This is a genomic window from Microvirga aerilata (assembly GCF_016743775.1).
Classification (GTDB): Bacteria; Pseudomonadota; Alphaproteobacteria; order Rhizobiales; family Beijerinckiaceae; genus Microvirga; species Microvirga aerilata.
This window is the reverse complement of the sequence record NZ_JAEQMY010000024.1, coordinates 1-55,131: the sequence shown is the minus strand read 5'-3', so window position 1 is coordinate 55,131 and position 55,131 is coordinate 1. Positions and strand designations below refer to the sequence as shown.

Annotated in this window: 56 protein-coding genes (1 of these 56 only partly in view); 25 read left to right on the top strand and 31 right to left on the bottom strand. The window is 64.7% G+C overall.

The annotated features are described in order from the left end of the window. From JKG68_RS16720 to JKG68_RS16710, 3 genes are all read right to left on the bottom strand, one after another. A protein-coding gene (locus tag JKG68_RS16720; RefSeq protein ID WP_202061704.1) for a tripartite tricarboxylate transporter permease crosses the window boundary here: on the bottom strand, positions 1-93 show its 5' end (the start). 1,413 nt of this gene lie to the left of the window's left edge; 93 of the gene's 1,506 nt are visible here — the first part of the coding sequence; the start codon lies at positions 91-93; its stop codon lies beyond the left edge, outside the window. Between the two features lie 11 nt (positions 94-104). Next, positions 105-557 (bottom strand): tripartite tricarboxylate transporter TctB family protein, encoded by a 453-nt coding sequence (locus JKG68_RS16715; RefSeq protein ID WP_202061702.1) that lies wholly within the window; start codon positions 555-557, stop codon positions 105-107. 109 nt (positions 558-666) lie between these two features. Next, on the bottom strand, positions 667-1,638 hold the full coding sequence (locus tag JKG68_RS16710) for a Bug family tripartite tricarboxylate transporter substrate binding protein (RefSeq protein WP_202061700.1): 972 nt from the start codon (positions 1,636-1,638) through the stop codon (positions 667-669). A gap of 169 nt (positions 1,639-1,807) precedes the next feature. Here JKG68_RS16710 and JKG68_RS16705 point away from each other — a divergent pair, with 169 nt between their 5' ends. Further along, on the top strand, positions 1,808-2,524 hold the full coding sequence (locus JKG68_RS16705) for a GntR family transcriptional regulator (RefSeq protein ID WP_246515514.1): 717 nt from the start codon (positions 1,808-1,810) through the stop codon (positions 2,522-2,524). A gap of 146 nt (positions 2,525-2,670) precedes the next feature. On the opposite strand, the gene JKG68_RS16700 is transcribed toward JKG68_RS16705, so the two are convergent. The 3 genes from JKG68_RS16700 to JKG68_RS16690 form a co-directional block, all read right to left on the bottom strand. Continuing rightward, complete coding sequence (locus JKG68_RS16700; protein WP_202061698.1) at positions 2,671-4,557, bottom strand: bifunctional sugar phosphate isomerase/epimerase/4-hydroxyphenylpyruvate dioxygenase family protein; 1,887 nt, start codon at positions 4,555-4,557, stop codon at positions 2,671-2,673. 64 nt (positions 4,558-4,621) lie between these two features. After that, complete coding sequence (locus JKG68_RS16695) at positions 4,622-5,302, bottom strand: GntR family transcriptional regulator (RefSeq protein WP_202061696.1); 681 nt, start codon at positions 5,300-5,302, stop codon at positions 4,622-4,624. Beyond that, positions 5,299-5,967, bottom strand: coding sequence for a GntR family transcriptional regulator (locus tag JKG68_RS16690; RefSeq protein WP_202061694.1), 669 nt, complete (start codon positions 5,965-5,967; stop codon positions 5,299-5,301). Before JKG68_RS16690 ends, JKG68_RS16695 begins: the two co-directional genes overlap by 4 nt. Before the next feature lie 188 nt (positions 5,968-6,155). Here JKG68_RS16690 and dctP point away from each other — a divergent pair, with 188 nt between their 5' ends. The 5 genes from dctP (at position 6,156) to JKG68_RS16665 (ending at position 10,434) form a co-directional block, all read left to right on the top strand. Then, the gene (gene dctP / locus JKG68_RS16685; RefSeq protein ID WP_202061692.1) at positions 6,156-7,148 is read left to right on the top strand and encodes a TRAP transporter substrate-binding protein DctP; all 993 of its coding nucleotides are present in this window, start codon (positions 6,156-6,158) and stop codon (positions 7,146-7,148) included. An 87-nt stretch (positions 7,149-7,235) separates the two neighbouring features. Further along, on the top strand, positions 7,236-7,754 hold the full coding sequence (locus JKG68_RS16680) for a TRAP transporter small permease (RefSeq protein WP_202061686.1): 519 nt from the start codon (positions 7,236-7,238) through the stop codon (positions 7,752-7,754). Continuing rightward, entirely contained in the window at positions 7,751-9,052 is a 1,302-nt protein-coding gene (locus JKG68_RS16675) for a TRAP transporter large permease (protein ID WP_202061678.1), read from the top strand. The genes JKG68_RS16680 and JKG68_RS16675 overlap by 4 nt, the downstream gene beginning before the upstream one ends. Before the next feature lie 28 nt (positions 9,053-9,080). Further along, positions 9,081-9,530 (top strand): type II 3-dehydroquinate dehydratase, encoded by a 450-nt coding sequence (locus JKG68_RS16670; protein WP_202061676.1) that lies wholly within the window; start codon positions 9,081-9,083, stop codon positions 9,528-9,530. Positions 9,531-9,534: 4 nt separating this feature from the next. Beyond that, positions 9,535-10,434, top strand: coding sequence for a shikimate dehydrogenase (locus JKG68_RS16665; protein ID WP_202061674.1), 900 nt, complete (start codon positions 9,535-9,537; stop codon positions 10,432-10,434). A 52-nt stretch (positions 10,435-10,486) separates the two neighbouring features. On the opposite strand, the gene JKG68_RS16660 is transcribed toward JKG68_RS16665, so the two are convergent. Then, complete coding sequence (locus JKG68_RS16660) at positions 10,487-10,906, bottom strand: hypothetical protein (RefSeq protein ID WP_202061672.1); 420 nt, start codon at positions 10,904-10,906, stop codon at positions 10,487-10,489. Between the two features lie 155 nt (positions 10,907-11,061). After that, the gene (locus JKG68_RS16655; protein ID WP_202061670.1) at positions 11,062-11,325 is read right to left on the bottom strand and encodes a hypothetical protein; all 264 of its coding nucleotides are present in this window, start codon (positions 11,323-11,325) and stop codon (positions 11,062-11,064) included. 10 nt (positions 11,326-11,335) lie between these two features. On the opposite strand from JKG68_RS16655, the gene JKG68_RS16650 reads away from it, so the two are divergent. After that, a complete protein-coding gene (locus JKG68_RS16650) occupies positions 11,336-11,686 on the top strand; it encodes a hypothetical protein (protein WP_202061668.1) in 351 nt (116 codons plus the stop codon). A 152-nt stretch (positions 11,687-11,838) separates the two neighbouring features. Then, positions 11,839-12,192 (top strand): hypothetical protein, encoded by a 354-nt coding sequence (locus tag JKG68_RS16645; protein ID WP_202061666.1) that lies wholly within the window; start codon positions 11,839-11,841, stop codon positions 12,190-12,192. Between the two features lie 98 nt (positions 12,193-12,290). Here the strand turns inward: JKG68_RS16645 and JKG68_RS16640 are convergent, their stop codons facing one another. Together JKG68_RS16640 and JKG68_RS16635 are read right to left on the bottom strand one after the other, a co-directional pair. Further along, a complete protein-coding gene (locus JKG68_RS16640) occupies positions 12,291-13,319 on the bottom strand; it encodes a hypothetical protein (protein ID WP_202061664.1) in 1,029 nt (342 codons plus the stop codon). 340 nt (positions 13,320-13,659) lie between these two features. Then, entirely contained in the window at positions 13,660-14,808 is a 1,149-nt protein-coding gene (locus JKG68_RS16635) for a glycerophosphodiester phosphodiesterase (protein ID WP_202061662.1), read from the bottom strand. A gap of 200 nt (positions 14,809-15,008) precedes the next feature. On the opposite strand from JKG68_RS16635, the gene JKG68_RS16630 reads away from it, so the two are divergent. Continuing rightward, positions 15,009-17,444 carry an AI-2E family transporter gene (locus JKG68_RS16630; protein ID WP_202061660.1) on the top strand — a complete coding sequence of 812 codons (2,436 nt, stop codon included), beginning with the start codon at positions 15,009-15,011 and terminating at the stop codon, positions 17,442-17,444. A gap of 10 nt (positions 17,445-17,454) precedes the next feature. Here JKG68_RS16630 and JKG68_RS16625 read toward each other — a convergent pair whose 3' ends face one another. The 4 genes from JKG68_RS16625 to JKG68_RS16610 all read right to left on the bottom strand — a co-directional run bounded on the left by JKG68_RS16625 (position 17,455) and on the right by JKG68_RS16610 (position 22,221). Then, positions 17,455-18,321, bottom strand: coding sequence for a PPC domain-containing DNA-binding protein (locus JKG68_RS16625; protein ID WP_202061656.1), 867 nt, complete (start codon positions 18,319-18,321; stop codon positions 17,455-17,457). Positions 18,322-18,360: 39 nt separating this feature from the next. After that, complete coding sequence (locus JKG68_RS16620; protein WP_202061731.1) at positions 18,361-19,164, bottom strand: SDR family NAD(P)-dependent oxidoreductase; 804 nt, start codon at positions 19,162-19,164, stop codon at positions 18,361-18,363. Positions 19,165-19,276: 112 nt separating this feature from the next. After that, positions 19,277-20,287, bottom strand: a complete 1,011-nt coding sequence (locus tag JKG68_RS16615) for a TRAP transporter substrate-binding protein (RefSeq protein WP_202061645.1) — start codon at positions 20,285-20,287, stop codon at positions 19,277-19,279. A gap of 53 nt (positions 20,288-20,340) precedes the next feature. Beyond that, positions 20,341-22,221, bottom strand: coding sequence for a TRAP transporter large permease (locus JKG68_RS16610; RefSeq protein WP_202061729.1), 1,881 nt, complete (start codon positions 22,219-22,221; stop codon positions 20,341-20,343). A gap of 354 nt (positions 22,222-22,575) precedes the next feature. Here JKG68_RS16610 and JKG68_RS16605 point away from each other — a divergent pair, with 354 nt between their 5' ends. From JKG68_RS16605 to JKG68_RS16570, 8 genes are all read left to right on the top strand, one after another. Beyond that, on the top strand, positions 22,576-23,373 hold the full coding sequence (locus JKG68_RS16605) for an IclR family transcriptional regulator (RefSeq protein ID WP_202061644.1): 798 nt from the start codon (positions 22,576-22,578) through the stop codon (positions 23,371-23,373). Positions 23,374-23,420: 47 nt separating this feature from the next. Further along, positions 23,421-25,052 (top strand): acyl-CoA synthetase, encoded by a 1,632-nt coding sequence (locus tag JKG68_RS16600; RefSeq protein ID WP_202061643.1) that lies wholly within the window; start codon positions 23,421-23,423, stop codon positions 25,050-25,052. 760 nt (positions 25,053-25,812) lie between these two features. After that, positions 25,813-26,280: a Tat pathway signal protein gene (locus tag JKG68_RS16595; protein WP_202061642.1), complete on the top strand. Its 468-nt coding sequence runs from the start codon at positions 25,813-25,815 to the stop codon at positions 26,278-26,280. Between the two features lie 10 nt (positions 26,281-26,290). After that, entirely contained in the window at positions 26,291-26,977 is a 687-nt protein-coding gene (locus JKG68_RS16590) for a MotA/TolQ/ExbB proton channel family protein (RefSeq protein ID WP_202061640.1), read from the top strand. Beyond that, positions 26,977-27,423: a protein TolR gene (gene tolR / locus JKG68_RS16585; protein WP_202061635.1), complete on the top strand. Its 447-nt coding sequence runs from the start codon at positions 26,977-26,979 to the stop codon at positions 27,421-27,423. Before JKG68_RS16590 ends, tolR begins: the two co-directional genes overlap by 1 nt. Before the next feature lie 17 nt (positions 27,424-27,440). Then, entirely contained in the window at positions 27,441-28,268 is an 828-nt protein-coding gene (locus JKG68_RS16580) for an energy transducer TonB family protein (RefSeq protein WP_202061630.1), read from the top strand. Positions 28,269-28,380: 112 nt separating this feature from the next. Then, on the top strand, positions 28,381-29,985 hold the full coding sequence (locus JKG68_RS16575) for an FAD-dependent oxidoreductase (protein ID WP_202061628.1): 1,605 nt from the start codon (positions 28,381-28,383) through the stop codon (positions 29,983-29,985). After that, positions 29,982-30,200 (top strand): DUF2783 domain-containing protein, encoded by a 219-nt coding sequence (locus JKG68_RS16570; RefSeq protein WP_202061626.1) that lies wholly within the window; start codon positions 29,982-29,984, stop codon positions 30,198-30,200. Before JKG68_RS16575 ends, JKG68_RS16570 begins: the two co-directional genes overlap by 4 nt. Before the next feature lie 13 nt (positions 30,201-30,213). Here JKG68_RS16570 and JKG68_RS16565 read toward each other — a convergent pair whose 3' ends face one another. The 5 genes from JKG68_RS16565 to JKG68_RS16545 form a co-directional block, all read right to left on the bottom strand. Continuing rightward, the gene (locus JKG68_RS16565) at positions 30,214-30,918 is read right to left on the bottom strand and encodes an ABC transporter ATP-binding protein (RefSeq protein ID WP_202061625.1); all 705 of its coding nucleotides are present in this window, start codon (positions 30,916-30,918) and stop codon (positions 30,214-30,216) included. After that, the gene (locus JKG68_RS16560; RefSeq protein WP_202061623.1) at positions 30,911-31,693 is read right to left on the bottom strand and encodes an ABC transporter ATP-binding protein; all 783 of its coding nucleotides are present in this window, start codon (positions 31,691-31,693) and stop codon (positions 30,911-30,913) included. Before JKG68_RS16560 ends, JKG68_RS16565 begins: the two co-directional genes overlap by 8 nt. Then, positions 31,690-32,637, bottom strand: a complete 948-nt coding sequence (locus JKG68_RS16555) for a branched-chain amino acid ABC transporter permease (RefSeq protein WP_202061621.1) — start codon at positions 32,635-32,637, stop codon at positions 31,690-31,692. The genes JKG68_RS16560 and JKG68_RS16555 overlap by 4 nt, the downstream gene beginning before the upstream one ends. A 2-nt stretch (positions 32,638-32,639) precedes the next feature. Beyond that, positions 32,640-33,512, bottom strand: a complete 873-nt coding sequence (locus tag JKG68_RS16550; protein ID WP_202061619.1) for a branched-chain amino acid ABC transporter permease — start codon at positions 33,510-33,512, stop codon at positions 32,640-32,642. 77 nt (positions 33,513-33,589) lie between these two features. Beyond that, a complete protein-coding gene (locus JKG68_RS16545; protein WP_202061617.1) occupies positions 33,590-34,756 on the bottom strand; it encodes an ABC transporter substrate-binding protein in 1,167 nt (388 codons plus the stop codon). A 348-nt stretch (positions 34,757-35,104) separates the two neighbouring features. Between JKG68_RS16545 and paaG the strand changes: the two genes are divergently transcribed. From paaG to JKG68_RS16525, 4 genes are read left to right on the top strand one after another with little or no spacing between them, the layout of a single operon-like run. Then, positions 35,105-35,896, top strand: coding sequence for a 2-(1,2-epoxy-1,2-dihydrophenyl)acetyl-CoA isomerase PaaG (gene paaG / locus JKG68_RS16540; protein WP_202061610.1), 792 nt, complete (start codon positions 35,105-35,107; stop codon positions 35,894-35,896). Further along, on the top strand, positions 35,896-36,372 hold the full coding sequence (gene paaI / locus JKG68_RS16535) for a hydroxyphenylacetyl-CoA thioesterase PaaI (RefSeq protein WP_202061608.1): 477 nt from the start codon (positions 35,896-35,898) through the stop codon (positions 36,370-36,372). Before paaG ends, paaI begins: the two co-directional genes overlap by 1 nt. A 13-nt stretch (positions 36,373-36,385) precedes the next feature. Next, complete coding sequence (gene paaK / locus JKG68_RS16530) at positions 36,386-37,720, top strand: phenylacetate--CoA ligase PaaK (protein WP_202061606.1); 1,335 nt, start codon at positions 36,386-36,388, stop codon at positions 37,718-37,720. Positions 37,721-37,728: 8 nt separating this feature from the next. Further along, positions 37,729-38,364, top strand: a complete 636-nt coding sequence (locus tag JKG68_RS16525; protein ID WP_202061599.1) for a TetR/AcrR family transcriptional regulator — start codon at positions 37,729-37,731, stop codon at positions 38,362-38,364. A gap of 100 nt (positions 38,365-38,464) precedes the next feature. Here the strand turns inward: JKG68_RS16525 and JKG68_RS16520 are convergent, their stop codons facing one another. The 7 genes from JKG68_RS16520 to JKG68_RS16490 all read right to left on the bottom strand — a co-directional run bounded on the left by JKG68_RS16520 (position 38,465) and on the right by JKG68_RS16490 (position 44,022). After that, on the bottom strand, positions 38,465-39,253 hold the full coding sequence (locus JKG68_RS16520) for a Phenylacetic acid catabolic protein (protein WP_202061597.1): 789 nt from the start codon (positions 39,251-39,253) through the stop codon (positions 38,465-38,467). A 15-nt stretch (positions 39,254-39,268) separates the two neighbouring features. Next, the gene (paaE, locus tag JKG68_RS16515; protein ID WP_202061591.1) at positions 39,269-40,345 is read right to left on the bottom strand and encodes a 1,2-phenylacetyl-CoA epoxidase subunit PaaE; all 1,077 of its coding nucleotides are present in this window, start codon (positions 40,343-40,345) and stop codon (positions 39,269-39,271) included. 16 nt (positions 40,346-40,361) lie between these two features. Continuing rightward, positions 40,362-40,874, bottom strand: coding sequence for a 1,2-phenylacetyl-CoA epoxidase subunit PaaD (gene paaD, locus JKG68_RS16510; RefSeq protein WP_202061585.1), 513 nt, complete (start codon positions 40,872-40,874; stop codon positions 40,362-40,364). A 9-nt stretch (positions 40,875-40,883) separates the two neighbouring features. After that, a complete protein-coding gene (paaC, locus tag JKG68_RS16505) occupies positions 40,884-41,642 on the bottom strand; it encodes a 1,2-phenylacetyl-CoA epoxidase subunit PaaC (protein WP_202061579.1) in 759 nt (252 codons plus the stop codon). After that, on the bottom strand, positions 41,642-41,932 hold the full coding sequence (paaB, locus tag JKG68_RS16500; RefSeq protein ID WP_036358944.1) for a 1,2-phenylacetyl-CoA epoxidase subunit PaaB: 291 nt from the start codon (positions 41,930-41,932) through the stop codon (positions 41,642-41,644). The genes paaC and paaB overlap by 1 nt, the downstream gene beginning before the upstream one ends. A gap of 14 nt (positions 41,933-41,946) precedes the next feature. After that, the gene (gene paaA, locus JKG68_RS16495) at positions 41,947-42,942 is read right to left on the bottom strand and encodes a 1,2-phenylacetyl-CoA epoxidase subunit PaaA (RefSeq protein ID WP_202061574.1); all 996 of its coding nucleotides are present in this window, start codon (positions 42,940-42,942) and stop codon (positions 41,947-41,949) included. Positions 42,943-43,125: 183 nt separating this feature from the next. After that, entirely contained in the window at positions 43,126-44,022 is an 897-nt protein-coding gene (locus JKG68_RS16490; RefSeq protein ID WP_202061572.1) for a PaaX family transcriptional regulator C-terminal domain-containing protein, read from the bottom strand. 222 nt (positions 44,023-44,244) lie between these two features. On the opposite strand from JKG68_RS16490, the gene paaZ reads away from it, so the two are divergent. Both paaZ and JKG68_RS16480 read left to right on the top strand, forming a co-directional pair. Continuing rightward, on the top strand, positions 44,245-46,275 hold the full coding sequence (gene paaZ / locus JKG68_RS16485) for a phenylacetic acid degradation bifunctional protein PaaZ (protein ID WP_202061571.1): 2,031 nt from the start codon (positions 44,245-44,247) through the stop codon (positions 46,273-46,275). A gap of 104 nt (positions 46,276-46,379) precedes the next feature. Next, positions 46,380-46,805, top strand: a complete 426-nt coding sequence (locus tag JKG68_RS16480; RefSeq protein ID WP_246515513.1) for a PaaI family thioesterase — start codon at positions 46,380-46,382, stop codon at positions 46,803-46,805. A gap of 15 nt (positions 46,806-46,820) precedes the next feature. Here the strand turns inward: JKG68_RS16480 and JKG68_RS16475 are convergent, their stop codons facing one another. Beyond that, a complete protein-coding gene (locus tag JKG68_RS16475) occupies positions 46,821-47,276 on the bottom strand; it encodes an Lrp/AsnC family transcriptional regulator (RefSeq protein WP_202061569.1) in 456 nt (151 codons plus the stop codon). A 160-nt stretch (positions 47,277-47,436) separates the two neighbouring features. Here JKG68_RS16475 and JKG68_RS16470 point away from each other — a divergent pair, with 160 nt between their 5' ends. Next, positions 47,437-50,907, top strand: coding sequence for an indolepyruvate ferredoxin oxidoreductase family protein (locus JKG68_RS16470; protein WP_202061567.1), 3,471 nt, complete (start codon positions 47,437-47,439; stop codon positions 50,905-50,907). Positions 50,908-50,968: 61 nt separating this feature from the next. On the opposite strand, the gene JKG68_RS16465 is transcribed toward JKG68_RS16470, so the two are convergent. The 3 genes from JKG68_RS16465 to JKG68_RS16455 all read right to left on the bottom strand — a co-directional run bounded on the left by JKG68_RS16465 (position 50,969) and on the right by JKG68_RS16455 (position 52,358). Next, positions 50,969-51,382, bottom strand: coding sequence for a response regulator (locus tag JKG68_RS16465; protein ID WP_202061565.1), 414 nt, complete (start codon positions 51,380-51,382; stop codon positions 50,969-50,971). A 100-nt stretch (positions 51,383-51,482) separates the two neighbouring features. Continuing rightward, complete coding sequence (locus JKG68_RS16460; RefSeq protein ID WP_202061563.1) at positions 51,483-51,905, bottom strand: response regulator; 423 nt, start codon at positions 51,903-51,905, stop codon at positions 51,483-51,485. Positions 51,906-51,944: 39 nt separating this feature from the next. Further along, entirely contained in the window at positions 51,945-52,358 is a 414-nt protein-coding gene (locus tag JKG68_RS16455) for a response regulator (RefSeq protein WP_202061561.1), read from the bottom strand. Between the two features lie 200 nt (positions 52,359-52,558). Between JKG68_RS16455 and JKG68_RS16450 the strand changes: the two genes are divergently transcribed. Then, on the top strand, positions 52,559-52,984 hold the full coding sequence (locus tag JKG68_RS16450; RefSeq protein ID WP_312890826.1) for a response regulator: 426 nt from the start codon (positions 52,559-52,561) through the stop codon (positions 52,982-52,984). A 264-nt stretch (positions 52,985-53,248) separates the two neighbouring features. Here the strand turns inward: JKG68_RS16450 and JKG68_RS16445 are convergent, their stop codons facing one another. Next, entirely contained in the window at positions 53,249-54,919 is a 1,671-nt protein-coding gene (locus JKG68_RS16445) for a methyl-accepting chemotaxis protein (protein ID WP_202061557.1), read from the bottom strand. Positions 54,920-55,131: the final 212 nt, after the last annotated feature.

The window sequence follows — 55,131 nt, the reverse complement described above, 5'->3', positions numbered from 1 at the left end:
GGTGCCGAGCAGCACGCCGATCATGCAATAGGCCAGGTTCCAGAAGGACAGGGCGGTTTCGAGGCCAAGCCAGAGATTTGCAACCGTTTCCATTGTGCCTGCCCCTACTCGCCGAACCAGGAGCCGAAGAGAGGCAGCGGCACGCCGAGACCTCTCACGAAGACGAGAACGCAGAACCCAACCAGCAGAACCAGACCGATGGAAGCCTTGAGATCGAGGCGGAAATGCTGGCTTGCGACGGCGCTCAAGAGAACGAGCCCGAGCAGCGCGACGATGAGACCTGCCGTCTGAAGGAGAAGCCCGAACAGAGCGGTGGCTCCAACGATGAGCCCCAAGGGCTTCCATGCGATCGCGCCGACCGCATCGCCGTCGCGCAGGAAGGAGCGCGCCACGGACAAGCAGCCGATGAGAACCAGAACCACGCTGAGAACCGTGGGAAAGTATCCGGCACCCATGCGTCCTGACGTACCCATCGGGTAATCGCGGCCGATCCAGAAGGCGGCCGTGCCGAAAGCAATGTAGAGAACGCCAGCCCAAAGATCTTTCTTCTGGAGCAACTGTGATCTCACAGGCGTTCTCCCGGTATAATCGTCATGAACGGTTTGCAGCCCCTGCCGGGCGAGCGGAAGGTCGGGGCGGCAACGTTAGGCGCCCCGACCAAAATCCTTACTGGTCGGCCGTGATCTTTCCGGTTTCGACCACGGTCTTCCAGCGGCTGATCTCCTGATTCAGGAATTCCGAGAACTGGCCGCTCGTGTTGGCAACAACCTCGAAGCCGATGTCGTTGAACTTGGTCTTCACATCAGGGGAGTTCAGGGCGGCGGTCAGCGACTGCTCGAGCTTGCCCTTTACATCGGCCGGAAGGCCCTTGGGTGCGGCAATCGCCTGCCATGAATAGACCTCGACCCCCTCCACGCCCGCCTCCTTCAGGGTCGGCGCATCCGGGAAGCTTTGGTTTCGCTTGTCGCTCGTGATGGCGAGAAGCTTCAGCTTGCCCGCCTTGATGTGGTTCGACACGGCGCCCAGGTTCTGGAACGACACATCGGCATGTCCGCCGATCAGGTCGGTGATGGCGGGAGCGCCGCCCTTGTAGGGCACGTGAACGCCCGTCGTGCCGGTTTTCTGCCAGAACAGGGCCGCCGTCAGATGGTCGGACGAGCCTGCCCCGGACGAGGCGAACGTGACCTTCTCCGGGTTCTTCTTCAGATAGGCGACCAGTTCCTGAACGTTGTTGGCCGGGAAACTGGGGTTGGCCACAAGAACGTTCGGGGTGCGCACGGCCACCGTGAGCAGATCGAAGTTCTTGGTCGGGTCGTAGGGAAGGCTCTTATAGAGCGCTGGATTGATGGCGTAGACGCCGATCGAGGCCACCATGAGCGTGTAGCCGTCGGGCTTTGCCTGAGCGACTTGGCCGGCGCCGAGGGAGCCGTTCGCGCCGGGCTTGTTCTCGACCACGATAGGCTGGCCGAGGCTTTCCTGCATCTTCTGGGTGGTCACCCGGGCCGTCGTGTCGGATGCGCCGCCGGCCGGGAACGGTACGATCACCGTGACGGGCTTCTCAGGGTATCCGGCGGCGTAGGACGGTGCATAGACCGCAGCGCTCAGGACAACGGCAGATAACAGCTTCAGCGCCTTCATGCGCTTCCTCCTATGGTTTTTGAAAGTGTTCGTTGTGCTCGTCTCTGCGGGCTTACGGCTGGCTATCCAGCATCGACAGGCACTTACTAAAACGCTAATGCATTAGTGCGTCAAGCCCTTTCCTCACCCAGGTTCGTGATGTAATGATGGCGCTTTATCGAAGCCGGATATGAAAAAGGGACGGGAGATGGATGCCTTGCCTGTAGCTGCGCTGCGCAACCGGGACCGTTCGCGCCACGCCGCGCCTCAGGTTTTCGAGCAGCTTCGGGAGATGATCACGTCCCTGACCCTGGCGCCCGGAACAGTGCTCAATCGCCTGACCTTGCAGCAGGAGTTCGGCCTCAGCTCCACCCCCATCCGGGACGCGCTCCTGCGCCTTCAGGACGACGGGCTTGTGGAGATCTTTCCTCAGCATGCCACCGTCGTCAGCCCGATCGATCTGACGCTTGCGCACCAAGCTCATTTCCTGCGCCGCTCTCTGGAGCTTGAGATCGTGCGCAGCCTGGCCTTGGCACCGGAGCCAAGGCTGATCGCAAGGCTCCAGGGTTTCCTGGCGCAGCAACAGGCTCTCATGGAGGCTGAGGACTTCGAGGCTTTTGCGGCAGCCGACCAGGCCTTTCATCAGCACCTTTACGAAGCGGCCCAGATGTATGACCTCTGGACCCTCGTGCGCAGCCGCAGCGGGCATATCGACCGCCTGCGTCGCCTCCACCTTCCAACCCCAGGCAAGGCTCAAGGCATCGTTCAGCATCACAGGCTGATCGTGCAGGCGATTGCCGACGGCGAACCCGAGGAAGCGCAGAGGCATCTTCGCGACCACCTCTCCGGCACATTGTCCCATGTGGACGAGATCCGAGCCAAGTATCCGGGCTACGTCAGGGGCTAGAACCTAAAGATACGTCACGCCAGCGAGGTCATGGGGGACGTTTACGACAGGGATGTCGAGATCCGGGACGTTCAGGGACGAAAGGTCTCGTTCTACTACGTCTGACAGCTGCTAAAGACCCCTCCTACGAGGCTTCCGCTTTTCCCTCAAACCCCTGGCGGCAGCGTTTCGGAGGACAGTCGCGTTTGGGACGCGAGGCGAATGGGAGCGTTCACGGCGCCATAGCCCCGATAGCTCCGCCGCTCCACGATTTCGAAGAAGAACCCGCCTTCCAGCGTTCTTGTGTAGACCTGGAAGTACTCCGCATCTCCCTCGCGGTCGTACAGGATGTTGCCGTTCCGCAGCCTTTCCATGCTCTCGGCCGGCAGATCCGCCCTTACCTCGAGATCATCGTAGTAGTTCTCAGGGATCGGCAGAAGCTCGACGCCGTTCGCCTTGAGGCGCTCCACTGTCGCGAAGATGTCATCGGTGGCCAGCGCGATGTGCTGGACTCCCGACCCGAAGAGCTCGCTCAGGAAGCGGGACGACAATGTGCGCTGGCTCTGGGAGGCGTTGAGGATCAGGCGAAGCGATCCGTTCCCGGTCTCGATGGCTTGGCTCTGCACCACCCCGCCCGGGTCGATCACCGTTTGAACCGGAGTCTTCCGCACATCCAGAAGCGATGTGTAGAACAGGAGCCAGGTGAGCATCTCCTCGTAGTGCATGGACTGGGAGACGTGATCGACGCTTGTCAGACCGGCCCCGGTGAAATCGTCCGCCCCGGTAGGCACGAAATCGACGTCCCAATGCCGGTCCAACCCGGTCCTTCGATCCACGAAGTACAGCAGGCTGCCGCCTAAGCCGCGAACGGCCGGGATGTTCATCTCGCCCGGCCCGACAGGCTGCTGAAAAGGCTGGTCCAGAAGCGTGTTGGCGCGGTTCACGACCCCGGGGGCGTCATCGACGCGCAGAGCCAAGGCGCAGACGGATGTTCCATGCGTGATGTTGAAGGAATGAGCAAAGCCCTCCTTGTCGGCGTTCACGACGATGTTGATGTCGCCCTGCCGCCAATGCGTTACGGCCTTGGAGCGGTGAACGCCTGCCTTGCTGAACCCAAGAGCGCTCAAGGTCAGCTCGAAGCCTGAGGCACTCCGCTCGTCGACCGCAAACTCGACGAACTCCACACCGGTGCACACAGCTTTGGATGGAAGAGCCTCCAGGTCAGGAACGGCTGCTCCCGCTCGCCGGCGAAGTTCGTCGAGCATGACAATGAGGGACCGCTGCCCGTCGATGGCGACGCTGCGCGCCGAGCCTGCCCGGAACCGATCGTTGAAAATCTCCAGGGACAGCAGCCCGTCGAAGCCCGTTGCATGAAGCGCGTCCATGAACTCATCGATGGGTAGGTCGCCCTGCCCTGGGAAGCAACGATAGTGCCGGCTCCAGGACAGGTAATCCATGTCGAGCTTCGGCGCATCCGCCATCTGCACCAGAAAGATCTTCTCCGGCGGAATGGAGCGGATCGCCGACAGGTCCGTTCCTCTGGCGAGCACATGGAAGGAATCGAGCACCAGCCCGACCGCCGGATGGTTCGCCCGCCGTACGACCTCCCAAGAGTCGCGATAGTCGTGAATGTGCCGCCCCCAGGAGAGAGCCTCGAACGCCACCCGCATGCCGCGCTTGGCGGCCCGCTCGCCGAGCTCGTGAAAATCGGCGGCTGCCCGCTCGATCCCGCCGAGAGAATCAGGCGAGACATTGCTGCATACCATCAGCAGGTCGCAGCCAAGTTCCTGCATGACGTCGAATTTGCGCTCGGCCCGGGCGAACACCTTCGATCGCTGCGGCTCGGGCATTCCCTCGAAATCGCGGAACGGCTGAAAGGTGATCGTTTTCAGCCCGAGCCCCTCGATCATCCGCCGCGCATCGGCGGGCGTGCCGTTGAAGGAGAGAAGATCGTTCTCGAAGATTTCGACGCCCTTGAATTGTGCAGCCGCAATGGCCTCTATTTTTTCCGCGAGGGTGCCGCTCAGGCAAACGGTGGCGATGGCGGTGCGCATGCTTGTTTCCATTTCCTCTCAAGGGGCCGGGAGAGCGTTGCCGTCGGGGTCCGCTCCTTCTCCGCTATTTGATCGTTCCCGTAGCCAGTGCATGCTCGACGCCGCCGACGACGTGGCGGGTCAGCACCTCGCAGGCACGTGCGGCATCCCGGCTCAAGGCGCATTCCAGAAGGAGGGCATGCTCCTGCGCAGCGATGTCCCCGCGATAGCTCAAGGCGATCATCTGGTAACGGAGGTATTTGTCGAAGACGGCCGCATGGTTATCGATGAGCATCTTCGACCCGCAGGCGGAGATGAGCGCCTGGTGGAACTGCCAGTCGTATCGCTTCCACTCCTCCGTGTGGCCTCTGTCGCCCTGGGCCATCCGGTCTTCCATCCTGGCCAGACGGTGGTGGGCGGCAACCACCCGCCCCTCCCATTCCATGTCGCCGGCCCGGAACGACTGCTCCAGCGCGCGGCACTCGAGCAGCTGCCGCAGAGCCGCGATCTCCCTCAGGTTGGCAATCGACACAGGGGCCACCTCGAACCCTTTCTGACCCTCGGCAACAACAAGCCGTTCGGAGTGGAGACGGTTGAGGATCTCCCGCAGCGTGCTGACGCTGGCCCCGTAATCCGCCTTCAGCCGGTCGAGCTTCAGCTTCTTGCCCGGCATCAGGCGGCCGAACACGATGTCGGACCGGATCTTCTGGTAAGCGCTTTCCCCGACAGTGGATGGCTGCGGAATTGCTTGCGCGTCGTCGGTCATTTCAGGGCACCGCTCTTCAGCGTGTAGGTCACGCATCCGTTCACATGTTGGGCGAGCACCTCGCAGGCCCTGCGGGCATCGCGGGCCAGTGCGCAGTCCAGCAGGATCCTGTGCTCCTCGGCCGCGATCTCGCCCCGGAACACGACCGCCACCATCTGGTAGCGCAGGTATTGGTCGAACACGCCGCCATAGAGATCGAGCAGGGTCTGCGAGCCGCAGGCCTCGATCAGGGCCTGGTGAAATTCACGGTCATAGCGTTTCCAGAGCTCCGTCTGCTCCTGATCGCCAGCGATCTTCCGCCGCTCCATGAAGGCCAGCTTGTGATGGGCGGCGACGACCCGGCTCTCCCATTCAAGGTCGCCGGCGGCAAAGGACAGGGGCAGCGCGTAGGTTTCCAGGAGCAGCCGCATGGCCGCCACATCCTCGAACCCGGCAGGCGAAACCGGCGCGACCCGGAAGCCGCGCTGCCCCTCCGCAATCACCAGCCCTTCCGATGACAGCCGGCTCAGGATCTCCCGCAGGGTGGGGACGCTCGCCCCGTAGCCGGTTGCGAGCTGGTCCAGCCGGAGCCGCGCCCCGGGCCCCAAACGGCCGAAAACGATATCGGCCCGAATCCGGTCGTAAGCACGATCTGCGATGGACGTTGCCAACAGCTCAATGCTCATTCCGCCACCGTTACCCCATGCAAAAGCGCGAAAGCGCCCCTTTGACCCTGGCGACACAGCCAGACAATATCAGTCTAAAGCCAAAATATCAGATGATATTAATAATGACTATTGATTTTATGATTATCAGGGCGGATAGTTCGGACCAAGACGCAGACGAGTGCGCGGCATCGTAAGGAGAGGAAACAATGGCGTTCGGTATCAATCGGCGGTTCCTGATCGCTGCGGGTGCAGCCCTTCTGGCCCTGGGATCGGGTGGTCCTGCCACCGCACAGGCCCCCGGCAATCTACGGTTCTCTGCAGTCTTCTCGGAGCAGGATATCCGGGCCGAGATGATGAGGCAGTTCAGCGAGAGCGTTAAGGCTCAGGGCTTCACGCTTCAGCCCTATTACGGCGGCACCCTGTTCAAGCAGGGCACCGAGTTGGTCGCCATGCAGCGCGGCAACCTCGAGATGGGCAACATCGCCCCGCAGGACATCTCCAACCAGATCCCGGAGTGGTCCATCGTCACCTCCGCCTATCTGTTCCGCGATGCCGACCATCTCAAGAAGGTCTTTGCCAGCGACGTGGGTCAGCAGCTCAAGAAGATGGCCTCGGACAAGCTCGGCATTCACATCCTGGGCCCCACCTATTTCGGCGCCCGGCATGTGGGCCTGAAGCCGAAGAAGAAGATCAACACGCCTGAGGATCTCGCCGGCATCAAGCTGCGCATGCCCGGCGGCGACGCCTGGCAGTTCCTGGGCCAGTCGCTCGGCGCAAATCCCACGCCCATGGCTTATGCCGAGGTCTATACCGGCCTACAGACGGGAGCCATCGACGGCCAGGACAACCCGCTGCCGAACGTGCAGAACATGAAGTTCTACGAGGTCATGTCCCAGGTCGCGCTGACCTCGCATCTCGTCGGCTTCGATCTTCTGGCCGTGTCCAACAAGGTCTGGAACGCCATGACGCCGGAGAAGCAGGCCGCCTTCCAGGCTGCCGCCGACAAGGCGATCGAGTGGAGCACGCAGGAGCACCTGAAGAAGGAGGCGGAACTCGCAAGCTTCTTCAAGGAGAAGGGCCTCGACGTCTACACGCCCGATCTCAAGGCCTTCCGCGAGTTCGCCCAGAAGAAGTATCTGGCCTCGGATCTGGCAAAGAGCTGGCAGCAGGGCATGCTGGAGAAGATCAACGCCATGTAGGCACTGCCTTGCGGCCGCCGGGCCCGATGCTCCGGCGGCCGTTTCGCTCATACCCGTTCAGCGCCTTCCCAGGAAGGAACGACTCCCATGACCGCATCGCTTAGGGCGACGGGCGCCTGGCTTGCGCGGCGCGCCGAGAATGTCGCGTCCGCCATGCTGGCCGCCATGTTCCTGGCATTTCTCCTGCAGATCGCGTTTCGGTACGTTCTCGGACTGCCGATCGGCTGGACCCACGAGGTGAGCGTCATCCTTTGGATCTGGCTTGTCCTCTGGGGGGCTTCGTTCGTGGTCAGCGAGCGCGAGGAGATCCGGTTCGACATCATCTACGGCTCCGTCGGCTCCGGAACCCGCAGGATCATGGCCATCGTCACCGCCGTGGCCCTGATCGCTCTTTACGCCATCTCGTTTCCGGCCGTTCTCGACTACATCACCTTCATGAAGGTGGAAAAGACCGGGTACCTCAAGATCCGGTTCGACTGGCTCTTCTCGATCTATATCGTCTTCATCATTGCCACGATCATCCGCTACATCTGGCTGGCATGGCAGGCCATGCGCGGCGTCGCCCCGGACGATTTCGATCCCACCAAGGCGAGTTCCGGCGTATGAACCTTGCAAGCCCCTTTTCCCTCGCGCTTGTTGCGATCACCGCCCTCGCTTTCCTCGGGCTGCCCATCGGCCATTCGATGATTGCCGGCTCGATCCTGTACCTGCTCCTTGCCGGGCAGGACATGGGAACCGCGGCCGAGCAGCTCCTCAACGGGATGTACTCCAACTACGTCATTCTTTCGGTGCCGCTCTTCATCCTGGCCGCCGAGTTCATGAACATCGGCAGCATGACCGACCGCCTCATGGCGTTCTGCAATGCGCTCGTGGGCCGCTTCCGCGGCGGGTTGGCTCACGTGAATATCCTGCAGAGCATCATCTTCGCCGGCATGTCCGGCTCGGCCATCGCCGATGCGGCGGGCACGGGGCGCATGATGCAGGCCATGATGACCCGCGACGGCCGTTACACGCCGAGCTACGCGGCCGCCGTCACGGCCGTGTCGTCCGTGATCGGGCCGATCATTCCGCCGTCGATCCCGATGGTGCTCTATGCGCTCGTCTCCGATGCCTCGATCGGCTTCCTCTTTCTGGGCGGCGTCGTTCCGGGCCTGCTGATGGCGTTGAGCCAGATGATCATTGTTGCCATGACGGCGCGTCGCAGGAATTTTCCTGTCGAGAAGCCGGTCCCCTTGCGCAAGCTGCCGCGGATCACCTGGGATGCCTTTCCGTCGCTCATGATGCCGGTGGTGCTCCTTGGCGGCATCTACAGCGGCGTGATGACCCCGACGGAAGCGGCTGCGGTCGCCGCCGCCTATGCGCTCGTCATTTCGGCGGGCCTTTATCGCAGCGTAAGCTGGGGCGACTTCTACCGCTCGCTGGCCATCAGTGCGCGGACGACGGCCTCCATCGGCATGCTGATCGCCGGAGCGCTCGTGTTCAACTATGTCGTGACGGTCGAGAACATCCCGGAATCGGTGAAGGCGCTGCTGGCAGGCTGGGATCTCTCACCGGTCGGCTTTCTTATCCTGGTCAACGTGCTTTTGCTGCTGCTTGGCTGCGTGCTCGAAGGAACGGCCATCCTGCTCATTGTCGTGCCGGTCTTCATCCCGACGGCGCAGGCGCTCGGCATCGACCTCGTGCATTTCGGCGTGGTGGTGGTCATCAACATCATGGTCGGGCTGATCACGCCGCCCTATGGGCTGCTCCTGTTCATCATGGCCAATATCTCCGGCGAGCCGCTGCGCGATATCATCCGCGACACCTTGCCGTTTCTTTTCGCGATGCTCGTTGCCCTCGCCATCCTGACCTTTGTGCCGGAAACGGTTCTCTGGCTGCCCAGGCTATTCGGCTACCAGGGATGAACGGGCTCAGTTTCAGGGAAGCATTGTGATGAGCAAGCCAGTCTACGTTCTCAACGGGCCCAACCTGAACCGGCTCGGAACCCGCGAGCCCGAGATCTACGGCCGGACCACCTTGGCCGAAGTCGAAGCCTTGTGCCGTGAGGCCGCGCCTCACAACGCGATCATCTTCCGGCAATCGAACCGTGAATACGAGCTCATCGACTGGATCCACGAGGCCATCGACGAGGGCGGCGGGATCATCATCAATCCGGCGGCCTTCACGTTCACCTCCATGGCCATCATGGATGCCCTGAAGATGTTTCCCGGCCCCATCATCGAGCTGCATATCTCGAACATTCACCGGCGCGAGCCGATCTACCATAAGTCCTATGTTTCCCCGGTTGCGACGTCGGTGATCGCAGGCCTCGGCACCGAGGGGTACCCGGTTGCCGTCAGGTCCATCCTGGGCATGATCGCCAAATCGCGGGCGGACGCCTGACACCATGACGAAAGTGCCGCTGCCCGAGAATACCAACAGCAGGGAAGATCAAGACCCATGGGCTTGGCCATCCGTACTCGTCGGGCTGGTGGGTGCCGGCATCCAAGCCTCCCGCACGCCGAAGCTCCATGAACGGGAGGGCGCCCGGCAGGGCTTGCGCTATGTCTACAAACTCATCGACCTCGAAGCGCTCGGCGTCGATGCGAGCGCACTACCAGAGATTCTGACGGCGGCTGAGCGCCTGGGCTTTGCGGGCCTCAACGTCACCCATCCCTGCAAGCAGGCCGTGATCCCATTTCTCGACGAGCTGTCGCCCGATGCGGCAGCGCTCGGGGCGGTGAATACCGTGGTGCTCAAGGATGGCAGACGGATCGGGCACAACACCGATTGGTGGGGCTTTGCCGAGAGCTTCCGGCGCGAGCTGTCGGACATGCGCCGCGACCGCGTCGTCCAATTCGGCGCCGGCGGAGCAGGCGCCGCCGTGGCCCATGCGCTCCTCACCCTCGGGACGGGCGAGGTGGTCATCGCCGACACGGATGAAGCCCGCGCCCGGACCCTTGCCGCAGCCCTCGGCGAGCGTTTCGGCCCAGGGCGCGCCTCCGTCGGCTCTTCACCTGGGGAAGCCTTGGCTGCGGCCGACGGAATGGTCAACACGACCCCCATCGGCATGGCGAAATACCCCGGCATGGTGGTTCCCGTCGAACTGCTTCGCCCGGAGATGTGGGTTGCCGATATCGTCTACTTCCCGCTGGAAACGGAACTGCTGCGCCAGGCGCGCGCGCGCGGCTGCCGCACCATGTCGGGCGGGGGCATGGCCGTCTTCCAGGCTGTTGGCGCCTTCCACCTGTTCACGGGAAAACAGCCTGATGCATCGAGGATGCTTCTCCACTTCGACGAGATGTAGAGCCTGAGCGGCCCCTGCATCGGCCGACACATGGGCACCGTGGACGCCCGCATCAGGGAATGGGGTTGGATGGACCCTGAGCGATGATCACGAAGATTGCCGAAAGCACTCCGGCGAGCAGCACGCCGCCCAGAAGAGCGGTACGAACCGGAATATGATAGCTCAACCAGGACAGGCGCAGCGCCTCCCTGTGCTCCTGCCGGACGGCTGCTTCGTCGGCATGGGTGAGCCTGAGAAGGGTTTCGACATCGTCCAGCAGGTTGAGCGTATCCTGGGACAGGTTCTGCTGCCGCCATGTCCGACGCTGCTCCCGGCTGGTCTTGAGCTTGACCGATCTTACCTTGATGCGCCCGGCATCCCTCACCTCCCGGCGAATGGAGTGAATGGCGAAAAGCATGAGGAGCGGCACGAGGACGATGATGCCGATGATGGCCCGGTCTGCAGGCGTCAGGGCCGAAAGAAAACCGCCCATCGAGGTTTCTCCTCAAGGTGTCAGTCGATTTGCCATTTAGAGTGTCCTCATGGGCTTTCTTGCGGCAGGCCGTGAAAACGGCGGCATCCTGCCAAGAACAGGGCGGCTTCCGATCCACAGGCGGGTCGAATTCAGGTTGATCGCGCGCTGCCGCGTCAGCGCAGGGCCACGACTGCGCCGGTTGCGTCGAGCTGGCACGCCACGCGCGACTGGCGGACCTGGCGTGCATTCGCCCGGGCGTAAATGACCCTTACCGAAATGGGAGCCGTGAGCCCTCCATCCTGCGTGCGGCTCGCCTGTCCGGCACTGGCTGCGTCCACCTGCACGGCCCCATAGGGGAGCGCTGCCGCCGCGATGGAGGCGCGGCAGGCCTGGACGAACCTGCCTGTGGGAGCGGCCTGCCGAAACGCGGGGTCCATGAAGCCGGCCGTGGCGGATCCTGATGCCTCCAGGCGGGGCATGAGGGAACGCGGCAGGCTCAAGGCGGCGCTGCCCCCTCTGATGCCGAGCGAGGCCGGAGCCGCTGTTACGGCTGCGGGTGCAGCAGCAGGCACAGCCCGCGCGCTTGCGGGCGCTGGCGCTGCCTGTGGGCTTGCGGCAGCCGGTGCGGGCCGCGAGGTTGCAGCGGCTGGCGCTGCCTGTGCGCCTGCAGCGGACGGTGCTGCCCGCGAGGCTGCGCTGCCTGCCGTGTCTGCTCTTCCAGGCGCCGATGTAGGGGCCGATGCAGGGGCCGACCCCGATGCTCCTCTGGATCGTTCGCTGGTGTTGCTGCTGTTCTGACTGCTTGTGCCGGCAGCGCCCCCGGCACCTCTGCCGGCGCTGCCGCCTCCCGACGTGTTGCCGCTGCTCCCTTTCCCTTGGCCGCCCCCGGCTCCCTGTCCGCTATCCCCCGTGCTTCCACCCCCCCTGCTGCTCCCGCTGCTTCCATTCCCTTGATTGCTGCCGCCTCCGGCCTTTCCACCACCGTTGCCTTGGTTGCCACCGCCGCTATTACCGCTGCTGCCCTGGCTGCCACTTCCGCTGTTACCGCTGCCCTGGCTGCCACCGCCGCCGCCAGTGCCGCCGCCTCTGTCGCCACCTTTGCCGCCGCCCCTGTCACCACCCTTGTCACCGCCCCCCTTGTCGCCACCGCCCTTGTCGCCACCACCCTTGTCGCCGCCGTTCCCGCCTCCCTTGTCTCCGCCGCCATTGCCATTCCCCTGACCGCCTCCACCATTGCCTCCGCCGCCCTTGGCCAGAAGGGGCTGAGCCGACAGCAGTGCGATGGCGACGATGGAAACGACTGATAGCCGTAGCATGGCTCCTCCTGATGGTTGCGGTCATCCCTGCATGGATGCAGGACCGGCTGGTTGTGGTTCGGGTGTTTCCAGGTGGCGTGGCGGAACTACCAAAGCCTGCTGTCGGGCAGCAGGGCTCTGGGCAGGCTGAGACCGCGCGGACCGGGCAAATCTCGAGCATCCTGCGCCAGCATGCGGGGTCGAGGGACCTTCTTGGAAACCTTGTCCGCCGATGACGTGCTTTGGGGGCGGGCTTCCCTCTCCAGCATGGTCACCCTGGCTGCCGCAGGCTCCGGTCGCTGCCGGGGGCTGCGGATCGAAGCCGTCGCGGCATCGTCCGCCGGCCGGGCCGGCGCTTTGGCTTTGGGAGGCGACGCCTGACGGGCTTTACGGCTCGTGGCATCCGGGTCCTTCACCGGCTGAGTGTCCCGTACCGGCCCCTTTCTTTCGTTCGACGGCGGCAATGACCGTGCCGGATTGGCCGGCAGCACGTTCATCCGGTCTGCGGGGGGTGAGATGGCGGCAACCTGATCCTGCTTCGGCTGGGGCAGGCTCTTGGCCTCTGCCCTCGCGGCCTCTTTCGAGGTGAGCGCGGCGAGCTGCCCTTGCATGGCCTCGATCTGCTTGTGCGCGAGAGTTGCCTTTGCCCTCTCGTTCTCGGCCGCCTTCTGGGCTTCGATCATCCCTGCCCTCAGGCTGGCAAGTTCCTCATGAGAGGCGGCCGCCCTCAGAAGCGCGTTGTTGGCGCGCTCCTTTTCCTCGATCGCCGCGCTGCGATACTCGGCCATCAGCGCCTCGTTCTCCTCGATACTGGCAAGCTGTCCCCGGAGGCCCAGGAGATCGCGCTGCGCCGCATCGGCGCGCTCCTTCTCCCGCTCCAAGGCCGCTTGGAGCGACAGAACCCTGATCTCCTCATCGGCAGGGGCATCCACAGGGCTCTCCGCTGGAAGCGGAGGCAAGTCCTGCCATTTGCCGGCCGGTGACGAGGGTGCGGCCGGCGCGCGAGCATGAGCTTCGCCGGCAACCGGGCGCGCATCCGTTACCGGCGGCAGGTGAACTTCCGTTGCGAGTCTGTCTCCTGCGAAACCGGGCAGCAGGTACGCCGTGGCACCGCCCACGACCAGAGCGCCAGCCATGCCCCACCGCCACGGACGGAAGAACGCAGACGAGGCCGTGCTTTCGCGATGGCCCGCACCGGAATTCCGAATCCTCTGCCAAACCATGGGAAATCCTTGGTCACTTCATAAAAGTTGCAGCAATGGCTGTTGCCCGCGTTGCGGAGCCATAACCAAATGAAAAGCCTGCAGCCTCGGATGCCGCAGATAAGCTGCAACCTATATCGACCTGTATTGTGGCTTTGCCGGGCACCCTTGATGGCAATTCAGGAGGATGATCCTTTTGAGAGGGTGGAGAGCGCAAAGCAAAGGCCCGGCGGAACGACGTCTGCCGGGCCTTTGCCGATGCGACCGCCTGGGACTAGCGCGCTTTTACGGCGGTGTCGGGAAAGTCGCTGAAGAGGCCATCGACGCCAAGAGCGTAGAACGCCTTGTATTCAGCCGCCGGATCGCCCTTGAAGGATGAGGCGAGGCGCTTGGGCTCGTTGCGGAAGGTCCAGGTGAAGACCTGGAGGCCTGCCGCGTGGGCGTCCTTCACGACGCTGGTCGCCGGTGCGAGAACGCGGTCCTGCTCATCGGCCTTTCCATCGCCGTTGAGATCGTCCGCCTTGCCGTCGCCGTTCTGATCCACCTGCTTGCTCGGAAGAATGTACGGCTTCCAGGGAGCCAGGATGTCGGCATAGCTCTTGACCTCGGCCAGCCCCTCCTTGGTCAGAAGGTCCTTGTAGGTGCGCTTGTCGCCGATGACCACGAAGTCGTAGGGCTGCGCATAGGGAGCGTTGAGAACGATGTTCCCATCCTTGTCCACGTCCTCGGCATCGAGCAGCTGCGCCAGCTTCACGTCGATCCTGGTGTTCAGATATTTCAGGTTGGCGACCTCGAAGCTCTGGATCACCACCGGGGACGAAGCCTCGGCCCAGCCCGCCTCCTTCAGAACGGTCACCAGCCGATCCTCGATGGGAAGGCCCAGTGCCGCATGGAACGTCGAGTGCTTGGTCTCGGGGGCGATCCCAACGGCCCGCCCACGCGCGCCTGCCTCTTTCTTCGCAAGGTCGATGACCTCCTGCAGGGTGGGAACCTGGTATTGGCCGTTCTTCGACTGGTCGCGGTCGGACATCGCCTGCTTGGCGCGAAGCTGCTTGATCTCGGCCAGGGTGAAGTCGCCGGCGAACCAGTCCGTGGTGTCCACTCCGTCCACCTTGCGGGTGGTTTTGCGCGATGCGAACTGGGGAAGGTCCGCCACATTGGTCGTGCCGCTGAGCATGGGCTCATGACGGGCGATCAGCACGCCGTCCTTCGTCACCACGAGATCCGGCTCGATGAAATCGGCGCCCATGTCGATGGCCATCTTGTAGGCCTCGAGGGTGTGCTCGGGAAGGTAGCCGCTGGCGCCGCGATGGGCGACCACGATCGTGCGCTCGCCTGTCAGGGTCTTCTCCTGCGCCAGGGCCGGCGCGATCAATCCGGACACGGAAGCGGCCAATGTTCCGAGAATTGCAAGATGCTTCATGTACATTCCTCCTAGAGCTGCCGCCTACCAGCGGTTCTGTGACGCTGTGATGACCGGACCGGCAGGAAACGGACCCACAAGCCTGACGTTCGGGCGCTCGTCTTCGCGGGCCCGGAGGGATGAAAGCACAATCCCCACCCAGGATCCAACGGGCCGGTGACGAGTTGTCCTCATCGTAACTTAACTGCAAGGTCCCACAGATGGCCGACCCGGCGCCACCCCCGCTCCCGCCTGCCTCGCCGCCGGCGGGCTCCTCGCTCCTGACGGCCGGCGGCGTGGTCCTGGCGATCGGCGGGCTTTATTTCGGCCGGGACATCTTCATTCCCTTCGCGGTCGGCATTCTCCTCAGCTTCGCGGTGACCCCGCTCGTCAATCGGCTTCGGCGGCTGAGGCTTCCGCGCATCGCTGCGGTGCTGATCGCCGTGACCCTGGCGTTCATCCTGATCGGAGGCCTCACCTACGTGGTCGGCCGCCAGCTCGTGCAGCTCGCCAACAACCTGCCGAGCTATCAGACCACCATTACGGAGAAAATCCGAGGCCTGCAGTCCTCCGCCCCGGGAGGCGGGGTCGTGGACAAGGTCACCACAACCATTCAGGACCTGAGCAAGGAAATCTCAGGAGCCGACAAGGCCACCGACAATGCGGCCAGGCAGGCTGGCGCGGCTCTTGGCTCCCCGGCTGCGCCGCAGGAGCCTGTGACGGTCAGGCTGGAGCGTCCGGAATCCCAGCCGCTCGAGATCATCCAAACCATCGTCGGCCCCCTTCTCGCACCGCTGGCCACCGCCGGCTTGATCATCATTTTCGTGATCTTCATTCTGCTCGAACAGGAGGATTTGCGAGATCGCTTCATCAAGCTGGCCGGTGCCGGCGATCTTCAGAAGAGCACGCAGGCGCTCAACGACGCAGCGGCGCGGGTCAGCCGCTACCTGCTGATGCAGCTCGTGGTGAACCTCACCTATGGGGTTCCGATCGGCATCGCCCTGTACTTCATCGGCATTCCCAATGCGGTGCTGTGGGGCTTGCTGGCGGCGGTGCTGCGCTTCGTGCCCTATCTGGGCCCCTTCCTGGCCGCGACCTTTCCCATCGCGCTTGCCTTCGCGGTCGACCCGGGCTGGTCGATGCTGCTGTGGGTCATCGGCCTGTTTCTTCTCGCCGAGCTCATCAGCAACAACGTCATCGAGCCTTGGCTCTACGGCTCCAGCACCGGCCTGTCCTCGCTTGCGATCATCATGGCGGCCATCTTCTGGACCACCTTGTGGGGACCGGTCGGGCTGTTTCTCGCCACGCCCCTGACGGTCTGCCTCGTGGTGATCGGCCGCTATGTGCCGCAGCTCGAATTCTTGGGTGTCCTCCTCGGCAGCGATCCCGTGCTGGCGCCGGAGGAGCGCCTGTACCAAAGGCTGCTCGCCGGCAATCTCGAAGAGGCCGTCGAGATCGCCGAGGATTACGTGGACGAGCACTCCTCCCGGGAGTTCTACGACCACGTGGCCATACCGGCCCTGCGCCTGGCGGAAAACGACCGTCAGCGCAGCACCACGGACACCAACTACCGCCGCCTCGTGGCAAGCACGGCCACATGCGTGGTGCGGGAGGTGGCGGACCACATTCAGGAGAAGGCATCGCGTTCCAAGAACGACGAAGGCGACGAGGGGTCCTATCCGGCGAATGCGGTGGAGGGAACTCCGGTCCTGTGCATCGCCGGCCGCACGGAACTCGACCGTGCAGCCGCCGAGATGCTCGCGCAGGTTCTGCAGGAAACCGGCATCGGAGCGCGCGTCCTGCCGCCGATCTCCATCAGCGAAGGCGCGTTGGGCCAGCTCGATCTGACCGGAGTGGAGGTTGTGTGCCTGTCCTATCTGCACCCTCAGCCCCAGGTGTTCGCCCGCTACATCTGCCGTCGTCTCCGGCGACGCGCACCCCACCTGAAGCTCGTGGTTTGCTGCTGGAACGCACCGCCTCACGCAGGCCAGGCCGAGGACATGACCCGGCAGATGGGGGCCGATGCGGCCATCGTGTCCCTGGAGAACTGCGTGAGCCAAGTGGAAGGCTGGGTGTCTCGCGACGGAAAGGCAGCGGAGAACGCGCCAGCCCTTTTGGACGAGGAGCACGAGCGGCTCTCCGCCCTTCAACGGCTGGGCCTCAACTCGGCTCATCATCCTCGCTTCGAAGCGGTGGCCCAGAGGGTGGCCCAATCCTTCGATGCGCCCATCGGGCTCGTTTCGCTGATCGACGAGGAGCACCAGCACATGCCCGGGGCAACCGGCCTCTCGGCGGATCTCAACGCCACCCGGCGCATGCCCAGGGAGGAGTCCATCTGCGGCCACGTCGTCGCGGCCGACGAGGTCGTGGTGGCGGAGGACGTGTCCAAGGATCCGCGGTTTGCCGACAACCCGCTCGTGCTCGAAAAAGGCATTCGCTTCTATGCCGGCGCGCCCCTGCGCACCTCCTCAGGCCTCACCATCGGCTCGCTATGCGTCATCGACACGGAGCCCAGGGAGTTCGCGGAAGAGGATCGCCGGCGCCTGCAGGACATGGCGGACGAGCTGATGTCGGATCTCGAGCATGAAGCTGGGCAAAGCCCGGCTCGCGAGGATCTCGCGCCGACGCAGGCCGCCGGCAGGGCCGGGCAATCGTGATGGCGACAGCTCAGACGCCTCCGCCCTCCAGCACCTCGATCAGGAGCTCGAAGGTGACGCAGACCGGGTTGTCGCCGTGAACGAGTTCGCCTGAGAAGATCGCTCCTTCCATGTCGACCACATCGATCACAAGCCGCGTCTGCAACCGGCCGCCTGCGGTCTCCACGATTCCGTTCCGGATCAGGACCTCGGTTGCATGGGACTCCACCCGGCTTCCATCCGTGAACCGGACGCCGTTCAGGCTGCCGATGCCATGGACTTTGGCCCGGCTGATCCCATGGCTCGAACAGATCCCCTCGATGGCCACGCCGATATCCTGGTTCGGGCGAACCTTCGCGAGCAGCGCGCGGGAGCCCGGCCTGCCGGCCCGGTATTCGGCGGCCTGAACCGGCTCGAAGAGGGTAAAGTTCGTCTCCCGGTCGGGCGTGCCCCGGAAGGTGGCCTCCCTCACTCCGATCCCATGAACGTCTATGGGCTCCGCCACCGTTGAGACCGGCCCGAGCATGTGGCCCATGCGCGGGCCGTCGGCGGTCTGCCAGATGCCATGGCAGTGGATGAACGGCTTTTCGTCCCGAATGCCCACGATGGCATCGGCGCGCAGGATCTCCACGCCTCCCGCGGGCTCGAACGTCGCGCTGTACCAGGCGGCATGATCCGCATCGGGAGAGGCGGCGGGCATCACATAGCGGAACGGCTCACAGCGGCCGCCCCGCAGGGAAACGAAACCGCCAGCGCAGCCCGAGGCGGCCAGCCCCCTGGCAATCGCCTCCTCGACGGCATCGCCGGGCTCCAGAGCAAAGCGGAGAGGAACCGGCGCGCCGAGGGCCGTCGTCACGCGCTCCGGGGCGGCAGGGCCTGGATGAAGGATATGACGCATGATCGATTCCTGCTTGCTCCGGCAAGGCGAACGAGCCGTTCAGTGGAACTCGGATACGGCGCAGCTCTGCCCGCCGTCCACCGGAAGGCACACGCCGGTGATGAACCGAGCCTCGTCCGAGGCCAGGAAGACAGCCGCATTGGCCACATCCCAGGCCGTTCCCATTCGGCCTAAAGGAACGGCCGCATTGCGCGCCGCCACCATCTCCTCCACCGAGGCGTACTGGCCCGAGATCTGCCGGTAGATCAGGGGCGTGTCGATGAGGCCCGGCATGATGCAGTTGGCCCGGATCCCCTGCCGGGCATACTGCATCGCGAGCGCCACGGTGGCCTGGTTCACGGCGGCCTTCGTGGCGTAGTAGGCGAAATAGGGATAGCCCGTCCACCGGATCGCCGCGAGCGAGGAGATGTTGACGATCGCGCCGCCGCCCTGCTGCAGCATGTGAGGGATGACGGCTTTGGCGGTGCGGTAGACCGGCCCGATGTTCAAGTCGAGCGCGGCGGCGAACTGCTCCTCGCTGAGCTCGACCGGGCCGCCCATATGGGTCACGCCGACATTGTTGTGCAGGATGTCGATGCGCCCGAACTGCGCGACGCTTTGCGCGACGGCCTGCTCGATCGAGGCGATCCCGGTCACGTCCGCCGCGATCGGGACGGCAAGGCCGCCCTCGCGCTCGATGATGGATGCCGTTTCGTCCGCGGCCGCCTGGTCGAGATCCACGCACGCCACCTGCGCGCCTTCGCGCGCATAGGCCACGGCGGCGGCCTTGCCGTTGCCCCAGCCGGGGCCCGAGGATCCGGCTCCGAAGACGATGGCCGCTTTGCCGCTCAGACGCCCGGCCATACGCTTCTCCGACATGCTCTGCTTCGAGGTGAGATCGCCATATCCGTCACGGTCATAGCCGTCACGGGGCGGCCTGCAGTCTTGCAGCCCGCCTCGTGACGCCCGGTATCGATCAGCTCAGGCTGCTGCCCACCGACTTCTCCAGGATGGCCCAGGCCTCGTCGCCGTACTTCTTCTTCCACTCCGCATAGAAGCCCGCTTTTCTGAGCGCCTCGCGGAAGGGTGCGGCATCGGGATCGTTGAACTGCATGCCCTTGGCGATGAGCTCGTCCTTGACGCCCGCGTTCAGCTTCGCCACATCCGCCCGCTCCGTGACGGCGGCGTCATTGAGGTGCTTGGCCACGATGGCCCGCAGATCCTCCGGCAGCCGCTCCCACGCACGGCGGTTCGCCAGGAACCAGAACCCATCCCACATGTGATTGGTCATGGAGACGTGCTTTTGCACCTCGAACAGCTTCGCCGTCGAGATGATGGCAAGCGGGTTCTCCTGCCCGTCGACCACCTTGGTCTGCAGGGCCGTGTAGACCTCCGCGAAGTTGATGCTGGCCGGGGCCGAGCCGAAGGCGGTGAACATGGAGGTCCAGAGCGGGCTCACCGGAACGCGGATCTTGAAGCCCTTCAGATCCTCGGGCTTCTCGATGGCCTTGTTCGAGCTGGTGATCTGGCGGAAGCCGTTGTCCCAGATCTTGTCCATCACCACCAGGTTGGCCTTCGTGATCTGGCCGCGAACATAGGCTCCGAGCTCCCCGTCCATGGCCTTCCAGACCGCGTCGTAGTTCGGGAAGGCGAAGCCGATGCCGCTGATGGAGGCGTTCGGCACGAGCGTGGACAGGATCAGAGGCGACAGGGTGAAGAACTCCACGCCGCCCGAGCGCACCTGGCTCAGCATGTCGGTGTCGGAGCCGAGCTGGTTGTTGGGGAAGATCTGGATCTCGACCCGACCATTGGTCTCCTGCTTGATCTTGTCCGCGGCTTCCCTGGCCCGCAGGTTCATCGGGTGCGTGACGGGCAGGTTGTTGGCGTATTTGTAGGTGAACTCGGCCGATTGAGCACGAGCCCCGAAGCCGGTGAGCACGGCGGCGGAGGCGGCGCCCTGCAGCATCGTGCGGCGTGAAATGATCATGTGTTTCTCCCTCGTCTTGTTATGTCGGATGGTTGGTACGCACGGTCTGAGCGTTACAGGAAGCTGGTTGAGATGGCCGGAATGGCCGCGATCAGCACGAGGCCGACCAGCAGGGCCAGGATGTAGGGCCAGATGGCCCCCATGGCTTCGTCGGGCGAAACGTTGCCGATCTTGCAGGCGATGTAGAACCCGATGCCGATGGGCGGCGCCATCAGGCCGATATTCATCGCGGTCACCACCACCATCGAGTAGTGGACATCGTTGATGCCGAGATTCTTGGCGATGGGAAACATGAGCGGGGCCATGAGGACGATCGCCGGCAGGCCTTCGAGCACGCAGCCCAGGATCAGGAAGATCAAGATGGTCGCGGCCATGAAGATCATCCAGCCGCCGGGCAGCCCGGTCATGAAGGCCGCAAGCTGCTGGGCAAAGCCCGTCTGGGTCAGCGCCCAGGCCATGGCGAGCGCCGTCCCCAGGATCAGCAAGATCGCGCCGCTGAGAGCGGCGGTCTCGACCAGCATGCCGTAGAACTTGCGCCAGCCGATGCCCCCGTAAAGGACGATGCCGATAACGAGGGCGTAGAGAACGGCGATGGTGGAGACTTCCGTGGCCGTGGCCACGCCGCCGCCGACGGCGCTTCGGATCAGGAACGGCAGCACCAGGGCGGGCGCGGCGATCAGCAGGGTGCGCCCGATGGCCTGGAGCGGGGCGCGGCGCACGTTGCGGAGGTTTTCTCCGGATGCCTTGATGCGCGCGAGCGCGGCCAGCACGGCCAGCAGGACCATGGCGACCACGAAGCCGCTCGTGAACAGCCCGGCGATGGAGACGCCGGCGACGGACCCCAGGACGATCAGCACGATGCTGGGCGGAACGGTATCGGCCATCGCGGCGCCGGTCGCCAGGAGAGCGATCATCTCCCTGGGCTGATGCCCGCGCCGCTTCATCTCGGGAAACAGGGCCGGCGCAACGGTCGCCATGTCGGAGACCTTCGAGCCGGAGATGCCTGAGACCAGGAACAGCGAGCCCAGCAGCACATAGGACATGCCGGCCCGCACATGGCCCAGAAGCGAGGCCAGGAAGTCCACGATGGCCTTGCCCATGCCGGTTGCATCCAGGATGCAGCCGAGGAACACGAAGATCGGCACCGAGAGCAGGATGATGCTGGACATGCCTTCGTCCATGCGCCCGATCATGACGAAGATCGGAACCCGCGTGCTGAAGGCCAGGAACGCCAGAGTGCCGATGCCGAAGCAGAAGGCGATCGGCACGCCCATGACGAGGCAGACCGCCACAAGGCCGACGAGAAAAATCAGAATGTTGATGTTGCCGAGCCGCAGGAGGGCCGGCGAGAGCAGCCAGAAGGCGCCCGCAATCGCTCCGATGAGCGCCGCCGCAACGGCGAGATCCCGAAGCGTCGATGTCTTCACCGCATAGGACAGGACCAGGCCCAGCATGGCGAACAAGCCGAAGGCTATGGCCGAGACGCGAAAGCTGTTGGGAATGTTCAGGGCGGGGGATGTGACGTACCACTCCTCCATCACATACTCGACGGCCGGCTGCAGCATGACGAGCAGGAACGCCGCCATGACCAGGAGCGACAGGGTGTTGATGAAGGCCTGAGCCCTCTTGGGGAACATGCCCGTGAAGATGGTGAGCCTGAGGTGCTCATTCCGGTCGATGGCGATGGCGGAGCCCAGCATCGCAAGCCACAGAAACGAGATCGACGCCACCTCGTCGATCCAGATCACCGGAACGGAAAACACATAGCGGGATGCAACGCCGGCCAGCAGCAAAACCATGATCAACGCAAGGAGAAGCGCGGACACGACCTCTATGGGCTTGATCAGGAAAGCGCCGACGCGGGGTGCGTCGACCGCTTCGGCGTTGGACAGGGGAGCGATCGTGTCGCTTACGGCAGCCATGTTGCTCTCCATGCTCCCGGTCACCGCATGCCGTTCGGGTGACGGCACCCAGCGTCCAAGGACGCCCGGAACCGTGCGCTGCGCGGCATTCCACGCTTTGCGGCATGGAGCCCGGATCGCGCGCATGGCGGGGGAAGCGGCCTCTCCTCAGGCGCAATGCTCATTCGGGCTCCTCCCGTTCCTCCTGACGCCGGCGACCAAGGCCGCCTGACAGGTCCACTTTATGGATCTCTTCTTTGTAACGGACGAACGGAAAGATACACGTCCGGCAAGTCATTGCAACATGGCGAGAAGCATTTTAAGTTCCATCCACGGACAGAGGCTTGGATCTTTGGTCCATCATATGGACCTCAATGGATCGGCAATATGGATGATGCTCAGTTCTCGACCGGCGACCTATCGGGGGCTCAAAGTGTGGACCGGGCCCTGCGGCTGCTGGCGCTGGTGGGGCGCGAAGCCGAGCGTGGCGCGCAGCTGAGCGACATCGTCGAGGAAAGCGGCCTGAACAAACCCACCGCGAGACGGCTGCTCCTCGCCCTGATGCGGGCGGGCTTGATCGAGCAGGAGACCAGGACGCGGCGCTACTATCTGGGCGAGGAGGCCTATGTGCTCGGCACCCTCGCGTCCCGCCGGCATGGGCTGCTCGAGCTGTCCCTGGAGAGCCTGCGCAACCTCTCGGAAGCCACCATGGACACAAGCTTCGTTTCCGCGCGGCGGGGCAACTATGCGGTGTGCCTGCATCGCGAGGAAGGAACCTATCCGGTTCGAACCCACGCCCTGCAAGCCGGCAACCAGCATCCTCTCGGCATCGGCGCCGGCTCGTTGGCGATGCTCGCAGCCCTCGACGACAGCGAGATCGAACGGGTGCTTGCCGCGAACAGGAAGGTGCTCGAAACCCAGTATGCCAGTTACTCCATGGACCAGATCCGGGACGACATCGCCCGGACGCGCGACCAGGGATACGCGCTCAATCCGGGGCGCATCTTCGCCGGATCCTGGGGCATCGGCGCTGCGATCATGTTTCCGGACGGACGGGTCGCAGGCGCGCTCAGCATCGCGGCGATCGACAGCCGCATGACCGCCGAGCGGCAGCCCGAACTGGCCCGCTGCATGCGGATCGAGGTCGACCGCATCGAGGGCAGCCTCCGCAAGATGTGGTCCTGACCGCGCAGCCTCCAATGTCATCGCACCTTGATCCCGGAACGGACCAAATGATCAGCAGCTCCCCTCCCCCGCATGGCGGCGTCGCACCGGCATCCACGCGGGTCATGAACCTTTCCCATTTCCTCCGCCAGGCGGCGCGGCGGCATGGGGCGGAAACAGGCTTCGTTTGGGGCGAGCGCACGTGGACATGGGCCGATCTCGACAGGCGCGTCGATGCCATGGCGGCGGCTCTTTCGGCTAAGGGAATCGGGAAGGGAGATCGTGTGCTGGTGCAGTCGAAGAACTGCAATCAGATGTTCGAATCGATGTTCGCCTGCTTCCGGCTCGGCGCCGTTTGGGTGCCGACGAATTTTCGCCAGACGCCGGGCGAGGTGACCTATCTGGCACAGGCGAGCGGCGCATCCGCCATGATCTGCCACAGCGACTTTCCGGAGCATGCGGAAGCCGTGCGCAGCGCCATCCCGGATCTGCGGTTCATCGTCTCGATCGGCCCTTCCGCGTTCGGTGAGGACTACGACGCGCTTGTGCGCCGGCATGAAGGCCAATCCGTTCCGACCGCAGTGGTGGACCGCGACAGCCCATGCTGGTTCTTCTTCACGTCGGGAACGACCGGGCGCCCGAAAGCCGCCGTCCTGACCCATGGCCAGATGGCTTTCGTGATCACCAACCATCTCTGCGACCTGATGCCGGGAACCACGCATGCCGACGCCTCCCTGGTCGTCGCCCCCCTCTCCCATGGGGCCGGCGTCCATCAGCTCGTGCAGGTGGCACGGGCGGCCAAGACCGTGCTGCTCTCGAGCGACCGCTTCGATCCCGATGAGGCCTGGAGCCTGGTCGAGCGCTGGCGCATCACGAACATGTTCACGGTGCCGACCATCGTGAAGCTGCTGACCGAGCACCCGTCGGTGGATGCCCATGACCACCTGTCCCTGCGCTACCTCATCTATGCGGGCGCTCCCATGTACCGGGAGGATCAGAAGCACGCGCTGAAAAAGCTGGGCAAGGTGCTCGTTCAGTATTTCGGCCTGGGGGAGGTCACCGGCAACATCACCGTGCTGCCGCCGGGCCTCCACGAGGCCGAGGACACCCCCGGCGTGAAAGCCGGAACCTGCGGGTATGAGCGAACCGGCATGCAGATCTCGATCCAGAACGATCGAGGGGACGAGGTTCCCCCGGGCACGACCGGCGAGATCTGCGTCTGCGGGCCGGCGGTCTTCGCAGGGTACTACAACAACCCGGAAGCCAACGAAAAGGCGTTTCGGGACGGCTGGTTCCGCACCGGCGATCTCGGGCACATGGACCAGGAGGGCTTTCTCTACATAACGGGCCGCGCCTCCGACATGTATATCTCGGGAGGCTCGAACATCTATCCGCGCGAGATCGAGGAGAAGATCCTCACGCATCCTGCCGTCGCGGAAGTCGCGGTTCTCGGCGTGCCCGACAGAACCTGGGGCGAGGCCGGCGTGGCCGTGTGCATCCTCCGGCCGGAGGCGGCGCTCGACGAGCAGGATCTCCTGGACTGGATGGACGGCAAGGTCGCCCGCTACAAACTGCCGAAACGCGTATTCTTCTGGGATGCGCTGCCGAAATCGGCCTATGGCAAGATCACCAAGAAGACCATTCGCGCGGAGCTCGAAGCCAGGGGATGCATTCCGTCCGAGCAATCCGCCGAGAGCTAGGCGGTTCGCGACGGATCGCAGCCGCGCGGCACTTTCCGTTGCGCAAGGCTCGTTAACCGGCCGTTAACCATGTTGGGCCGATGATGATCCGGCTGATCCGAACGCCGGATCGACACCTTCCCGAAAGCAAGCGGGGCGCGGATGTACCGCCCCGTTTGCTTTGGGATCAGGATCCCTGCCGCCGGAGACGTCCCGCTTTCAAGCCGGCGCCCGCAACCCTCGGTCAGCTCTCAAACAAGCACCACATACGCAACCGCCACGGCCGCGATGACGCCGACGAACGCGTAAGGGTACCAGGCGGGAAAGGGCTTGTCGTGACCGTTGAAGCTCAAGGGGATCTCCCGCGCATAGGAAGCTTTCCCTCCTGTGGCGGCGCAAAATGGTATTTTCGTGGAGGCCGGACAAAATCGTCGCCTGCGCGAACCCTTGAGGAAGGTTTCAGCAAGAAGATGGGCCTGCCTGAGCCGTCCTTTGGGGCATGGGGACTAAGAAAAAGTACCTTGAAGCCGTTTTAAAGAAGCGATTTCGGCACCGATCTCAAAGCCGTAGGGGCTGTTTTAGAACGCCTCTGATCTTCTCCTAACCTCTTGATCAATCTGAATTCTTTCAGATATTCCATGGGCACTGCCTTTGTGAGCCTGACAGGCTTCGGGCATTGGATCGAACCTGCTGACGATGTCTGTGACGGGCGCCTCCCGCGAGGCGCCAAGGCTGCTTGCCGCGGCCCGCAGGCGCTCGCCTGCACGAGGAGAACGACAAGATGGGCATCAGCGCATGGAATGAGCCCGGGTTTTCGGCAGGCCCCGTATTGGCCTGCCTGGCCCTGCTCCTGCCTTTCAGCGGCATGGCCCTGGCCCAGGCTCCCTCGCCGGCCGCGACGGCCCTGCGCATCGAGTTGAACAAGGTCGAAGCGGCCGGCGAGAGCTGCCGCACCTATTTCCTGATCGAGAACCAGAAGGGCGAGAGCTGGCGCTCCCTGAAGCTCGACCTGTTTGCCCTCGACACAGATGGCGTCGCGGCCAAGCGGCTGGCTGTCGAGGTCGGTCCGGTGCCGGGCCGCAAGACCCTCATCAAGCTCTTCGATTTTCCGGGACTGAACTGCTCCCGGCTCGGGCGTGTGCTCCTGAACGACGTCCTGGCCTGCGAAGGCGCGGCCGGCTCACGGGAGGACTGCCTGTCCGCCGTGGAGACCGCCTCCCGGATCGACGCCGTGTCCTTTGCGAAGTGAGGCCGATGCCATGAACGAGATCGCGTCCGCAGCTCCGCACGACCTGTCGTTTCTCGCCCTGTTCCTGCAGGCCGACCCAATCGTCAAGGGCGTCATGATCATGCTGGTCCTGGCCTCCTTGGGCTGCTGGACGGTGATCGTCGACAAGCTCCTGCGCATCGGGAGCATCCGCCGGCAGGCTCGCGCCTTCGAGACGGCCGCCCGCTCGGGCGACAAGCTTCACCCGCAGATGGCCGGAACCACGGGCCGGATCGTCGCGGCGGGCCATGAGGCTTGGCGCGACCAGGACGCATCCGAGAGCCGTGCCGAGCGCCGCGAGCGCATCGAGCGGGCCATGCGGGCCGCCCTTTCCGTCGACATGCGCCGGCTCCAGACCGGACTGCCCTTCCTGGCCACCACCGGATCGGCAGCGCCGTTCATCGGCCTCTTCGGCACGGTCTGGGGCATCATGAACTCCTTCTCGGCAATTGCGGCGAGCCAGGACACCAGCCTCTCGGTGGTTGCCCCCGGCATCGCCGAAGCGCTGTTCGCCACCGCCATCGGCCTCGTGGCCGCCATTCCGGCGGTGATCGCCTACAACAAGCTCACGACGGATCTGGGCCGTCTCCAGCAGTCCTTCGCGGCAGGCATCACGGCGCTGGGCGACCGCCTCGCCCGCGACCGCAAGGCCCATCTCCGGGCGGAGGCCGCCGAGTAATGGGAATGGGCCCGGTCCGTTCGCAGGAGGCCGACGACGAGTTCGCCGCCGCTCCCCTGTCGGAGATCAACGTCACGCCGCTTGTCGACGTCATGCTCGTGCTGCTCATCATCTTCATGGTGGCAGCGCCCCTCATGACCGTTGGCGTGCCCGTGCAGCTGCCGAAGACGGCGGCGCCGAAGGTGTCGCAGCCCAAGCAGCCGGTGGTGATCAGCATCGACCACAAGGGCCAGCCCTTTCTCGACAAGGAGGCTCTTTCCCCCGACGCCATAATGCCGCGCCTCAAGGAGCTCGTGAGCCAGGATCCCAACCAGGTCGTGCTGGTTCGCGGCGACAAGGCCGTTCCTTACGGGCGCATCGTCGAGATCATGGGGCAGATCAGCGCCGCCGGCTTCGGCAAGGTGTCCCTGATCGCGCAGGCCCCCGGCGGACCCGCGGTCCCCTAAAGCCCGCAGCGCAGCCGATGACCGTTCAGACCATCCGATCGCCGCAGGACCCGGGCCGTCTCGGGATCGCCTTCGTCACGGCGCTGTTCCTGCATGGAGCAGCCTTTGCGGCGCTGACCCTCTGGCCCCCGGGGGAGACCGTCGCTCCGCCGGGCGAGCAGGAGATCACCATCGACCTGGCTCCCGCCATGGAAGAGATCGCATCCGTGGCGCCGGCCGAAGTCTCCGCGCAGGCTGCTCCTCCCGTCGAGGAGGTCGAGGCTCGGCAAGCCGAAGAAGCGGAAGCGGTGCCCGCTGAGGCGCTGCCCGAGGCGCCCCCGGAGCCCGATGCCGTCGTGGCTCTTCCGCCGCCGGAGACAGTGGTGGCGAAGCCGCCCGAAGAGAAGCCCGCGCCCAAGCCCGCGAGGAAGCCGCCGCCGGCCAAGCCGGTGGAGCGCAAGCCCGAGCCGCACCGCACCGTCGCCGCACAGCAGCTTCCTCCATCGCAGGCACGTCAGGGGCAGGCCTCGGCCTCACGAGAGAATACGGGAGGCGCAGCCGCGTCCGCCGATCCGAATGCGCTCAACCGTTACGTGGCAAGCCTCGCATCCGCGCTGCGCAACCGCCTGCGCTATCCCGACATCGCACGCAGCCAGGGCGTTGGCGGCATCGCGACCTTGCGCTTCACGATGGACCGCTCAGGCCGGATCCTCAGCGCGTCCGTCGTTCGAAGCGCCGGCCACCCTGCCCTCGATCAGGCTGCTTTGGCAGCGGCCCGCCCCGGCTCCTCTCTTCCACCGGCACCAGCTTCGCTGCCACAGCAGCAGTTCACATTCTCGGTGCCCCTGCGCTTCGATCTGCGCTGATCATTCCCGGACATGCCAACTTGACGGGCCCGGTCCCCAGACTACCCTGTGCTTGCATCGGACGGCGATTGCACCCTGATGCAGGCCAGTGAAGCAGGGGCGAAGAGGCGCCATGAACACCCGCAAGTCCCTCTACCAGTTCGGCTACCGCCGCTGCGCGGATCAGGACCGCTCCTCCCCTGCGCGGCACCCGGTCGTTGTCGTCGGCGCAGGGCCCGTGGGCCTTTGCACCGCCATCGACCTGGCCCAGCGCGGCGTGCCGGTGGTCCTGCTCGACGATGCGGATCGGATCGGCGAGGGATCGCGCGGCATCTGCTATGCCAAGCGCACGCTCGAGATCCTCGACCGCTTGGGCGTTGCGGAGCCCTGTTTGGCGAAAGGCGTCACCTGGAAGCTCGGCAAGGTGTTTCAGCGCGACGACCTGCTCTACGCCTTCGACCTTCTGCCGGAAGACGGGCACAAGATGCCGGCCTTCATCAATCTCCAGCAATATTACCTGGAGCACGCGCTCGTGGAGCGCGCCGCCGCGCTGCCCAACCTCGAGATCCGCTGGCGCAACAAGGTCGTCGGCCTGAACCGCCGCAACGACGGCGTGACGCTCACCGTCGAGACGCCGGATGGCTCCTATGCGGTTGAAGCCGATTGGACCGTCGCTGCCGACGGCGCCCGTTCAGGGATACGCGGCATGCTGGGGTTGGCGTTCCAAGGCGAGGCGTTCGAGGACCGGTTCCTCATCGCCGACGTGAAGATGAAGGGCGATTTTCCGCCGGAGCGATGGTTCTGGTTCGACCCGCCCTTTCACGAGGGCCGCTCCGCCCTCCTGCACAAGCAGCCGGACGATGTCTGGCGCATCGACCTTCAGCTTGGTCCCGATGCGGACGCGAAGGCCGAGCAGGCGCCGGAGCGCGTGCTGCCGCGCCTGAGGCAGATGCTGGGGCACGACGATTTCGCGCTCGAATGGGTGTCGGTCTATACGTTCCAATGCCGCCGCCTGGAGCGCTTCGTGCACGGGCGGGTGGTCTTTGCCGGAGACGCGGCCCATCAGGTATCGCCCTTCGGCGCGCGAGGCGCGAATTCCGGCATTCAGGATGCGGACAACCTCGCCTGGAAGCTTGCCCGTATCGCCAGAGGTGAAGCATCGGAGAGCCTGATCGACAGCTACGACCTCGAACGCTCGACCGCGGCCGACGAGAATATCGGCCACTCGACCCGCTCGACGGATTTCATCGCACCCCGCTCTTCCCAGGAGCTTCGCTTCCGCGATGCGGCGCTTGCTCTTGCGCGCCATACGCCTTTTGCCAAGCGGATGGTGAACTCGGGCCGGCTGTCGCTGCCCTCCACCTACGAGACACCCCTGTCGACGCCCGATCGGGAAGCCTGGTCCGGCTCGGCCCATCTAGGCGCGCCCCTGCCCGATGCGCCGATGCGCGACCGCAGCGGACAACCGGTCTGGCTCCTTGAGGCTCTCAAGGGCGAGGAGACCGTTCTTCATGTGCCGAACGGACAGGAACCACCGGCAGGCCTGAACGTGCTCGTGATCGGCGAGGATCTCGTGGACGAGAGCGGCCTGTTCGCGCAGCGCTTCGATGCGGCCCCCGGCAGCACCTACCTGGTGCGCCCCGATCAGCATCTGGCGGCACGCTGGCGTTATGCAGATCCCGAGGCAATCCAAAGCGCATCCCGTCGCCTGCGGGGCCTTGCGGGAGTAACAGCATGAGCGCGTTGATCACCGACAGCCGGTTTCCCGATCCGGATCGCGCCTACCGCGCCCTCATCGACGCGCATCGCGGATTGTCGGACGAGAGGAGCGCCGCGCTCAACAGCCGTCTTGTGCTGATCCTTGCCAACCACATCGGCGATCAGGCCGTGCTGCAGGAGGCGCTGACTCTCGCCAAGCAAAGCATGGCGCAGCAGGAACCCGGTGCCGACTGATGGCGCAGGCTGCTCACGCGATGCCGAGATAGGCGGCCTTCACCTGCGGGGCCGCCAGAAGCGCCGAGCCCTCTCCGCTATAGGCGACCTTGCCGGTTTCCAGCACATAACCGCGATCAGTGATGGCCAGGGCCGCACTGGCATTCTGCTCGACGAGCAGCACCGTGATGCCGTCCTTGCGCAGCGACACGATGGCATCGAGAATCTGGTCGACGAGGAGCGGCGACAATCCCAGCGACGGCTCGTCGAGGAGCAGGAGCTTGGGCCGCCCCATGAGCGCCCGGCCGATGGCCAGCATCTGCTGCTGCCCGCCCGACAATCCTCCGGCCAGGAGATGGCGCTTCTCGGCCAGGATGGGGAACATGGCGAACACCCGGTCGCGGTCCCGGTCGATCTCCTTGTCGCGCCGCCTGTAAGCGCCGAGCCGCAGGTTGTCCTCGACGGTCAGAGGGCCGAACACCTGTCGGCCTTCCGGCGACTGCGTGATGCCGAGCTCGACTCTTCCGTGGGGCGCGAGGCGCTCGATGCGCTGTCCGTTGAAGCGGATCTCGCCGCCGGTGATCGGCTGAACGCCCGAGAGCGCGCGCAGCAGCGTGGTCTTTCCCGCGCCGTTGGAGCCGACGAGCGCCACCACCTCGCCTGCGCGCACTTCGAGGCTGACGCCTTTGAGCACCTCGATCCGCCCATAGGCGCTGCGCAGTCCTTCAACCTCAAGCACGGGCGGCCTCCCGTGCGCCATGATGGCCCAGATAGGCCTCCAGCACCTTGGGATCATCGCGCACCTCGCGCGGCGTTCCCTCGGCCAGAGGCCTGCCGCGCTCGAGAACCAGGATCCTGTCGGAAATCTTCATCACGAGCTTCATGTCATGCTCGACCAGAACGACCGCGACGCCCCGGTCGGCCACCTGCCGGATGAGGTGATCGATCTCCTCCGTTTCGACGGCGTTGCACCCGGCCGCCGGCTCGTCGAGAAGGAGAACGCGCGGCTCCGCCGCAAGCGCGCGGGCGATCTCCAGGCGCTTGCAGGCCCCGTAGGAGAGCGAGCCTGCCGGAACGTCGGCAAAGTCCTTCAGGCCGACCTCGGCAAGCAGGTCGAGAGCCGCAGCCCTCGTCTCCCGGTTCTGGCGCGTCACGGACGGCGTTCTGAACAGGGCCGGCAGAAGGCTGCACTTTTCCCGCAGGTGGCGTCCCACCATCACGTTCTCGCAGGCGGTCATGCGCTGGAAGATCTGGAGGTTCTGGAAGGTGCGCGACAACCCCCGCGCCGCGAGCTTGTGGGGCGCGAGGCCCGTCACGTCCTCGTCGGCCAGATGGATCGTGCCGCGGCTTGCCACGTACACTCCGGACACCACGTTGAAGAGCGTGGTCTTTCCGGCGCCGTTCGGGCCGATGATCGACAGGATCTGCCCTGAGCCCACCGAGAAGCTCACGCCGTCGACCGCCTTCACGCCGCCGAAGGAGATGCCCACATCCGTTGCCTTGAGGATCGTCATGACCGTGCCCTCCGGAACAGCAGGCCCGAGAGGCTCGGTACGATGCCGTTGCGCATGAAGATCATCGCCACGATGATGATGAGCCCGAGCAGCAGGTGCTCGTATTCGTGAAAGACCGTCAGCACCTGCGGCAGCGTCACCAGCACGGCGGCGCCCACGATGCTGCCCACCACGGAGCCGAGGCCGCCGAGGACCACGATGGTGACAAGCTCCACCGAGTGCAGGAAGCCCGCCTGATCGGGATTGATGAAGCCGTTCATGAAGGCAAGGGCCGAGCCCGCGAGGGAAGCATAGACGGCCGCGATCACGAAGGCTTGGAGCTTGAACCGGGCGACGTCGACCCCGACCACTTGGGCCGCCACCTCGCTGTCGTGAAGGGCGCGGAACGCTCGCCCGGTGGGCGTCTCGTCGAGATTGAGCGCGATCCATGTTCCCAGGAGCAGGAGCCCGCCGGTGACCCAGTACCAGGTGTCCGATCCGGCGACCCTCCAGCCGAACAGGGTCAGGCGTGCAACGGGCATGCCGTCCGGGCCGCCGGTCCAGCGGCTTTCCGTGGAGATGACGAGCGCCACCAGCACGCCGAGGCCCAGGGTGGCGATGGCGAGATAATGTCCCTTCAGCCGCAGGATCGGCCGCCCGACCAGATAAGCGAGAGCGGCGGAGAGCAGCGCACCGAGGAAAAGCGCGGCCCAGGGCGGCACCCCGAGATGCGCCGGCCCGATGGCCACCGCATAGGCGCCGATGCCGAAGAAGGCCGCATGGCCGAGGCTTACCTGCCCGGCCTGCCCCATCAGGATGTTGAGGCCGATGGCGGCAAGCGCCGAAACCCATACGAGCGACGCCACGCGGAAGTAATAGCTCGAGGGAAAGATCAGCGGGAGAGCCGCGATCATGGCTGCCAGAACGAGGAGCGTCAGTATGCGATGATTCACGAGAGCACGCATCCTCAAACCCTCTCCACCACGCGGCGTCCGAACAATCCCTGCGGGGCGGCGAACAGCACGATGAGAATGACCACGAACGCGAAGGCATCCTTGTAGGTGGAGCTGATATAGCCCGCGCCGAACGCCTCGAGCAGGCCGAGCAGAAGCCCGCCGACGACGGCGCCCACCGGATTGCCCATGCCGCCCAGCATGGCGGCCGCAAAGCCTTTCAGCGCAAGAAGCGTGCCCACGTCGTAGCTCGTCAGCGTGATCGGCGTCACCAGAATGCCCGCCACCGCGCCGATGGCCGCGGACCCGCCGAATGCGAGCGCCATGATCGTGGTCGTGTTGATGCCGACCAGGCGGGCCGCGAGGCGGTTCGCGGCCGTTGCCAGGACGGCCTTGCCGAGAAGCGTGTGCTCCAGAAACACATACAGCACCAGCACGACGACGGCCGCACCGCCGAGGACCCAGAAGCTCTGCGGCTGCACGGCTGCGCCAAGAATGTCGACCGGCGTGTCGCCTGTGAAGGCGGGCAGCTTGTGGAACTGCTTGTCGAACACGATGGTGGCGATGCCGCGCAGCAGGATCGATGCGCCGATGGTAATGATGATGAGCGTCACCGCCGATGCGCCGCGGGCAGGCTCGATGGCGAAGCGATGCAGCATGAGCCCGATGACGACGGCAACGCCTACGGCGATCAGGGCCGCGAGCGGCAGCGGCATGCCGGCCGCCGACGTAAAGACGGTCACCATGCCGCCGAGCATCACGAACTCGCCCTGCGCGAAGTTCACCACGCCCGAGGCGTTGTAGATCAGCGTGAAGCCCAGCGCGACCAGCGCGTAGACCGCTCCGACCGTCAGCCCGGAGATGAGGAACTGGAGGAACTCTGCCATGCTGCTGCCTTACGCCATTCAGGTTGCCGGACGGGAGGCTGGGGCCAGCCTCCCGTCCGGTCGATGTCAGCGAAAGATCAGCTGCCCGACTGAGCCAGGTTCCAGTCGCCGCCCTTGATCTCCAGCATGCGGAACGCCGAGAGATCGAGGCCGAGATGGTCGGTGGCCGACATGTTGACGATGCCGCCCGTGCCGACGAAGCCCTTGGTCTTCTCGATCTCGTCGCGGATCTTCTGCGGGTCCGTGGAGTTGGCGCGCTTCATGGCCTCCACCAGAATGAAGAGACCGTCATAGGCATGGCCGCCGAAGGTCGAGACCGGCTGCTTCGTGGCGCTCTCGTAGGCCTGCTTGTATTCCGTCACCACCTTCTTCTGCGGATCGCTTTCCGGCAGCTTGTCGCCGACGAGAAGCGCCGCCGCCGGCAAGCGGACGCCTTCGGCGGCAGGACCGGCCAGATCGATGAAGCTTTTTGATGCGACGCCGTGGCTCTGGTAGAACGGCGTTGCGGTCATGCCGAGCTGGGCATAGTTGCGGGTCACGATGGCCGGACCCTGGCCGAAGCCCGGATTGACCACCGCCTGCACGCCGGCCGTGTTCTTGATCTTCGTGAGCTGGGCCGTCATGTCGCTGTCGCGCGGGCCGTAGCTCTCGTCGATGAGGATCTGCATGCCGTAGTTGGGCGCGACCTTGACGCATTGCGCCCGCATGGAGGCGCCGAAGCCGTCCGTGCCCGAGATCATGCCGATCTTGGTGAGGTTTCGCTTCTTCAGGTCCTCGAAGATCTTCTCGCAGGCCATCTTGTCGGTGTGCGGGGTCTTGAACACGAACTTGCGCACGGGGTCGATCACCTCGATGGCGCCGGCCAGCGAGATGAACGGCACCTGGGCCTCCTCGAAGACCGGGATCATGGCCATGGTGCTGCCCGTCGTGGTGCCGCCCACCATGGCGATCACCTCGTCGTCCTCGATGAGGCGCGTGGCGAAGGTGCGGGCCTTGTTGGCATCGCCGCCGTCGTCATAGATCACGAGCTCGATCTTCTTGCCGGCAACGCCGCCCGCCGCGTTGATCTTGTCGACGTAAAGCCGCAACGTCTTGTCCTCGGGCTCGCCCAGGAACGACGACGGACCGGTGACCGAGAGCACCGAGCCGATCTTGACGGTGCCTTGCGCAAGGGCGCCGTGAGACAGGCCGACACTGAGCGCGCCTGCGGCCAGCATGAACTTGAGCGTCGTTTTCGATGTCATCCGTTTCCTCCTGGTTGGTTGTCGTTTGTTTTTCTTGATTGTTGCACAGTGAATCGGCCGCCGACGACCCTTCAGGTCATGGCGGTTCGAGCACAGTGGAATGGGAAAGCAGCGGTGGCGAGGCAGGGGTCGGCGCTGCGGCCATCGTGTGGGCGCACAGCCTGCGAGGCTTGGGTGAGCGTGTCCCGATGGTCTTCGAAAAATCCCATCTCATGCGGCTCCGTGCGAGCGGTGAATGCTCTCATTGACCCTTTGCTTCACATCAATATAATTGACCGAACGGTTGGTCAATAGTAAACAAGTCGCAAGCTCGGTGGCATGCCGCCGGCGCACAATCGGGAGGACCTCGTGGAGACCGATCTCATCCTCACGGACAGGCGAGAAGGCTATCGCGTCATCACCCTCAACCGGCCGGACCGTCTCAACTCCTTCAACGAGGCGATGCATGCGACCCTGATGACGGCGCTTCTCGATGCGGAGGCCGACAGCGATTGCCGGGCGCTGATCCTCACGGGCGCCGGGCGCGGCTTCTGCGCCGGCCAGGACCTGTCCGACCGGGTCTTCAGCCCGGGGCAGGCTCCCGATCTCTCCTCGACGTTGGAGCGGCTCTACAATCCTCTTGTGCGCAAGCTGCGCGCGTTGCGGATCCCCGTCATCGGCGCCGTCAACGGCGTGGCCGCGGGTGCCGGCGCCAACATCGCGCTCGCCTGCGACATCGTTCTGGCGGCGCGCTCGGCGAAGTTCATTCAGGCCTTCGCGAAACTCGGCCTCGTGCCCGATTCCGGAGGCACCTGGTTCTTGCCGCGGCTCGTCGGCCCGGCGCGCGCACGGGCGCTCGCCCTGCTCGCCGAGCCGGTCGCGGCCGAGCAGGCGGAGGCCTGGGGCATGATCTGGAAAGCGGTCGACGATGCTGCCCTAATGGACGAGGCGCATCGCTTGGCGGCTCACTTCGCGGCACAGCCCACGGTTGGACTTGGGCTCATCAAGCAGGCCCTCGACGCCTCGCAGACGAACGACCTCGACAGGCAGCTCGACCTGGAGCGCGACCTGCAAGGTCAAGCGGGCCGCACGCCCGACTACATGGAAGGCGTCACGGCCTTCTTCGAAAAGCGCCAGCCCAAGTTCACGGGAAAAGCCTGATGGACGCGCCCTCTTCCGCCATCGCCGCGCACGACACTGCACAAGCCTGCGCCCAGGCCATGTGGGCCGAGGATCAGGCGAGCCAGGGTCTCGGCATGGTGGTGGAGCGGGTGGCGCCCGGCGAGGCCGTTCTGTCCATGCCGGTCCGGCCCGACATGACGAACGGCCACGGCATCTGCCACGGCGGCTTCATCTTCACGCTGGCGGATTCGGCCTTCGCGTTCGCCTGCAACACCTACAACCAGCGCACCGTGGCGCAGCAATGCGCCGTGACGTTCCTGCAGCCCGGCCGCCGGGGAGACACGCTCACGGCGCATGCGGTGGAGCGCAACCGCTCCGGCCGCTCGGGCATCTACGACGTGACGGTTCGCAACGGCCAGGGCGAGGTCGTTGCCGAGTTCCGCGGCCATTCGCGCACGATCCCCGGAACGCTGCTCCCGTCAGGCGCGGACGAGACAGAACCAACAAGAAAATGATTGGGAGGTTTCCTTGAACCAGATTCCGCTCCGCAAGCTGTCCGAGCTTAAGCCGCAAGCCACAGCCCTCGACCGCCTCGAACTCGCATCCCGTGACGAGTTGGCCTCCTGGCAGCGCGAGCGCCTCGCCTGGTCCCTGCGCCACTCTTACGAGAACGTGCCGCACTACCGGGCGAAGTTCGACCAGGCGGGCGTTCACCCGGACGATTTCAAGGATCTCGCCGACCTCGCGAAATTTCCGTTCACCACCAAGGCGGACCTGCGCGACAACTATCCGTTCGGCATGTTCGCCGTGCCGCAAAATCAGGTCGCCCGCGTGCACGGCTCTTCGGGCACCACCGGCAAGCCCACCGTGGTCGGCTACACGAAGCGCGACATCGACACCTGGGCGGACGTGATGGCCCGCTCGATCCGGGCGAGCGGCGCGCGGCCGGGCATGAAGGTGCATGTGGCCTACGGCTACGGCCTCTTCACCGGCGGATTGGGCGCTCATTACGGCGCCGAGCGCCTCGGCTGCATGGTGATCCCCATGTCGGGCGGCATGACCGAGCGCCAGGTGCAGCTCATCCAGGATTTCCAACCCGACGTGATCATGGTCACGCCCTCCTACATGCTGGCGATCCTGGACGAGTTCCGCAAGCAGGGCCTCGACCCGCGCCAATCGTCGCTCAAAGTCGGCATCTTCGGCGCCGAGCCCTGGACCAACGCCATGCGGGCCGAGATCGAGGAGGCCTTCGACATCCATGCGGTGGACATCTACGGCCTGTCCGAGGTCATGGGTCCGGGGGTCGCCTGCGAGTGCATCGAAACCAAGGACGGTCTGCACATCTGGGAGGATCACTTCTATCCCGAGGTGATCCATCCGGTGACCGGCGAGGTGCTGCCGGACGGCGAGGAAGGCGAGCTCGTGTTCACGTCGCTCACCAAGGAGGCGATGCCCGTCATCCGCTACCGCACCCGCGACCTGACCCGGCTCATGCCCGGTACCGCGCGCACCATGCGACGCATGGAAAAGGTCACGGGCCGCACCGACGACATGATGATCATCCGGGGCGTGAACGTCTTCCCCACCCAGATCGAGGAAAAGCTCCTGCAGATCCCGGCCCTGTCGGGCCACTACCAGATCGTGCTGACCCGCGAAGGCCGCATGGACCAGATGGAGATCCGGGCCGAGATCAGGCCCGAGGCCGACTATCCGGAAACCCGCAAGGCCGCGTCCGACCGCCTGAGCCAGGCGATCAAGGATACCATCGGCATCACGGCTCAGGTAAACGTCCTCGACCCTGAAGGGATCGAGCGCTCGCTCGGCAAGGCGAAGCGCGTGATCGACCGCAGACCGAAAGAATAGAAAACCCCATGGCCCGCACCCGCGCCACCGACTACGACGACAAGCGCCGGGCGATCCTGGATCGCTCGGCCGAGCTGTTTGCAGCCCACGGCTACGACCGCGCCTCCATGAGCAAGATCGCGGAGGCCTGCGGCGTCTCGAAGGCGAACCTCTACCACTACTACCGGGACAAGGAGGAGCTGCTCTTCGACGTGATCCGCTTCCACCTGGAAGAGCTGCTCGACGTCGTGGAAGCAGCCGACCGGCCGGGCCTTGCCGCCGGGCCCCGCCTCAAGGAACTGGTCGCAGCCCTGCTCGAAGCCTATCGCGATGCCGACGCCCAGCACAATGTGCAGATCAACGGCCTGCGTCTGCTGCCCTCCGACAGGCAGACGGAACTCAAGGCGATGGAGCGCGAGCTGGTCAAGATCTTCTCCGACGCGGTGGCCGGCGTCGCGCCGCAGCTCAAGGGCACCAAGCTGCTCAAGCCCGTGACCATGTCGCTCTTCGGCATGATCAACTGGCACTATCTCTGGTTCAAGAGCACCGGAGACGTGACCCGCGCCGACTATGCCGAGCTTGTGGCGCAACTGATCGTGGACGGCACGCGCAATCTTCACGCGGAGCCCATCGCCCCAACACGGCGCGTGAAAGCGGCGGAGTAGTCTCGCCGGGGTTTTTAGCCTGCTTGCGTTCAAAATCGGCTCATGGAGCCGCGCCGCCTTTCCCCTCCCCGCAAGGGGGAGGAAGGCAGGCATTGCACCCTCATGAGCCAGGTTGGCGTGACGCGAGCGCCGGCACCGTGAGCCCGAACCCCTCGATCACCGGGTCAACGATGCCTTGCCAGCGGGCCAGGAGTTCTTCCCTGCCCTTCTGGCGCAACCCGTACTTCCGGTGCCGGTCGAAGTGATCCGACGCGCTGCTGCCGAAGGTGTCGGCCACGCGCGGATACCAGTAGTTCACAGAGGCCTGGGCGTCGGTCCTGTCGTGGCCCCTGTCGAGCGCCACCCGCAGGCCCTGCTGCCCAAGCTCCGCATGCTGCCTCTCGACGGGGAGTATGTCGGCAAGGGCATCGGCCAGGGGCTGATAGGAGCCGCGGGTCAGCTCGTCGAGCTGCACCACGGTCGCCTGCCCCATGAGGCAGTTCATCACCACCGCATCCACCCAACCGTTGATCGGGGAATGGAACACGTTGAGGCGCATGTCGCCGTCCATGCGGCGCGTGCCCAGATTAACGCTGCGGTCGAGGCGGGACGACCAGGGATGCGCGCCTACATACTGGCCTGTATTGGCGCCGAACTCCTCCATCAGCTTCAGCACCTGCCGCGCATGGTTGAATTTCTCGAAGACCATGCGCGTGGCCGTGATCCGCTCCTTCAGCCCCGGCGCCAGATTGATGCAATCGGCAAAACCCGAGGCGCCCGCCATCTCGGAATCGACGAAGATCGCCATGAGGCGCATGAGCTCCGCGCGATAGCGGGGCGTCACGTTGTCGGGTGCGCTCAAGCGCCCGCCGCCGGCCACGAAGCCCACGAGGCCATCTTCATCGACCATGGCGCACCTCCTCGATCACCTGTCGAAATCGACCAGGATCTTGTCCGTCACCGGGTAGCTCTGGCATGTCAGGATATAGCCCCGGGCGATCTCGTAATCCTCCAGGGCGAAGTTCGCGTCCATGTCGACCTCGCCCTCCACCAGCATGGCCCGGCAGGTGGAGCAGACGCCGCCCTTGCAGGCGTAAGGCAGCTCGATTCCTTCCTGGGTGGCCGCATCGAGCACCGACGCGGTGCCCTTCTCGAAGGACAGGGTGCGGGCGCGTCCGTCGATGACGATGGTGGCCTCGCAGAGATCCTTGTGGTTCCTGGCCTGCTCTTCTTCGGGCTTGCGCGGGCGGCGGCTTGGCGTGGATGTGGCAAACAGCTCGAACTTGATCTTGCGCTTGTCGAGGCCGTGTTCCTCAAGGCTTTTCGCAACGCCCAGCATCATGTCCTGCGGCCCGCAGATGAAGGCGACATCGATGGAGGAAGCGTCGATCCAGTGATCGAGAAGCTGATCGCACTTCTCCTTGGTCAGGCGGCCGTTGAAGAGGTCAATGTCCTGCTGCTCGCGGCTAAGAATATGGATGAGGCTGAAGCGCTCGAGATGCTCGTTCTTGAGATCCTCCAGCTCCTCGCGGAACATGATCGAGCTCGACGCGCGGTTGCCATAGAAGAGGGTGAAGGAGGATTGGGGCTCGGATAGAAGCGTCGTCTTGACGATGCTGATCAGCGGCGTGATTCCGCTGCCCGCCGCAAAGCCCACGAAGTGCCTTTTCTGCGTGCGATCGAGAGGCACGAAGAAGTTGCCCATCGGCGGCATGGCCTCGATCACATGGCCGGGGGCGAGCTGCTCGCTCACCCAGTTCGAGAACACGCCGCCCGCAATCTTCTTGATGCCGACCCGGAGCCTGCCCTCCATGGGCGCGGCGCAGATGGAATAGGACCGACGGACCTCGTCGCCGTCGATATTCGTGCGCAGGGTCAAGTACTGCCCCGGCGAGAAGCTGAACGCCTCCTTGTGCTCATCCGGCACGTCCAGCGTGAGGACGATGGCATCGCGGGTCTCGCGCCTGACGTCGGCAACGGTGACAGGGTAGAACTTTGTCATGGAGCGTCCGCTCGTTTCAAATGCACTTGAAGTAGTCGAAGGGCTCGAGGCAGCTGTCGCACCGGTACTGCGCCTTGCAAGGGGTCGAGCCGAACTCGCTGATGCGCGAGGTGCTCTCCGATTTGCAGCGCGGGCAGGAGATCGTCAGCGGCTTGCGCAGGAGGCGGTCGAAGACCGACGGGCCGCCCGCACTCTCGGCCGGCGGTGCGATGCCGTAAGCCTCGAGCTTGCGCCTGCCTGCCTCACTGATCCAGTCCGTGGTCCAAGGCGGCGAGAGCCTGCGCTCGACGCGCAAGCGATCAAGTCCCCTCGCCCGCAGCGCCGCTTCGATGTCGAGCGCGATGACGCCCGTTGCAGGGCAGCCCGAATAGGTGGGCGTGATCGCCACGACAAGCTCGTCGCCCGACCATTGCACATCGCGCACGATGCCGAGATCCATGACCGAGACGGCCGGAACCTCCGGGTCGGGAACCTCTTCCAGCCAGGCTCTGATCTGATCCAGATCCGGCCGCGTCAGGCTGCTCGTCATCGCCGCCACCTACCACGTTGCGTTGGGATAGGCCCGCTGCAGGAATTGGAGATCCGCCAGGATGTAGCCGAGATGCTCCGAGTGCATGCCCCGCTTGCCGCCCCGCTGCGCCCATCCGGGCTGCGGCAGGGTGAGCGTGGCTTCATCAGCTGTGGCCCGCATCAGGCCGAGCCACGGCTCGCGAAGCGACGAGAGATCGGGACCGATGCAGTCGCGCATCATGGCTTCGTCCACCTCGTCGGATTCGAACATCTCGCCCGTATACATCCAGAGATCGTCAACCGCCGCCTGCATGCGGCGATGGCTCTCTTCCGTGCCGTCGCCGAGGCGCAGGACCCAATCGCGGCTGCGCTCCAGGTGATAGGTGACCTCTTTCAGGCCCTTGGCGGCAATCTCGGCAATGCGCCCATCCTTCGCGCCCGTGAGCTCCCGCAGCAGCAGGTAATGCCAGGCATCGAAGTAGAACTGGCGCGCCATGGTGGCGGCGAAGTCGCCGTTCGGCTGCTCGACGAGCAGGAGATTGCGAAAGTCGCGGGCGTCGCGCAGATAGGCAAGCTTGTCGGCATCGCGCCCCTTGCCTTCGATCTCGCCCGCGAGATTGAGCCAGAGCTGCGTCTGCCCGATGAGGTCGAGCGCCACGTTGGACAGCGCCAAGTCTTCTTCCAGCGCCGGCGAATGCCCGCACCATTCCGACAGGCGGTGCCCGAGGATCAGCGTGTTGTCGCCCAGGCGCAGCAGATACTCGAAGAGCGCGTCCTGCCCGCTCATCACATGTGCCCCAGCTCTTCCGGGATCTCGTAGAAGGTTGGGTGCCGGTAGACCTTGCTGTTGGCCGGATCGAACAGCGGGCCCTTCTCGCTTGGCGAACTTGCCGCGATGTCGGAGGCGCGCACCACCCAGATGCTCACGCCCTCGTTGCGGCGGGTATAAACATCGCGCGCATTCATGATCGCCATCTCGGCATCGGGCGCATGCAGGCTGCCCACATGGCGGTGGGCAAGCCCATGCTGGCTGCGGATGAACACCTCCCAGAGAGGCCATTCCTTCTTGTCGGTCATCGTCGCTCTCCCGCTCACGCCGCCTTGGCCTTGGTGCGTGCCGCCTTCTTCGCCGCATAGGCGTCGGCGGCGTCGCGCACCCAGCGGCCTTCTTCATAGGCCTTCACCCGCGTGCGCAGCCGGTCGCGGTTGCAGGGGCCGTTGCCGGCGATCACCTGATAGAACTCGTCCCAGTTGACCTCGCCGAAATCGTAATGCCCGCGCTCGGCGTTCCACTTGAGATCGGGGTCGGGAACGGTGAGCCCGAGATACTCGGCCTGCGGCACCGTCTGGTCGACGAATTTCTGGCGCAGCTCGTCGTTCGAGTTGATCTTGATCTTCCAGCGCATGGACTGGGCGCTGTGAACCGACTCCGCATCGGAGGGGCCGAACATCATCAGCGACGGCCACCACCAGCGGTTCAGCGCATCCTGCGCCATCTGCTTCTGCTCGGGGGTGCCGCGGGCAAGCTTCGTCATCGCGTCGTAGCCTTGGCGCTGGTGGAAGCTCTCCTCCTTGCAGATGCGGATCATGGCGCGGGAATAGGGACCGTAGGAGCAGCGCTGCAGCGGCACCTGGTTCATGATCGCGGCACCGTCCACGAGCCAGCCGATGGCGCCGATATCGGCCCAGGTGAGCGTCGGATAATTGAAGATGCTCGAATACTTTGCCTTGCCGCTGTTGAGCTGCTCCATGAGCTCGTCGCGGCTCACGCCCAACGTCTCGGCGGCGCAGTAGAGATAAAGCCCGTGGCCCGCCTCGTCCTGCACCTTGGCGAGCAGGATGGCCTTGCGCTCCAGCGTCGGCGCACGGGTGATCCAGTTGCCCTCCGGCTGCATGCCGATGATCTCGGAATGGGCGTGCTGGGAGATCTGCCGGATCAAGGTCTTGCGATAGGCCTCCGGCATCCATTCCTTCGGCTCGATCTTGATGTCCTGGTCGACGCGGTCCTGGAAGGCGCGCTCCTCGGGGGACATCTCCTCCTTGGACTGGATATGGTCGACGCCCGTCTTCACCATCTGTGCGTACACGGCGCTTCTCCTTCAGCCTGCGTTGTGTCGTCCGGTTTCGTTGCTGTCGGGCAACGCCTGGAAGGCAGCAATTTCCCATGCGCCAAGTGCCAAGCATCGGGCAGCACGTCCCGATGACGGGCAGCCACCCAGCTAATATGTCACAAAAATCAGCTTATTCAAGATATTTTTGTAACGGATTGTCTAGCCGGCCTGCAACTCCGCGACTGGCCGGACTGACGCGAAGCGCTGCCGAAAGCCTTGATCCACGGGCGGAAGCGGGCCCCGATCGTTCTGCGCATGGCGGTCGACCCACCCCTCGGCGGCAGGCAGCAGCGTCTTATAGATCGTGCCGCACAGGGTGCGGGCGGCCGCTCCGGCCCAAGGGTCCGGCAGAAGCTGCTGGGGCAGCAGGGGATCCTTCAGAACGGCCCGGCGGTAGTCGTGGATCAGGAGAATGCGCACCAGCAGGGCATCCAGGCTGCTGAACCGGGCGCCCCCCTCGAGCGCCTTGAGGGTTCCCGCGTAGGTATCGATGAAGCGCTGGTAACGGCCCTCGATGCTCTCCAGAGGCCAGGCGCGTTCCGCCAGCCGCCGGGCGGTCGGCAGATCCGCCGGGGCGGCAGCAAGGCGCAGGACCCCCTCCTTGTCCTTCGAGGATGCCGCCGCAGCGATCAGGAGATCCGGCCCGAGGGTTCCGTACCCGGCCTCGGACAGTTCCGCCCGCAGGGCGCCCCGGTCCTGGCCGTTGTCGAGCAGAAGGAGGTCGAAGGAGCCGTGCCAGGCCGGGGACGGGTCGGCATAGATCCGCTGCGTCGCCTGGGCGAAGGCCTCCTGCCCCTTCTTCGTGAGCCGGTAATAGCTGTTGCGCCCCACCTTCCAGCGCTCGAACCAGCCCTCCGACACCAGGCGCGACAGGGCTGTCCTGACCAGGGTGTCGCTGATGCGAAAGGCCCGCATGACCTCGTGGAGGGAGGACAGGGACAGAACCCCGCCCCGTGGCACGACCGCGTCCCCGAAGACTGTCACGATCAGGGAGCCCGCCCGGATGGGCGTCCGCTCGTGAAACCGGTCCAAGAGGGATTCGACAAACGCGGCCATTCACGCCAACTCCGTTCCTTCAGGACCGTGGCGATCGTCGCCGCCGCCTCGGCCCATCGTCCCCTAACCTATCTATGGATCATGCGTCTCTGTCGACCCGAAGCCGCGGCAGGCGCGATCCCCAAAATTTCTTGACTAACCGACCGGTCGGTCAATAATGCATCCAAAAGGCGCAGCTCTGCCTCGAGCCGGCGCCGCCACCTCATTCCCAATGGTGTCCAGATGAGACTTGAGAGCTTCGTTCGCGGAAGTTGGATGTCCCCGGGTCAGGAGCTTGCGGAGGTTCGCAGCGCCGTGACGGGCGACGTGGTCGCCGAGGTCGCCAGCGGCGGTCTCGATATGGGCGATGTGCTGGCCTATGCCCGGCAGGTGGGCGGCCCCAACCTCCGGCGGCTGACCTTCCATCAGCGGGCAGAGCTTCTGAAAGCTCTTGCCATCTATCTGTCAGAGCGCAAGGAGCAGCTCTACAGGCTCTCCTACCAGACCGGCACCACCCGTTCCGACAACTTCATCGACGTGGACGGCGGCATCGGCACCCTCTTCGTTTACTCGTCCAAGGGCCGCCGCGAACTGCCCAACTCCACCTTCCTGCTCGACGGCGCCGTCGAGCCGCTCTCCAAGGGCGGCAGCTTCGTGGGCCAGCACGTGATGGCGCCCCTGGCCGGTGTCGCCGTCCACATCAACGCCTTCAACTTCCCCTGCTGGGGCCTGCTTGAGAAGCTCGCGCCCGCCATCCTGGCCGGGGTGCCCGTGGTCACGAAGCCGGCGACGATCACGTCCTACGTGGCCCATGCCCTGGTGCGCATGATCGCGGAATCCCGCATCCTGCCCGAGGGCGCGCTCCAGTGCATCGTCGGCTCCACGGGCGATCTCTTCGATCACCTCACCTGTCAGGACGTGGTGTCCTTCACGGGATCCGCGGACACCGCCCAGAAGCTGCAGCGGCACCCGGTGATTGCCCGCGAGTCCGTTCGCTTCATTGCGGAACGCGACTCCCTCAACGCCGCGATCCTGGCGCCGGATGCCGGGCCCGGCACGCCGGAATTCGATCTCTTCGTCAAGGAAGTCGCGAAGGAGATGACGGTCAAGGCGGGGCAGAAATGCACCGCCATCCGCCGTGCCATCGCGCCGAATGCCCATGTACCCGCCGTGATCGAGGCCCTGCGCGAGCGGCTGTCCAAAATCAAGGTGGGCAACCCGGAGCTTGAGAACGTCCGCATGGGCCCGGTCGTCGGCCTCGGCCAGCGCCGCGATGTGCTGGCCCAGGTGGCAAAGCTGCGGTCCGAGGCGGATATTGTCGTTGGAAATCCGGACGATTTCCCAGTCGAAGGCGCGGACCGCGAGCGCGGCGCCTTCATCCCCCCTCTCCTGCTCCATTGCCCAGACCCGATCCGCGCCACCAACGTGCACAGCGTCGAGGCTTTCGGCCCCGTCTGCACGGTGATGGGCTATGACGGACTTGAGCAGGCGATGGCGCTCGCCAATCGCGGCGACGGCAGCCTCGTCGCCTCCGTCTACACCTACGATCCCGGTGCCGCTTCCGACCTCGTCTTCGGCGTCGGCGCCTTCCACGGCCGCCTGGTGCTGATCGACCGGGATTGCGCCAAGGAGCAGACCGGCCACGGCTCGCCCATGCCGCACATGGTCCATGGCGGCCCCGGCCGCGCCGGCGGCGGCGAGGAGCTCGGCGGCATGCGCGGCGTGCATCATTACATGCAGCGCACCGCCCTGCAGGGCTCGCCCGCCATGCTCTCCCGCGTGACCAAGAGCTGGATCAAGGGCGCTCCCACAGTCGAGGAGGGGCGGCACCCCTTCCGCTACCACTTCGAGGACCTCGCGGTCGGGCAGACCTTCGTGTCGAAGGAGCGCACCATCACCCTGGAGGACATCGAGCATTTCGCCGAGTTCACCGGCGACACCTTCTACGCGCATATGAGCGAAGAGGACACGAAGGACCACCCGTTCTTCCCAGGCCGCGTCGCCCACGGCTACCTGCTGCTGTCCTTCGCGGCCGGCCTCTTCGTCGATCCGGATCTTGGACCGGTGCTCGCCAATTACGGGCTCGATTCCTTACGCTTCCTCAAGCCGGTGCAGCCGGGGGAGACCATCAAGGTTCGCCTCACGGCGAAATCGAAGTCGCCGCGCAACGAGCAGTACGGCGAGGTGCGCTGGGACGTTGAGATCACGACGGATCAGGGGGAAACGGTCGCGACCTATGAACTGCTCACGATGAACGCGGTGCGTTCGTCATGAAAGAACTCTGGCAGCACATGCCAGTTACCTTGACATAAGCCTGGTATGTCCTGCCACTTCACAGTTGGTATGACGTATCAGAAGAAAAATGACTGGGGGAGACATTGAGCACATTCGACCAAGACACTGCCGAGCAGATGCTGACCAGCGTCTTTGCCCCCTGGGTCCAGGATCTCGGCCTGTCCATCGAGAGCCTGAGCCCCGAGGGCGCCGTTCTGCGCATGCGGTTCTCGGAACGGCTCTGTCGGGACAACGGCGTGGTGTGCGGACAGGCTCTCATGAGCCTTGCCGACACCGCCATGGTGTTTGCCGTTTCCTCGGCAGGAGGCGCCTACAGGCCCATGACCACCGTCGATCAGACGATGCACTTTCTTCGTCCCGCAGTAAGCGCCGACGTGCTGGCGGACGCAAAGGTCGTCCGGCTCGGGCGCACGATGGCTTTCGGCAGCGTGACGCTCACGACCGTGAGCGACAGCCGGCCCGTCGCCATCGCGCAGCTCGCCTACGCACTGCTGCCTGAGAGCAAATAAAATAAGGCGCGCGGTTCAGAACGGCAGCGCAACACTGGTTTTGATCTCCTTTAGGATGACGTTGGTGCGCACGGTGCGAATGCCGGGCAGCCGGAACATGAATTCGTCGAGGAATTCGTTGTAGGCCTTCATGTCGCGCACGACGACGCGCAAGTGATAATCGGCATCGCCCGTGGTTGCGAAGCACTCCAGAACCTCGGCCCGCGCCGTTACACGGGACACGAATTCGTCCACGAACTTGGCGTCGTGCCGCTCCAGCGACACGTGCAGGATGGCGGAGGTGTTGAACCCCGCCCTCTCCCTGTCCACAAGCGCCGAATAACCCACGATCACGCCGGAATCCTCGAGCGCCCGCACGCGCCGCCAGCAGGCCGAGGTGGACATGCCGACATCGTCGGCGAGCTGCTGGTTCGTGGTGCGCCCCTCCCTTTGGAGCTGCACCAGGATATGCTCGTCCTGCTTCTCAAGCATGGCCCTGTTCTCTCCGGTATTTTCTACCGTTTATAGCGCCAGAACCCGGAACTTCTACCAAGAAGGAACCTTAACAAGGAACGAATAGGAAGCACCTACCAGCCGTTCAGGATTACACTGGTAGCCAACGAACAATGCTTCTGATCCCGGGAGGAAGCAGATGACAGATGCTCCGTCACTCGACGATTATCGGCTGTCCGACCGCTACGCCCGCGACACCGGCCGGGTGTTTCTGACCGGCACGCAGGCCATCGTGCGCATCGTGCTCGATCAGGCGAAGCGCGATCGGGCGGCGGGCTTGAACACGGCGGGCTTTGTCTCAGGCTATCGCGGTTCGCCGCTGGGCGGCGTCGATCTCGAATTCTGGCGCATCAAGGAGCAGCTGAAAGAGCGCCGCATCGAGTTTCTTCCCGCCGTCAACGAGGATCTCGCCGCAACCGCCGTTCTCGGCTCGCAGCAGGTGGAGACCGATCCGAACCGGCAGGTCGAGGGCGTCTTCGGCCTGTGGTACGGCAAGGGCCCGGGGGTCGACCGCTCGGGCGATGCGCTGAAGCACGGCAACGCCTATGGCTCCTCGCCGCATGGGGGCGTGCTGGTGGTGGCAGGCGACGACCATGGCTGCGTCTCCTCGTCGATGCCGCACCAGTCCGACGTCGCCTTCATGAGCTGGTTCATGCCGACGCTGCATCCGGCAAGCGTCGCCGAGTATCTCGAGTTCGGCGAATACGGTTATGCGCTGAGCCGCTTCTCCGGCATGTGGGTGGGCTTCAAGGCCGTGTCGGAAATCGTGGAATCGGGCGTCTCCGTCGAGCTGCGCGCGCCGCGCCAGTTCCGTGAGCCCGACTTCACGCCGCCTCCGGGAGGCCTGCATTATCGCTGGCCCGACCTGCCGGGTCCTCAGATCGAAGAGCGCATGGAGGCCAAGAAGCACGCGGTCTATGCCTTCGCCAAGGCCAACCCCATCGACCGGCGCATCTACGATATCCCGGACGCGTCCTATGGCATCGTCACCGCCGGCAAGGCGCATCTCGACCTGATGGAAGCCCTGCGTCTGATCGGCCTCGACGAGGCCGCCTGCCGCGCCCACGGGATCGACATCTACAAGGTCGGCATGGTGTGGCCGCTGCCGCTTCACGACGCCATGGAGTTCGTGAAGGGCAAGCGCGAGATCCTCGTGGTCGAGGAAAAGCGCGGCATCATCGAAAGCCAGTTCAAGGAGTATTTCTACGACTATCCCGGCTCCAAGCCCGAGCGCATGGTCGGCAAGCACGACGAGACCGGCGCCCGGCTCATTCCCTGGACGGGGGAGCTCTCGCCGCGCTTCCTCGCCGGCGTTCTGGCCAAGCGCCTCGACCCGATCTTCCCCGATCTCAACCTCGCCCGGCGCGTGGACGCATTGAACCCCGATCCGGAGCGCCTGATCACGGTGCCGGGCGCGACGCGCACGCCCTATTTCTGCTCCGGCTGCCCGCACAACACCTCGACCAAAGTGCCCGAGGGTTCCAAGGCGCTCGCCGGCATCGGCTGCCACTTCATGGCGAGCTGGATGGACCGGGAGACGTCGTCCCTGATCCAGATGGGGGGCGAGGGCGTCAACTGGGCCGCCTCGTCCAAGTTCACGGGGCAAGGCCACATCTTCCAGAATCTTGGCGAAGGCACCTATTACCACTCGGGCTCCATGGCGATCCGGCAGGCTATCGCTGCAGGCGCCAACATCACCTACAAAATCCTGTTCAACGACGCGGTCGCCATGACCGGCGGTCAGCCGGTGGATGGACCGGTCAGCGTCTATGCCATTGCCCACAGCGTCCGCGCGGAGGGTGTATCACGGATTGCGCTTGTGTCGGACGATCCGGACAAGTTCATCCCTGCGGATCTGCCCAAAGGCGTGACCATCCATCCGCGCGAGGATCTCGACGGCGTGCAGAAGGAGCTGCGGGACATCCCAGGCGTCACCGTGCTGATCTATGAGCAGACCTGCGCCACCGAGAAGCGGCGCCGCCGCAAGCGCGGCCAGATGGAGGACCCGAAGCGGTTCGCCTATATCAACGATCTCGTCTGCGAAGGCTGCGGCGATTGCTCGGTTGCCTCGAACTGCCTCAGCGTCGAGCCGAAGGAGACGCCGTTCGGCCGCAAGCGCAAGATCAACCTGTCCACCTGCAACAAGGACTTCTCCTGCCTCGACGGCTTCTGTCCCAGCTTCGTCACGGTGGAAGGCGCCAAGCGCAGGACCAAGACATCCAACGGCGTCGACGCGGTCTCGCGGGCAGCAACCCTGCCCGGTCCATCCCTTCCGGGTCTCGAGCGCCCCTTCGACCTGCTGGTGACGGGCGTCGGCGGAACCGGCGTCGTCACCATCGGGGCCCTCATCAGCATGGCGGCCCACCTGGAAGGGCGCGGCGTGTCGGTGCTGGATTTCACCGGCTTTGCCCAGAAGTTCGGACCGGTCCTGAGCTTCATCCGCCTTGCCGAAAGCCCCGATGAGCTTCATCAGGTTCGCATCGATCAGGGCGCTGCCGACGCGCTCATCGGCTGCGATGTGGTCGTCAGCTCCTCGCCGAAGGCATCGGGCACCTATCGGGCGGGCACGCGAGCGGTGATCAACACCGCGGAGATGCTGACGGGCGATGTGGTGCGCTTCCGCGACGCCGATCTTGCCGGCAAGGCGCGCCTGCGCTCCATCGAGCGGGTGCTGGGTGCCGGCAACCTTGCGACGTTCGATGCCAATGCCCTTGCCGAGAAGCTGCTTGGCGACACCGTCTACGCCAATGTGATGATGCTGGGCTTCGCCTGGCAGCAGGGGCTCGTTCCGGTTTCTCTCGAAGCGCTGTCACGGGCGATCGAGCTCAACGGCGTGTCCGTCGAGGCCAACAAGCAGGCATTCGCCTGGGGGCGGCTGCTCAACGCCGACCGGGACTTCGTGCGCGAGACGACGGATGACAGGGCGGAGGAGCCGGAAACCCTCGACCAGGTGATCGCACGGCGAGTAGCGTTCCTCACCGCCTACCAGAACGCCGCCTATGCGTCCCGCTACGAGGCAACGGTTTCCCGCGTTCGCAAGGCCGAGCAGGCTTTGGGATCCGAGACCCTGACCGACGCGGTCGCCCGCTCCCTGTTCAAGCTGATGTCCTACAAGGACGAGTACGAGGTGGCGCGCCTGCATATGGAAACCGGCTTCCTCGATGAGCTGCAGCGGGAGTTCGAGGGAGACTTCACGGTGAAGTATCACCTGGCGCCGCCGCTCCTGCCCGGAAAGAGCGATGCGCGAGGCCGCCCGCGAAAGCGTTCCTTCGGCCCCTGGATCCAGATGCCGATGCGGATCCTGGCCCGCCTGAAGGTTCTGCGCAACACGCCGTTCGATGTCTTCGGCTATACGGCCGAGCGGCGGATGGAACAGGCCCTGATCGGCTGGTACGAGGAGCAGGTTGCGCTCATCCTCCGCAACCTCGATGCCCGGCGCTTCGATGTTCTCCTGGCCATTGCCAGGGCCCCCATGGAGATCCGGGGCTACGGTCCGGTCAAGGACGCCGCTGTCGTCAAGGTGAAGTCGGAGGTCGAGGGCCTGGTGGAGCGCCTTCGCACGGAGACCGCCGTGCTCGACACCCGCCGGCCTGAAGCTCTTCGAGCGTAGGTCACGGCCCGAAACATTCGATGGGGTTCAGCGTGCCTGGCCGGGAAGTCACCGGCAGGGTTCAGGTCTCCGGCGTCAGGCTGCCGTTCGCCCTCGTGGCCATGACCTCCTGAAGCGCTGCCACCAACGCGGCCGGGCGGACCGGCTTGTGAAGGAAAGAGGTGTCGGGCGGAAGGTCCCCGGGGCCGGGGCCGGTCTTGCCGGAAATCACGAGCACTCCCACCTCGGGCCAGCCCTGCCGAACCAGCCGGGCGAACTCGAAGCCGTCGATGGAACCCGGCATGTTGACGTCCGTGAGAACGGCGGAGATATCGGGTCTTGCCTTCAGCAGCTCGAAGGCTTCATCGGCATCCTGCGCCTCGACAACCCAGAACTCCGCCTCTCGAAGGATGTCGACCTGGGTCAGGCGGACAAGCGGCTCGTCCTCGACAAGGAGAACGACAGGTTGCTTCAGAATTCTTCGATGGGGCTTCATTCTCCAGAAACGAGGCCGCTCGGATCCGGTTCCCTCCCGTCGCAGAAGCGTGAGGTTACGGCAGGAAGCTCCGCCCTCGGGGGCCATCGTTCGTGGATCGTCAGGAGCGGCCTGCTTTTGCGGCGAGCTGCCTTATGCGATCAACGACATCTTGTGATGGGTAGGGCTTCTTCAAGAGCGGGCCGGCCTCGCAAAGGGTTGCGGCAATGTCAGCGGAGCGCTCGGCCCCAGACGTGAGGATGACCTGGATTCCCGGCATATTGGACCGAACCCAGCGGGCCAGCCCGAAACCGTCCATTTCTCCCTGCATCTCGACATCGCTGAACACCACATCGACCGAGACATCCGGCGCCTGAAGGATCGCCATGGCTTCCTCGGCGCTCACGGCCTCATGGACCCTGTAGCCGCACTCGCGCAGATAGTCCGCGATCACCAGACGGATCAGAACCTCGTCCTCGACCACAAGCACGGTCTGAGGCGGGGCGTCCTGTCTGGGGGTGATATGTGTCGAAAAGGTGCTCACGCAAAGCTAACCGCCGAGCTTTTGCCTTGGTTCCCGATCTCATTCGTCAGGAGGCGTCGGCCAGTTGAGGCAGCGGGCGACGAGGTCGAAAACCTGGGGCGGGTGGTACGGCTTGCGGATCAGGTGGCCGAGGCTCTCCCATTCCGGATCGGCCAGGGCCCCATCTTCGCTCAAAGCGAGGATGACCTGCATCGGCGCCCTCCGGCCCTGGACGAGGCGCGCGATGTCCAACCCGCTCCCACCCCCTGAGAGATCGACCGCGATCAACAGGAGATCGATCCGGACGGTTTCGAGAACCGTAAGGGCCTCGGGAGCCGAACCGGCCTCCAGCACCTTGAAGCCTCGGGACCTTAGCTCGTCGCTGACGAGGCAGCGGGCCAAGGCCTCGTCTTCAACGATGAGGATGGTGGGCGGTGTCCGGCGTGGAAGAACCGTGACGGATGCGGCGCTCATTCTTGTCCCTTACGCGGTACAACACGCCACAAACGCGCTTCCGTCCCGGGGGTTCTCCTCATTCCTGAGCCGGATTGTCACCCGGCCCGGCTAGCCGGATCAAGCGGAACCGTATATCAATTGCCACGTTAGTCCTGTACCTTTCTAGATATTGTGTTGCCCCAGTGTCTCATCAGCAATCCCTAGGTGTCGTTCTGTTAGTGGAAGACGAACCGCTGGTGCGACTGGTGGTGGCCGACATCCTCATGGAAGCAAATTTCCACGTCATCGAAGCCTCAGGCGCGGAAGAGGCCCTGAAGGTCCTCAGGGCGATGGTCAGGGTGGACGTGATGCTCTCCGACGTGGAGATGCCCCCCGGCATCAATGGCTATGAACTGGCCAGGCAGGTCCATGAATCCTGGCCCGGCACCGAAATCCTGATCACGTCAGGGCGGGAATGGCCCCGAGGGGACGACCTGCCCCCAGGAGCAGCCTTCCTGGCAAAGCCCTGTCCTAACGCAACGTTAGTCTCTCATGTGCAGGCGGCGGTCAGGAGGGCTCAGGCAGCCCGAAACATGACCGCGCAGCAGGACAGGCCGGATACGGCTTCTTCCGAGACCGCAGCCCCGATTCCCAAGACCGCCTGATCCCGACCGAAGCGGCGAATGGCCGGGAGCCTCCCGGACCGGTTTTGCTGAACTGAACCTCAAGCGGACGGGCGCGTGTGTCACCGCCTGTCCGCTTGAGGGCATATGGTCGACGCCCGAGGCAGCGCAGCGGCGGGCACGGGAAGACCGCGTCCGCCCTTCCCACGCCAGGCGCTGGAGCTGTTTCCATTGCCATGGAAACAGCTCTCTTCTTGGCGGGGCCGCATTTTCAGGTGAACCGGATCCACTTCACCTGACAATGTTTTAGGCTGCCCGGACCCCTTGCAGGAAGCCCTCGACCTCGCGGCTCAGGGCGGATGAGTTGCTGGCAAGCTCGCCGGCTGCCGCCAGCACCTGGGATGCCGCCGAGCCCGCATGCGTTGCCGCGCCTTGGACTTGGACGATGCTCTCGCTCACGTCCTGCGTTCCCCGCGCCGCTTCGCTGACGTTGCGGGCGATCTCCTGGGTGGCAGCCTGCTGCTCTTCGACAGCCGCCGCAACGCTCGTCGCGATCTGGTGCACCTCCTCGATGGTTAGGCCGATGTCCCGGATGGCTTCGACCGCACCCTTCGTGGACTGCTGGATCTGATTGACATGGGCACTGATGTCTTCGGTGGCGCGCGACGTCTGATTGGCGAGTTCCTTCACCTCGGCGGCGACGACGGCGAAGCCCTTGCCGGCCTCTCCGGCCCTGGCGGCCTCGATGGTCGCATTCAGCGCCAGCAGGTTCGTCTGGCTCGCAATCGTGTTGATGAGGGCCACAACGTCGCCGATCTTCTGAGCGCCGTCGGCGAGGGTCTCCACCAGCTCATTGGTCTTGCGCGCGTTGCTGACGGCTCGGGCGGCCGCAACGGATGTTTGAGACACCTGTACCCCGATCTCGTTCGACGACGCGGCCAGCTGTTCGGCGGCAGCAGCAACCGCCTGAACGTTGCTGGAGGTCTGCTCCGCTGCTGCGGCCACGGAGTTCGACTGTTGGTTGGTTTGCTGGGCGGTGCTGGCCATCGCGCGCGCCGTCGCTTCCATCTCCTGGGCGGCGACCGACAGATGCTGAACCAAGCCGCCGACGCTGCCTTCGAAGCTCTGGGCAAGCCTCATCATATCGATCTTGCGCTGCTCGGCGGTCTGCTTCTCGGCTTCGGCCTGGGCATGCCGAAGCTGCTCCGCCTCCTGCATGGCGAGAGCGAAAACCTGCGTCGCCTTCCAGATGTCGCCGATTTCATCCTTGCTGGGGCGGACTTGCGGGAGGTTGTAGTCCCCGGACGCCAACCTCTGGATCGCCGCCGTGAGGCCGTTGAGGGGGCGAGCAATCTGCCTGTGGCCGACGAGCCAGCCGATCAGCAGCGCCATGAAGGTGCCTCCCAGGGCGAGCGAGATAAGCAGCGTCAGGCGCTGGTTGTAGAGCTCCGTCGCGCGGCGCTCGACAGCCGCGATTTCCTCGCTGCCTTTTTTCGTGAGAGCATCGATGCTGACCTGAAACGTCTTTCTGTTCGCGCGGTTGGCCTCGGTATTGCCCTGCGCGTTCGCTGCTTCGGGTGAGATCTCCGCGCCGAGACGGGCCGTCTCCGCCCTGAACGTTTTGAACTCGGCAGCGTCCTTTGCCACCGCGTTGAACAGCGTTCGGCTGTCGGCCGTAACCAGCGGCTCCCATTCGTTCAGGAGCACGTCGATTTCTTTCAAGGTCGAGAGCAGTCCGTCGCCGAACTTGCGCGCGTCGCTGGTGCTCTTCGACGCGTAAATGCCTCGCGCTTCCATGACGACATGCGTCACCAGCCGGTTCAGGCGCTCGCCGTAGAGGGCACGGGTCGCCGCAGATTTCACGTCCTCGACAGCCACATTATAGGCCCGCAGGGTGCTGATGCCGATGGCAGCCGTCAGTACGGCCACAAACCCCAATGCGGCAACGAGTACAAAAATTTTGGCTCTAATCTTCATGAAATTCTCCAACGCAAGCATCACCGCAATGTCCGCAAGCGACCGGGGACAATAGACTTGGGATGCTTGTGTGGGGCTTGCCCGCCGGAAAGCCGCTTTCAGCCAACTTCCTCTACGTTCAGTGACATTTTATTAAGAGCCTGTCCGAGTGAAATTTGAATCCGAGCAATGACTTGTGATTCACTGGTTGGCGCCGATTTGCGGAGGCGCCC

Excerpts from the sequence above, each read along its gene's own strand:
- JKG68_RS16710 (WP_202061700.1), bottom strand. The coding sequence starts at position 1,638 with ATGAAGGCGCTGAAGCTGTTATCTGCCGTTGTCCTGAGCGCTGCGGTC.
- JKG68_RS16705 (WP_246515514.1), top strand. The coding sequence starts at position 1,808 with ATGAAAAAGGGACGGGAGATGGATGCCTTGCCTGTAGCTGCGCTGCGC.
- JKG68_RS16700 (WP_202061698.1), bottom strand. The coding sequence starts at position 4,557 with ATGCGCACCGCCATCGCCACCGTTTGCCTGAGCGGCACCCTCGCGGAA.
- JKG68_RS16695 (WP_202061696.1), bottom strand. The coding sequence starts at position 5,302 with ATGACCGACGACGCGCAAGCAATTCCGCAGCCATCCACTGTCGGGGAA.
- JKG68_RS16690 (WP_202061694.1), bottom strand. The coding sequence starts at position 5,967 with ATGAGCATTGAGCTGTTGGCAACGTCCATCGCAGATCGTGCTTACGAC.
- dctP (WP_202061692.1), top strand. The coding sequence starts at position 6,156 with ATGGCGTTCGGTATCAATCGGCGGTTCCTGATCGCTGCGGGTGCAGCC.
- JKG68_RS16680 (WP_202061686.1), top strand. The coding sequence starts at position 7,236 with ATGACCGCATCGCTTAGGGCGACGGGCGCCTGGCTTGCGCGGCGCGCC.
- JKG68_RS16675 (WP_202061678.1), top strand. The coding sequence starts at position 7,751 with ATGAACCTTGCAAGCCCCTTTTCCCTCGCGCTTGTTGCGATCACCGCC.
- JKG68_RS16670 (WP_202061676.1), top strand. The coding sequence starts at position 9,081 with ATGAGCAAGCCAGTCTACGTTCTCAACGGGCCCAACCTGAACCGGCTC.
- JKG68_RS16665 (WP_202061674.1), top strand. The coding sequence starts at position 9,535 with ATGACGAAAGTGCCGCTGCCCGAGAATACCAACAGCAGGGAAGATCAA.
- JKG68_RS16660 (WP_202061672.1), bottom strand. The coding sequence starts at position 10,906 with ATGGGCGGTTTTCTTTCGGCCCTGACGCCTGCAGACCGGGCCATCATC.
- JKG68_RS16655 (WP_202061670.1), bottom strand. The coding sequence starts at position 11,325 with ATGGACCCCGCGTTTCGGCAGGCCGCTCCCACAGGCAGGTTCGTCCAG.
- JKG68_RS16640 (WP_202061664.1), bottom strand. The coding sequence starts at position 13,319 with ATGGCTGGCGCTCTGGTCGTGGGCGGTGCCACGGCGTACCTGCTGCCC.
- JKG68_RS16635 (WP_202061662.1), bottom strand. The coding sequence starts at position 14,808 with ATGAAGCATCTTGCAATTCTCGGAACATTGGCCGCTTCCGTGTCCGGA.
- JKG68_RS16630 (WP_202061660.1), top strand. The coding sequence starts at position 15,009 with ATGGCCGACCCGGCGCCACCCCCGCTCCCGCCTGCCTCGCCGCCGGCG.
- JKG68_RS16625 (WP_202061656.1), bottom strand. The coding sequence starts at position 18,321 with ATGCGTCATATCCTTCATCCAGGCCCTGCCGCCCCGGAGCGCGTGACG.
- JKG68_RS16620 (WP_202061731.1), bottom strand. The coding sequence starts at position 19,164 with ATGGCCGGGCGTCTGAGCGGCAAAGCGGCCATCGTCTTCGGAGCCGGA.
- JKG68_RS16615 (WP_202061645.1), bottom strand. The coding sequence starts at position 20,287 with ATGATCATTTCACGCCGCACGATGCTGCAGGGCGCCGCCTCCGCCGCC.
- JKG68_RS16610 (WP_202061729.1), bottom strand. The coding sequence starts at position 22,221 with ATGGAGAGCAACATGGCTGCCGTAAGCGACACGATCGCTCCCCTGTCC.
- JKG68_RS16605 (WP_202061644.1), top strand. The coding sequence starts at position 22,576 with ATGGATGATGCTCAGTTCTCGACCGGCGACCTATCGGGGGCTCAAAGT.
- JKG68_RS16600 (WP_202061643.1), top strand. The coding sequence starts at position 23,421 with ATGATCAGCAGCTCCCCTCCCCCGCATGGCGGCGTCGCACCGGCATCC.
- JKG68_RS16595 (WP_202061642.1), top strand. The coding sequence starts at position 25,813 with ATGGGCATCAGCGCATGGAATGAGCCCGGGTTTTCGGCAGGCCCCGTA.
- JKG68_RS16590 (WP_202061640.1), top strand. The coding sequence starts at position 26,291 with ATGAACGAGATCGCGTCCGCAGCTCCGCACGACCTGTCGTTTCTCGCC.
- tolR (WP_202061635.1), top strand. The coding sequence starts at position 26,977 with ATGGGAATGGGCCCGGTCCGTTCGCAGGAGGCCGACGACGAGTTCGCC.
- JKG68_RS16580 (WP_202061630.1), top strand. The coding sequence starts at position 27,441 with ATGACCGTTCAGACCATCCGATCGCCGCAGGACCCGGGCCGTCTCGGG.
- JKG68_RS16575 (WP_202061628.1), top strand. The coding sequence starts at position 28,381 with ATGAACACCCGCAAGTCCCTCTACCAGTTCGGCTACCGCCGCTGCGCG.
- JKG68_RS16570 (WP_202061626.1), top strand. The coding sequence starts at position 29,982 with ATGAGCGCGTTGATCACCGACAGCCGGTTTCCCGATCCGGATCGCGCC.
- JKG68_RS16560 (WP_202061623.1), bottom strand. The coding sequence starts at position 31,693 with ATGACGATCCTCAAGGCAACGGATGTGGGCATCTCCTTCGGCGGCGTG.
- JKG68_RS16555 (WP_202061621.1), bottom strand. The coding sequence starts at position 32,637 with ATGCGTGCTCTCGTGAATCATCGCATACTGACGCTCCTCGTTCTGGCA.
- JKG68_RS16550 (WP_202061619.1), bottom strand. The coding sequence starts at position 33,512 with ATGGCAGAGTTCCTCCAGTTCCTCATCTCCGGGCTGACGGTCGGAGCG.
- JKG68_RS16545 (WP_202061617.1), bottom strand. The coding sequence starts at position 34,756 with ATGACATCGAAAACGACGCTCAAGTTCATGCTGGCCGCAGGCGCGCTC.
- paaI (WP_202061608.1), top strand. The coding sequence starts at position 35,896 with ATGGACGCGCCCTCTTCCGCCATCGCCGCGCACGACACTGCACAAGCC.
- JKG68_RS16525 (WP_202061599.1), top strand. The coding sequence starts at position 37,729 with ATGGCCCGCACCCGCGCCACCGACTACGACGACAAGCGCCGGGCGATC.
- JKG68_RS16520 (WP_202061597.1), bottom strand. The coding sequence starts at position 39,253 with ATGGTCGATGAAGATGGCCTCGTGGGCTTCGTGGCCGGCGGCGGGCGC.
- paaE (WP_202061591.1), bottom strand. The coding sequence starts at position 40,345 with ATGACAAAGTTCTACCCTGTCACCGTTGCCGACGTCAGGCGCGAGACC.
- paaD (WP_202061585.1), bottom strand. The coding sequence starts at position 40,874 with ATGACGAGCAGCCTGACGCGGCCGGATCTGGATCAGATCAGAGCCTGG.
- paaC (WP_202061579.1), bottom strand. The coding sequence starts at position 41,642 with ATGAGCGGGCAGGACGCGCTCTTCGAGTATCTGCTGCGCCTGGGCGAC.
- paaB (WP_036358944.1), bottom strand. The coding sequence starts at position 41,932 with ATGACCGACAAGAAGGAATGGCCTCTCTGGGAGGTGTTCATCCGCAGC.
- JKG68_RS16490 (WP_202061572.1), bottom strand. The coding sequence starts at position 44,022 with ATGGCCGCGTTTGTCGAATCCCTCTTGGACCGGTTTCACGAGCGGACG.
- paaZ (WP_202061571.1), top strand. The coding sequence starts at position 44,245 with ATGAGACTTGAGAGCTTCGTTCGCGGAAGTTGGATGTCCCCGGGTCAG.
- JKG68_RS16475 (WP_202061569.1), bottom strand. The coding sequence starts at position 47,276 with ATGCTTGAGAAGCAGGACGAGCATATCCTGGTGCAGCTCCAAAGGGAG.
- JKG68_RS16470 (WP_202061567.1), top strand. The coding sequence starts at position 47,437 with ATGACAGATGCTCCGTCACTCGACGATTATCGGCTGTCCGACCGCTAC.
- JKG68_RS16465 (WP_202061565.1), bottom strand. The coding sequence starts at position 51,382 with ATGAAGCCCCATCGAAGAATTCTGAAGCAACCTGTCGTTCTCCTTGTC.
- JKG68_RS16455 (WP_202061561.1), bottom strand. The coding sequence starts at position 52,358 with ATGAGCGCCGCATCCGTCACGGTTCTTCCACGCCGGACACCGCCCACC.
- JKG68_RS16445 (WP_202061557.1), bottom strand. The coding sequence starts at position 54,919 with ATGAAGATTAGAGCCAAAATTTTTGTACTCGTTGCCGCATTGGGGTTT.